Source organism: Photobacterium profundum, assembly GCF_003026285.1.
GTDB lineage: Bacteria > Pseudomonadota > Gammaproteobacteria > Enterobacterales > Vibrionaceae > Photobacterium > Photobacterium profundum.
Window position 1 is genome coordinate 1 of sequence record NZ_PYOD01000014.1, and the last position, 57,671, is coordinate 57,671.

The 57,671-nt window shown below is 40.7% G+C and carries 55 protein-coding genes and 1 riboswitch (1 of these 56 running past the window's edge); of the genes, 33 read left to right on the forward strand and 22 right to left on the reverse strand.

Going from position 1 to position 57,671, the window contains the following annotated elements:
- Nucleotides 1–239: 239 nt before the first annotated feature.
- Nucleotides 240–431, forward strand: a complete 192-nt coding sequence (locus C9J48_RS21625) for a hypothetical protein (protein WP_006230214.1) — start codon at nucleotides 240–242, stop codon at nucleotides 429–431.
- 7 nt (nucleotides 432–438) lie between these two features.
- Here the strand turns inward: C9J48_RS21625 and C9J48_RS21630 are convergent, their stop codons facing one another.
- The gene (locus C9J48_RS21630; RefSeq protein WP_006230213.1) at nucleotides 439–1,464 is read right to left on the reverse strand and encodes a GlxA family transcriptional regulator; all 1,026 of its coding nucleotides are present in this window, start codon (nucleotides 1,462–1,464) and stop codon (nucleotides 439–441) included.
- Nucleotides 1,465–1,643: 179 nt separating this feature from the next.
- On the opposite strand from C9J48_RS21630, the gene C9J48_RS21635 reads away from it, so the two are divergent.
- Nucleotides 1,644–2,258 carry a LysE family translocator gene (locus C9J48_RS21635; RefSeq protein WP_006230212.1) on the forward strand — a complete coding sequence of 205 codons (615 nt, stop codon included), beginning with the start codon at nucleotides 1,644–1,646 and terminating at the stop codon, nucleotides 2,256–2,258.
- A 23-nt stretch (nucleotides 2,259–2,281) separates the two neighbouring features.
- Here C9J48_RS21635 and C9J48_RS21640 read toward each other — a convergent pair whose 3' ends face one another.
- Entirely contained in the window at nucleotides 2,282–3,148 is an 867-nt protein-coding gene (locus C9J48_RS21640) for a LysR substrate-binding domain-containing protein (RefSeq protein WP_006230211.1), read from the reverse strand.
- Nucleotides 3,149–3,348: 200 nt separating this feature from the next.
- On the opposite strand from C9J48_RS21640, the gene hisC reads away from it, so the two are divergent.
- The 9 genes from hisC (at nucleotide 3,349) to C9J48_RS21685 (ending at nucleotide 12,959) form a co-directional block, all read left to right on the forward strand.
- Nucleotides 3,349–4,437 (forward strand): histidinol-phosphate transaminase, encoded by a 1,089-nt coding sequence (gene hisC, locus C9J48_RS21645; protein WP_006230210.1) that lies wholly within the window; start codon nucleotides 3,349–3,351, stop codon nucleotides 4,435–4,437.
- 16 nt (nucleotides 4,438–4,453) lie between these two features.
- A complete protein-coding gene (locus C9J48_RS21650; protein WP_006230209.1) occupies nucleotides 4,454–5,230 on the forward strand; it encodes an ABC transporter substrate-binding protein in 777 nt (258 codons plus the stop codon).
- Nucleotides 5,231–5,461: 231 nt separating this feature from the next.
- Nucleotides 5,462–6,184, forward strand: a complete 723-nt coding sequence (locus C9J48_RS21655; RefSeq protein WP_006230208.1) for a TetR/AcrR family transcriptional regulator — start codon at nucleotides 5,462–5,464, stop codon at nucleotides 6,182–6,184.
- Nucleotides 6,185–6,206: 22 nt separating this feature from the next.
- A complete protein-coding gene (locus C9J48_RS21660) occupies nucleotides 6,207–6,959 on the forward strand; it encodes an outer membrane lipoprotein-sorting protein (protein WP_006230207.1) in 753 nt (250 codons plus the stop codon).
- A gap of 52 nt (nucleotides 6,960–7,011) precedes the next feature.
- A complete protein-coding gene (locus tag C9J48_RS21665) occupies nucleotides 7,012–8,241 on the forward strand; it encodes an ABC transporter permease (RefSeq protein ID WP_006230206.1) in 1,230 nt (409 codons plus the stop codon).
- A complete protein-coding gene (locus C9J48_RS21670) occupies nucleotides 8,231–9,463 on the forward strand; it encodes an ABC transporter permease (protein WP_006230205.1) in 1,233 nt (410 codons plus the stop codon). Before C9J48_RS21665 ends, C9J48_RS21670 begins: the two co-directional genes overlap by 11 nt.
- A 2-nt stretch (nucleotides 9,464–9,465) precedes the next feature.
- A complete protein-coding gene (locus C9J48_RS21675; protein ID WP_006230204.1) occupies nucleotides 9,466–10,149 on the forward strand; it encodes an ABC transporter ATP-binding protein in 684 nt (227 codons plus the stop codon).
- Nucleotides 10,146–11,375: a hypothetical protein gene (locus tag C9J48_RS21680; protein ID WP_006230203.1), complete on the forward strand. Its 1,230-nt coding sequence runs from the start codon at nucleotides 10,146–10,148 to the stop codon at nucleotides 11,373–11,375. The genes C9J48_RS21675 and C9J48_RS21680 overlap by 4 nt, the downstream gene beginning before the upstream one ends.
- Nucleotides 11,376–11,714: 339 nt before the next feature.
- Nucleotides 11,715–12,959, forward strand: coding sequence for an autotransporter outer membrane beta-barrel domain-containing protein (locus C9J48_RS21685; protein WP_006230202.1), 1,245 nt, complete (start codon nucleotides 11,715–11,717; stop codon nucleotides 12,957–12,959).
- 101 nt (nucleotides 12,960–13,060) lie between these two features.
- On the opposite strand, the gene C9J48_RS21690 is transcribed toward C9J48_RS21685, so the two are convergent.
- Nucleotides 13,061–14,119, reverse strand: coding sequence for a hypothetical protein (locus C9J48_RS21690; RefSeq protein WP_006230201.1), 1,059 nt, complete (start codon nucleotides 14,117–14,119; stop codon nucleotides 13,061–13,063).
- A gap of 412 nt (nucleotides 14,120–14,531) precedes the next feature.
- On the opposite strand from C9J48_RS21690, the gene C9J48_RS21695 reads away from it, so the two are divergent.
- Entirely contained in the window at nucleotides 14,532–14,810 is a 279-nt protein-coding gene (locus C9J48_RS21695; RefSeq protein WP_006230200.1) for a hypothetical protein, read from the forward strand.
- A gap of 158 nt (nucleotides 14,811–14,968) precedes the next feature.
- On the opposite strand, the gene C9J48_RS21700 is transcribed toward C9J48_RS21695, so the two are convergent.
- The 5 genes from C9J48_RS21700 to C9J48_RS21720 all read right to left on the reverse strand — a co-directional run bounded on the left by C9J48_RS21700 (nucleotide 14,969) and on the right by C9J48_RS21720 (nucleotide 20,159).
- Nucleotides 14,969–15,871 (reverse strand): hydroxymethylglutaryl-CoA lyase, encoded by a 903-nt coding sequence (locus C9J48_RS21700; RefSeq protein ID WP_006230199.1) that lies wholly within the window; start codon nucleotides 15,869–15,871, stop codon nucleotides 14,969–14,971.
- Nucleotides 15,864–16,784, reverse strand: coding sequence for an enoyl-CoA hydratase-related protein (locus C9J48_RS21705; RefSeq protein WP_006230198.1), 921 nt, complete (start codon nucleotides 16,782–16,784; stop codon nucleotides 15,864–15,866). Before C9J48_RS21705 ends, C9J48_RS21700 begins: the two co-directional genes overlap by 8 nt.
- Before the next feature lie 61 nt (nucleotides 16,785–16,845).
- On the reverse strand, nucleotides 16,846–18,450 hold the full coding sequence (locus tag C9J48_RS21710; protein ID WP_006230197.1) for a carboxyl transferase domain-containing protein: 1,605 nt from the start codon (nucleotides 18,448–18,450) through the stop codon (nucleotides 16,846–16,848).
- A gap of 112 nt (nucleotides 18,451–18,562) precedes the next feature.
- Entirely contained in the window at nucleotides 18,563–19,732 is a 1,170-nt protein-coding gene (locus C9J48_RS21715; RefSeq protein WP_006230196.1) for an isovaleryl-CoA dehydrogenase, read from the reverse strand.
- Nucleotides 19,733–19,781: 49 nt separating this feature from the next.
- A complete protein-coding gene (locus C9J48_RS21720) occupies nucleotides 19,782–20,159 on the reverse strand; it encodes a MerR family transcriptional regulator (RefSeq protein WP_006230195.1) in 378 nt (125 codons plus the stop codon).
- 389 nt (nucleotides 20,160–20,548) lie between these two features.
- Between C9J48_RS21720 and C9J48_RS21725 the strand changes: the two genes are divergently transcribed.
- The 7 genes from C9J48_RS21725 (at nucleotide 20,549) to C9J48_RS21755 (ending at nucleotide 28,542) form a co-directional block, all read left to right on the forward strand.
- Nucleotides 20,549–21,796, forward strand: coding sequence for a thiolase family protein (locus tag C9J48_RS21725; RefSeq protein WP_006230194.1), 1,248 nt, complete (start codon nucleotides 20,549–20,551; stop codon nucleotides 21,794–21,796).
- Between the two features lie 50 nt (nucleotides 21,797–21,846).
- Entirely contained in the window at nucleotides 21,847–23,340 is a 1,494-nt protein-coding gene (locus tag C9J48_RS21730; protein ID WP_006230193.1) for a CoA-acylating methylmalonate-semialdehyde dehydrogenase, read from the forward strand.
- A gap of 206 nt (nucleotides 23,341–23,546) precedes the next feature.
- Nucleotides 23,547–24,737, forward strand: a complete 1,191-nt coding sequence (locus tag C9J48_RS21735) for an acyl-CoA dehydrogenase family protein (protein WP_006230192.1) — start codon at nucleotides 23,547–23,549, stop codon at nucleotides 24,735–24,737.
- A 77-nt stretch (nucleotides 24,738–24,814) separates the two neighbouring features.
- Nucleotides 24,815–25,603: an enoyl-CoA hydratase gene (locus C9J48_RS21740; RefSeq protein WP_006230191.1), complete on the forward strand. Its 789-nt coding sequence runs from the start codon at nucleotides 24,815–24,817 to the stop codon at nucleotides 25,601–25,603.
- Between the two features lie 75 nt (nucleotides 25,604–25,678).
- Nucleotides 25,679–26,806, forward strand: coding sequence for an enoyl-CoA hydratase/isomerase family protein (locus tag C9J48_RS21745; RefSeq protein WP_006230190.1), 1,128 nt, complete (start codon nucleotides 25,679–25,681; stop codon nucleotides 26,804–26,806).
- Between the two features lie 50 nt (nucleotides 26,807–26,856).
- Nucleotides 26,857–27,759 (forward strand): 3-hydroxyisobutyrate dehydrogenase, encoded by a 903-nt coding sequence (gene mmsB / locus C9J48_RS21750; protein WP_006230189.1) that lies wholly within the window; start codon nucleotides 26,857–26,859, stop codon nucleotides 27,757–27,759.
- Nucleotides 27,760–27,783: 24 nt separating this feature from the next.
- Nucleotides 27,784–28,542, forward strand: a complete 759-nt coding sequence (locus C9J48_RS21755) for an SDR family oxidoreductase (protein WP_006230188.1) — start codon at nucleotides 27,784–27,786, stop codon at nucleotides 28,540–28,542.
- 142 nt (nucleotides 28,543–28,684) lie between these two features.
- Here the strand turns inward: C9J48_RS21755 and C9J48_RS21760 are convergent, their stop codons facing one another.
- On the reverse strand, nucleotides 28,685–28,792 hold the full coding sequence (locus C9J48_RS21760; protein WP_006230187.1) for a hypothetical protein: 108 nt from the start codon (nucleotides 28,790–28,792) through the stop codon (nucleotides 28,685–28,687).
- Nucleotides 28,793–29,043: 251 nt separating this feature from the next.
- Here C9J48_RS21760 and C9J48_RS21765 point away from each other — a divergent pair, with 251 nt between their 5' ends.
- The gene (locus tag C9J48_RS21765; RefSeq protein ID WP_006230186.1) at nucleotides 29,044–29,220 is read left to right on the forward strand and encodes a CCGSCS motif protein; all 177 of its coding nucleotides are present in this window, start codon (nucleotides 29,044–29,046) and stop codon (nucleotides 29,218–29,220) included.
- Between the two features lie 94 nt (nucleotides 29,221–29,314).
- On the opposite strand, the gene C9J48_RS21770 is transcribed toward C9J48_RS21765, so the two are convergent.
- Nucleotides 29,315–29,671, reverse strand: a complete 357-nt coding sequence (locus C9J48_RS21770; RefSeq protein WP_006230184.1) for a YibL family ribosome-associated protein — start codon at nucleotides 29,669–29,671, stop codon at nucleotides 29,315–29,317.
- Nucleotides 29,672–29,842: 171 nt separating this feature from the next.
- A complete protein-coding gene (locus C9J48_RS21775; RefSeq protein WP_006230183.1) occupies nucleotides 29,843–30,694 on the reverse strand; it encodes a LysR family transcriptional regulator in 852 nt (283 codons plus the stop codon).
- A gap of 130 nt (nucleotides 30,695–30,824) precedes the next feature.
- Here C9J48_RS21775 and C9J48_RS21780 point away from each other — a divergent pair, with 130 nt between their 5' ends.
- The 5 genes from C9J48_RS21780 (at nucleotide 30,825) to C9J48_RS21800 (ending at nucleotide 37,542) form a co-directional block, all read left to right on the forward strand.
- Nucleotides 30,825–31,574 (forward strand): glutathione S-transferase family protein, encoded by a 750-nt coding sequence (locus C9J48_RS21780; protein WP_107281243.1) that lies wholly within the window; start codon nucleotides 30,825–30,827, stop codon nucleotides 31,572–31,574.
- A gap of 334 nt (nucleotides 31,575–31,908) precedes the next feature.
- Nucleotides 31,909–32,092, forward strand: a riboswitch (Lysine riboswitch).
- A gap of 149 nt (nucleotides 32,093–32,241) precedes the next feature.
- Nucleotides 32,242–33,756, forward strand: a complete 1,515-nt coding sequence (locus C9J48_RS21785; protein ID WP_006230181.1) for a Na+/H+ antiporter NhaC family protein — start codon at nucleotides 32,242–32,244, stop codon at nucleotides 33,754–33,756.
- Between the two features lie 15 nt (nucleotides 33,757–33,771).
- Entirely contained in the window at nucleotides 33,772–34,833 is a 1,062-nt protein-coding gene (locus C9J48_RS21790; RefSeq protein WP_006230180.1) for a saccharopine dehydrogenase, read from the forward strand.
- Nucleotides 34,834–35,018: 185 nt separating this feature from the next.
- A complete protein-coding gene (locus C9J48_RS21795; protein ID WP_006230179.1) occupies nucleotides 35,019–35,312 on the forward strand; it encodes an antibiotic biosynthesis monooxygenase family protein in 294 nt (97 codons plus the stop codon).
- Nucleotides 35,313–35,487: 175 nt separating this feature from the next.
- On the forward strand, nucleotides 35,488–37,542 hold the full coding sequence (locus tag C9J48_RS21800; protein WP_036803111.1) for an alpha-amylase family glycosyl hydrolase: 2,055 nt from the start codon (nucleotides 35,488–35,490) through the stop codon (nucleotides 37,540–37,542).
- A 121-nt stretch (nucleotides 37,543–37,663) separates the two neighbouring features.
- Here C9J48_RS21800 and C9J48_RS21805 read toward each other — a convergent pair whose 3' ends face one another.
- Complete coding sequence (locus C9J48_RS21805; protein ID WP_036802745.1) at nucleotides 37,664–39,340, reverse strand: electron transfer flavoprotein-ubiquinone oxidoreductase; 1,677 nt, start codon at nucleotides 39,338–39,340, stop codon at nucleotides 37,664–37,666.
- Between the two features lie 268 nt (nucleotides 39,341–39,608).
- On the opposite strand from C9J48_RS21805, the gene C9J48_RS21810 reads away from it, so the two are divergent.
- Both C9J48_RS21810 and C9J48_RS21815 read left to right on the forward strand, forming a co-directional pair.
- A complete protein-coding gene (locus C9J48_RS21810) occupies nucleotides 39,609–40,403 on the forward strand; it encodes an electron transfer flavoprotein subunit beta/FixA family protein (protein ID WP_006230176.1) in 795 nt (264 codons plus the stop codon).
- Complete coding sequence (locus C9J48_RS21815; protein ID WP_006230175.1) at nucleotides 40,403–41,398, forward strand: electron transfer flavoprotein subunit alpha/FixB family protein; 996 nt, start codon at nucleotides 40,403–40,405, stop codon at nucleotides 41,396–41,398. The genes C9J48_RS21810 and C9J48_RS21815 overlap by 1 nt, the downstream gene beginning before the upstream one ends.
- 264 nt (nucleotides 41,399–41,662) lie before the next feature.
- On the opposite strand, the gene C9J48_RS21820 is transcribed toward C9J48_RS21815, so the two are convergent.
- The 6 genes from C9J48_RS21820 to C9J48_RS21845 all read right to left on the reverse strand — a co-directional run bounded on the left by C9J48_RS21820 (nucleotide 41,663) and on the right by C9J48_RS21845 (nucleotide 47,752).
- Nucleotides 41,663–42,814: a dihydrolipoamide acetyltransferase family protein gene (locus C9J48_RS21820; RefSeq protein WP_006230174.1), complete on the reverse strand. Its 1,152-nt coding sequence runs from the start codon at nucleotides 42,812–42,814 to the stop codon at nucleotides 41,663–41,665.
- Nucleotides 42,811–43,794 carry an alpha-ketoacid dehydrogenase subunit beta gene (locus tag C9J48_RS21825; RefSeq protein WP_107242416.1) on the reverse strand — a complete coding sequence of 328 codons (984 nt, stop codon included), beginning with the start codon at nucleotides 43,792–43,794 and terminating at the stop codon, nucleotides 42,811–42,813. The genes C9J48_RS21820 and C9J48_RS21825 overlap by 4 nt, the downstream gene beginning before the upstream one ends.
- On the reverse strand, nucleotides 43,787–44,944 hold the full coding sequence (gene pdhA / locus C9J48_RS21830; protein WP_107281244.1) for a pyruvate dehydrogenase (acetyl-transferring) E1 component subunit alpha: 1,158 nt from the start codon (nucleotides 44,942–44,944) through the stop codon (nucleotides 43,787–43,789). The genes C9J48_RS21825 and pdhA overlap by 8 nt, the downstream gene beginning before the upstream one ends.
- Before the next feature lie 455 nt (nucleotides 44,945–45,399).
- Nucleotides 45,400–46,287, reverse strand: a complete 888-nt coding sequence (locus C9J48_RS21835) for a DNA ligase (protein ID WP_006230172.1) — start codon at nucleotides 46,285–46,287, stop codon at nucleotides 45,400–45,402.
- A 207-nt stretch (nucleotides 46,288–46,494) separates the two neighbouring features.
- On the reverse strand, nucleotides 46,495–47,139 hold the full coding sequence (locus C9J48_RS21840) for a LysE family translocator (RefSeq protein WP_006230171.1): 645 nt from the start codon (nucleotides 47,137–47,139) through the stop codon (nucleotides 46,495–46,497).
- A gap of 100 nt (nucleotides 47,140–47,239) precedes the next feature.
- Nucleotides 47,240–47,752 carry a hypothetical protein gene (locus C9J48_RS21845; RefSeq protein WP_006230170.1) on the reverse strand — a complete coding sequence of 171 codons (513 nt, stop codon included), beginning with the start codon at nucleotides 47,750–47,752 and terminating at the stop codon, nucleotides 47,240–47,242.
- A 340-nt stretch (nucleotides 47,753–48,092) separates the two neighbouring features.
- On the opposite strand from C9J48_RS21845, the gene C9J48_RS21850 reads away from it, so the two are divergent.
- On the forward strand, nucleotides 48,093–48,779 hold the full coding sequence (locus C9J48_RS21850) for a hypothetical protein (protein WP_006230169.1): 687 nt from the start codon (nucleotides 48,093–48,095) through the stop codon (nucleotides 48,777–48,779).
- Nucleotides 48,780–48,897: 118 nt separating this feature from the next.
- Nucleotides 48,898–49,215, forward strand: coding sequence for a cupin domain-containing protein (locus C9J48_RS21855; protein ID WP_006230168.1), 318 nt, complete (start codon nucleotides 48,898–48,900; stop codon nucleotides 49,213–49,215).
- 79 nt (nucleotides 49,216–49,294) lie between these two features.
- Here the strand turns inward: C9J48_RS21855 and C9J48_RS21860 are convergent, their stop codons facing one another.
- Nucleotides 49,295–52,309: an efflux RND transporter permease subunit gene (locus C9J48_RS21860; protein ID WP_006230167.1), complete on the reverse strand. Its 3,015-nt coding sequence runs from the start codon at nucleotides 52,307–52,309 to the stop codon at nucleotides 49,295–49,297.
- Between the two features lie 13 nt (nucleotides 52,310–52,322).
- A complete protein-coding gene (locus tag C9J48_RS21865) occupies nucleotides 52,323–53,120 on the reverse strand; it encodes an efflux RND transporter periplasmic adaptor subunit (RefSeq protein WP_006230166.1) in 798 nt (265 codons plus the stop codon).
- Nucleotides 53,121–53,305: 185 nt separating this feature from the next.
- Between C9J48_RS21865 and C9J48_RS21870 the strand changes: the two genes are divergently transcribed.
- On the forward strand, nucleotides 53,306–53,986 hold the full coding sequence (locus C9J48_RS21870; protein WP_006230165.1) for a response regulator transcription factor: 681 nt from the start codon (nucleotides 53,306–53,308) through the stop codon (nucleotides 53,984–53,986).
- The gene (locus C9J48_RS21875) at nucleotides 53,987–55,258 is read left to right on the forward strand and encodes a sensor histidine kinase (RefSeq protein ID WP_006230164.1); all 1,272 of its coding nucleotides are present in this window, start codon (nucleotides 53,987–53,989) and stop codon (nucleotides 55,256–55,258) included.
- Between the two features lie 152 nt (nucleotides 55,259–55,410).
- Here C9J48_RS21875 and C9J48_RS21880 read toward each other — a convergent pair whose 3' ends face one another.
- The gene (locus tag C9J48_RS21880) at nucleotides 55,411–55,659 is read right to left on the reverse strand and encodes a hypothetical protein (RefSeq protein WP_036802741.1); all 249 of its coding nucleotides are present in this window, start codon (nucleotides 55,657–55,659) and stop codon (nucleotides 55,411–55,413) included.
- Between the two features lie 402 nt (nucleotides 55,660–56,061).
- Here C9J48_RS21880 and C9J48_RS21885 point away from each other — a divergent pair, with 402 nt between their 5' ends.
- Both C9J48_RS21885 and C9J48_RS21890 read left to right on the forward strand, forming a co-directional pair.
- Nucleotides 56,062–56,346, forward strand: coding sequence for a hypothetical protein (locus tag C9J48_RS21885; protein ID WP_006230162.1), 285 nt, complete (start codon nucleotides 56,062–56,064; stop codon nucleotides 56,344–56,346).
- Between the two features lie 294 nt (nucleotides 56,347–56,640).
- Nucleotides 56,641–57,516, forward strand: a complete 876-nt coding sequence (locus tag C9J48_RS21890; protein WP_036802737.1) for a VirK/YbjX family protein — start codon at nucleotides 56,641–56,643, stop codon at nucleotides 57,514–57,516.
- 96 nt (nucleotides 57,517–57,612) lie between these two features.
- Here the strand turns inward: C9J48_RS21890 and C9J48_RS21895 are convergent, their stop codons facing one another.
- Nucleotides 57,613–57,671: the 3' portion of an endonuclease/exonuclease/phosphatase family protein gene (locus C9J48_RS21895; RefSeq protein ID WP_006230160.1), read on the reverse strand. 1,294 nt of this gene lie beyond the right edge of the window; the window shows 59 of its 1,353 coding nt (coding positions 1,295–1,353); its start codon lies off the right edge, out of view; its stop codon occupies nucleotides 57,613–57,615.

Sequence of the window (57,671 nt, forward strand, 5' to 3'; positions counted from 1 at the left end):
AGCCAGTTTATAGCTATTCTATTTCTAGTACTCTCGCATTATCAATAAGGTATGATAATAACAAGAAAGATAACCAGTGCAAATGAACCACAAGTGGTGTTTTATTATTCATATAGATTATTGATTGTTTTGTATTTATTGGTGAATCACAATCTTACATTATGTTACTTTTTTGTAATTGCTGACGTTAGGTCTTTTCTGCTCTAATTATCATATGGCAATATTGTGATGTTTCACAAATGAAAAATAATCCGAAAGCTGTTGATAGTTATAGATATGACATTTTGTGGCAGATAATATTTGCGATTGTTATGATCATTGGCATTCTTGCCTGCCTGTTAATTCCGGAAAATGTGAACAATACCTTTTTATTGGGCTCTAGCTGGATGCTGGGTTGTGTTGTGATTGGCTGGTTTATTTCGAAAGATTAAGCACGGTCTATTTATTCGAGTGACGTAATGTTGCAGGGCTTTGACCGAAGCGCTTGCGAAATATCTTACAGAGGTAGCTAGTATCTTGAATGCCAATTTCTTCCGCTAATATAGTCAAACTGTGATTAGAGTTGACTAATCGCCAGTGTAGATGCTGAAGGCGCATTTCGTGCCAGTAATCATGTGCAGTTTTAGAGAATTCATCTTTAAACAAGCGATCAAGTTGTCGTCGACTTATGCCTATCATGGTAGCAAGTTCATCGGTGGTTTTTCTTTCTGCAAATAAGTCGCGCATCAATCCAATAGCACGGCTGACATGCCGACCTGCGCTGGTTTCATTATCCAATGATTCTAAGCGATGCAATTGCCCACGAGGCTTATCGATAATCATATCAGCTAATCCTTTCATAGCACGTGTACGACCACAATGGCGTGTTAACAACTCTATGGCTAAATCAATGGCAGCGCTGCCACCAGAACAGCTGATGCGTTTTTTGTCGATACAATATAATTGCTCTGTGCGTACTTCAATATCGGGGTAAGCCGCCATAAATTCTTGTGCATGTCGCCAATGTACCGAGACTTGGTTTCCTTTTAATAATCCAGTTTCAGCCAGCATGAAACAAGCATTGTCGATCGTGACTAATGTAACGCCATTAGAGGCTGCTTGTTTAAGCAATGCTTTATAACTGGGTGCCATTTGTTGAGCATGACGTGCCGATCGGCAGCCAAAAACAACAAGGTAGTCGTAATCAGCGAAACGTATCTGTTCCGGTGTTACCTGCACCTCTACCGATACACTGCTGCTTGAAGTAACAGTGCCAGATTTTAAACCTAAAATTTGCCATCCACAGTGGCGCTGCTGGCTATAATCTTCATTGTCAGCCGAAAAACGAAGTTTATCGATAAAACCACCAAACGGTAGCATCGTAAAATCGGGTAAAGGCAATAGCAGGAAACGAACGTCAGGTGTCATGATAGGGCCTTTATCGTCAGCTAGATTTTGATTGGAAGGCGTTATTGTTGTTGTCATGTCTGTGAGATCTTTTTACTAATGTCCATATTATACCGTATCACGTCTAAATTAGACCATTTGTTTTTATGCTTCCGCAGTAAAATTCACACACTTCCAACGGTGATAGGTGATTCATGTTGTTGTGCTTTATTTAATCAAAAGGCAAACATGAACAGAATAATATAGGTGAGATTTTCATGGTGCTTCAAACGTGGCTTTTATATTTAATTGCGGTTATTGGCCTTGCTTTTGCGCCAGGTCCTAATGGATTGTTGGCACTGACACACGGTGTATTATACGGACGTAGCAAAGCAATCTGGACTATTATTGGTGGCGTGCTGGGTTTTGTGGTAGTTATTGCATTATCCATGTTTGGTATTGGTGCGATCATTCAAACATCACCATCTGCACTTAATATATTGAAGTGGGTAGGTGGGGCATACCTTATTTGGTTAGGTATTCAGTTATGGCGAACACCGCCTGTTAATTTAATCATTTCAGAAAAAGCCATTGCAGAAAAAAAACGTTCAGCATTATTCATGCAAGGTGCTTTAGCGGCGGTTTCTAATCCCAAAGTTCTGTTATTTTTCGGGGCATTTCTACCGCAGTTTATTGATCCTCAGATGTCACTTATGACACAATTTTTTGTAATGGCTTTAACTTTCTCGGTGGTTGAGTTTACGGTTGAATTTATGCTTGCCAGCGTATCTGTTTATATTGGTCCTTGGCTTGAAAAAAGAGGGAAGCGCTTTAACCAAGTTTGTGGTGGCTTATTTATGGTGATTGGCGTTGCGCTGCCGCTTACGCAGTAATGAATAACCAAGCACTAAGAAATCTAGATCAGCCATTTAATCAGTAATTCTAAAGACGGGTTCTGCATCGTTTTCGGGCGTACAAGGTAATAACTGTTACCGGAAGCGACTGTTAACGCATGCGGAGCCACTAATCGTCCAGATTCTAAATCAAGCTTAGCCAATGTGATATCTCCAATGGCGATACCGAACCCCTGTATTGCTGCACTTACCGACAAATCTAGTGTTGCAAAATGCTGGTTTTGATCCGCGGTTAAGTATGAGCTGTTAGCTTGCTTTAACCATAATGCCCAGTCACTTTTCTGTGGAGTGGCATGCAGCCACGTAAAACCCTTCATTTCATTGGTACTTAATGTCGTTTTATCGACTGGTAATAAAGAAGTAGAACATACCGGTGTTAAAAATTCTTCAAATAATAAGTTAGTGAGCAAGGATTTCTCTTGTGGTGATTGCCCGTAACAGATCGCAGCATCAAAAGGTTCGGTTGAAAAGTTGACGTTATGTTTAATGGCGGATGTGAGCTCGACATCGATATCGGGGTAGGCTTGTTGAAAGGTCATCAGTTTAGGCAGCAACCAAGGTGTAATACAGCTTGGGGCTTTCAGTTTGACTAATTGTTTATCATTCGATACTTGTTCAACAGCACGATGAATTTGATTCATTGCTTGTTCAACAAGAGGAAGAAACTCAGAACCTTTATTAGTTAAGGTTAACCCGCGCGCATGGCGGTGAAATAGCCGTACTTTCAGTTGTTCTTCCAAAGAAATTACCTGACGACTTACGGCGCCTTGTGTCACATTCAAAATATGTGCTGCAGCAGTGAAATTTAGCTGCTGGGCAGTGATCAAAAATGCCTGAAGTTCTTTTGTTGATGGTAATCGATTTATCATACTTATTCCCAGTCGCTACTGACACTTAAGGTATGCGGTTTTGTCATGTCTAGTATGCCGACATTTCGATTCTGATTTCAAGCCAGGTCTGCTTTAATCTAAATATAAAGACATTTTGAGATTATTTATGCTGTCATTTTGCATTTTAATCCAATTTATGGCTGGGCTTTAGCCTGTTTATTCGTGTGGGAGTTTAGGGAATGAAATCATTAGCGTCAAAGTTAGCACCAAAGGCAGTAGAAAAACTCATACCATACCAATCAGCTCGACGCATAGGAGGCAGTGGCCATCTGTGGTTGAACGCGAATGAACTAGAAAGCAGTTGCCAGTATGGTGACGAGTCAAAAGGACGTAACGATATGTATAATCGTTACCCCGACTTTTTACCCCATGATATTGCATCAGAGTATCAAGCGTACTGTGAGCAAGCATCGGGTGCATTGAGCTGCGAGACTGTGGCTGTACGGGGGGCTGATGAAGCGATTGATTTGTTGATCCGTACATTTTGCCAGCCGGGTAACGACCAAATTATGATTTGTCCACCAACGTATGGCATGTATGAATTTTGTGCCGATGCTTTTTCGGTTAATACGCTAGCTGTGCCGTTACTCGATAACTTCCAACTTGATGTTGCGGCGATTAAACATCAACTGGCTGACACAAGCTTACTTTTCTTATGTTCACCCAATAACCCGACAAGTAATACCATTCATCATCACGATATTATGGAATTACTTGAAGCCAGTAAAGCGTCAACTTTGGTTGTGGTTGATGAAGCTTATATTGAATTCGCACCAGAAACGAGTGTGCTGCATTTGATGGCACAATACCCGCATCTGATTGTGATACGTACTTTATCAAAAGCATTTGGATTAGCATCGATTCGTTGTGGCTTCTTAATGGCAGATGAAAGTGTTATGTCGTACATTGCACGATTGATTGCGCCTTATCCTATTGCCGATCCAACGGCTGAAATCGCATTGAAAGCCCTTGCTCCTGAAGGCTTAAAGAGTATGCGTAGCCAAACAGATGAACTTATAACAACCCGTGAATGGTTTATTAGCGAATTGCAGGTGTTACCGATTGTAGATGTGGTTTATGCGTCGGCAACCAATTTTGTGCTTATTCACTTTAATACATCAAACAGTATTTATGATTATTTATTAGAAAAAGGCATTGTGACCCGTAACCAAGCTCATGAATCGATGCTTGAACACTGTGTCAGAATTTCCATTGGCTCAAAGAACAGTATGCTTGAAACCTTAAATGCGTTACAACAATATCAATAGGAAGAGGGATCTTATGATGAAAAAACTAATGAGTGTCGGAATTATTCTGGCGTCAGCACTATTTACTACTGCACAAGCCGCAGATGAAAAAGTGGTTCGTCTCGCGTCAGATTTTACTTATCCGCCGTTTAACTATAAAGATGCATCAGGTACTCCGAAGGGATTTGATATTGAAATTGCAGACGCACTCTGCGTCGAAGCGAAGCTAAAATGTGAGTGGGTTTCACAAAATTGGGATGGACTCATTCCAGCATTATTATCACGTAAAGCTGATGCAATTATGGCATCAATGCGTATTACAGAAGAGCGTAAAAAGCGTGTTCTGTTTACAGACAAGTATTACCAAACACCAGCACGTTTTGTAACGGGTAAAGATTCAGGAATTACAATAGATACAGCGGGATTAGACGGTAAAACCATTGGTGTTCAACTGGGTACAATTCATGATCGTTATGTAACCGATATCTATGGCGATGTGGCTAAAATTCGTCGTTACACTGGCCAAGATGAAGTGTATCTCGATCTTGAAAGTGGGCGTCTTGATGCTGTATTTGGTAATTCTGATCAACTCGTTTTAGCGTTCTTAGAAAAAGAACGCGGTAAAAACTTTGAATTAGCAGGCGAGCCAGTAACAGATAAAGCCTATATTGGCGAAGGCACTGCGTTAGCATTACGCCTACAAGATAAAAAATTAGCCGACAAATTTAACCAAGCTATTAAAACGATTCGTGAGAACGGTACTTACGAAAAGATTGCCGCTGGGTACTTTAGTTTTGATATTTATGGTGAATAAAGGCTGATTGTTATAACCCGTTTTACGTTATTTATGAATACATAAAGCAGTTACTTCGGTAGCTGCTTTTTTGTTTTTAAGGTTGATACTAAACCTTAAAATAACATCGGTCACAAAAACACCATATCTATATTGTCAGCCTAGAAAATTAGGACTAAGTTAATCATACCGACGGTCGGTCGGTTATCAGGGTATTCGTATAATATTGCGAAAAAGAAAGAGTAAGCATTTATGGCTAGAGTCGTTAAAGCACCCGACGAACGGCGTAATGAATTCATTGTTACGGCGCAAAACTTGTTCTATACCAAGGGGTACGAAAGCACATCTGTTAACGATATTATCCAGACAATGGGGGTGTCTAAAGGTGCTTTTTACCATTACTTTAGTTCAAAGCAGGCAATATTAGAGATGCTGGTCGAAAGCTTGCTGTCTCAGTATCAAGCGTTAGTTCAAGCGCTACTTACTGATCCGGCTATCGATGCGGTTAGTAAATGGCAACAACTTGTTCAAATGACGAATAATTGGAAGGTTGAGCAAAAAACGGAAATGCTTTCGTTCACTCAAATAATCAATATGGATGAGAATGTGCTACTCAAACACAAACTCGTAACGGAAAGTACCCGATTACTTGTGGCAGATTATGCCCTGATCATAAAGCAGGGTATGGATGAAGGCGTGTTCGATATTCAAGGTGATAACCAAGCTGATAGCCAAGAAGGCAACAGCCAAGATGCTAAAGATCTTGCAGAGCTATTAGTGGCGATGCTGTATGCCTTTTCTGATCGCTTTACTGAGCTTCTACTCAACCAAGATCAATATGATCAGCGACAGTCAATTGAGTTAATCCAGCGAAAACTACGTACTACGCAAGCAGCCATCGAACGAATACTAAGAGCACCTCAAGGATCGCTGCCACTTATTGATCAAAAAGCATTGAATGCTTGGTTTAGTTAGCGGAATTTAAGAGGGAGAAAGCATGCGAATGTTACCGATTATTTTACTGAGTTTGGCGAGTATATTTTCTATTGGGCTACATGCACAAACTGCCACGGAAATTGTCACTCAATCTGATCTGCAAATGCGCGGAAATTCGAGTTACAGCGAACTAACAATGAATATTATTCGTCCTGATTGGACGCGCTCGATGAGCATGAAAAGTTGGACGAAAGGGAAAGAGTTATCGTTAGTGTTAGTGACTGCACCAGCCAAAGATAAAGGTAGTGCATCACTTAAGCGTCAACGCGAAATGTGGAATTGGATACCAAGTATTGAACGTGTGATCAAGATAGCGCCATCCATGCTCGGACAATCTTGGATGGGATCAGATTTTACCAATGATGACCTTATTAATCAGTCATCTATCGTGGTCGATTATACCCACGCAATACACGATACGGAAGTGTTTGATAATGATAATACCTATGTGATTGATGCGATCGCAAAGCCTGATGCTCCCGTGGTATGGAGTAAAGTACGTTTGTGGATATCGAAAGATACGTACTTACAGCGGAAAGTGGAATTTTTTGATGAATTTGATGAGTTGGTTAATACCATGAAAACATATGATATTAAGCAACTTGGCGGACGTGATATTGCCACCAGAATGGAAATGGTACCTGCTGATAAGCCTGGAAATAAGACAGAGATGCTCACCCATCAAGCGCAGTTTAATTTTGCGATCAAAGACAGCTTCTTTTCTCAAAGTCAGATGAAGGAATTACGAGACTAATTAAAATATAGCGGGATTAGCTTAAAACACTCTGATACTTGGCGGAGCATGTATGTTAGTTAAATTAGCGTGGCGAAATTTGTGGCGTCAGAAACGGCGTACAGTGCTAACAGCATCCGCCTTAGCACTGGCGCTATTATTATCCTTGTTTATGCGTAGCCTGCAAGAGGGGGGGTATGCCAGTAATATTGACAATAGTGCCCGCTTTTTTACTGGATTAATTCAGCTACAGCACCCTGAATTTAAAGAAAGCCAAAGTATTGATGATTTATTACCTGCCACAGATGCTTTTATCGAACCTGTTCGTAATAATCCACATATAACGCATTTATTGCCACGTATTGAATCTTTTGCTCTTGCTGCAGCAGCAGAAAAATCAAAAGGTGTCATGGTGTTAGGTATATCACCTGAACTCGAAAACCGATACTCACACATTTCGCAAAGGCTCGTCACAGGTGAGTACTTAACCGACGGTGATTCTCAGGTATTAGTCGGAGAGGGCTTAGCTAAATCGTTAGGGTTAAGTGTGGGTGACGACATCATTTTATACGGGCAGGGCTATCGCGGTCAGACCGCTGCGGGTTTGTATCCGATTAAAGGCATTGTGAAGTTTCCTATTCCAGCCCTCGATCAGCAGCTGGTTTATCTTCCTCTAACGCAAGCGCAAACCTTATATAGTATTGGCGATCAAGTTACTGCTTGGGTGCTGCATACCGATGATTTAGTCAATCTTGAGCAAACAGTTAATGAGTTGTCGCGCACTTATATCAACCGTGCCGTAGTGCGTGATTGGCAAGACTTATCACCCGAGATGGCACAGCAAATAATGATGGATAAAGTGGGCGGCATTTTTATGATGTACCTACTTTATGGCATTGTTGGTTTTGGGTTGTTTGCCACGATTTTGATGATGACATTAGAGCGTCAGCGTGAATTCGGTGTCATGTTAGCTACCGGATTATTACGTAGAAAACTATTAATGCTGATCGGTATCGAATCGGCATTTATTGGTGTATTAGGTGTGGTATTAGGGTTGATATTAACCTTGCCGGTTTTACTGTGGTTTTATTACAACCCTTATGAGTTAACCGGAGAACTCGCACAGGCCGTGCTTGAGTTAGGCTGGGAACCCGTTCTAAAAGTATTGATTGCACCTTGGCTGTTTAAAGAACAAATAATGCTGGTATTGGGGTTACTTTTCTTCTGTTTGATTTACCCAATGTGGCGCATTTACCGTCTTGATCTTGTGAGCGCATTAAAAGGAGGTGCCCATGCTGATTAAACTCGCTTGGCGTAACTTATGGCGCAATAAATTACGTACCAGCATTATGCTTTTCGCCATGGTGTTTGGCTTGATTGGTGTCGCAAGCATGATCGGCTTTATGAATGGTATGTATGGCAACATGATTGATAATGCCATCGCGTGGCAAACCAGTAATATTCAAATCCACCGTAGTGAATATATTAATGAACCCGAGATCAACGACACCATCATTGGGTCAGAGCAGATCATCGAGCAATTACGAGATATGCCAGACGTTAGTGCGTGGTCGGCACGTTTTATTGCTGATGGTATGGTGGCTTCTGCACGTTCGACACGTGGGGTAAAGATCAATGGTATTGATCTGGAGGCGGAAGCGAAAGTAACGCCGTTAGTCAGTCACATTATTGAAGGTGAATGGTTATCAGAACAAGGGCGAAATCCGGTATTAGTTTCAAGTAAAACCGCAGATCGTTTGCGCTTACGTGTAGGATCAAAAGTCGTCTTAACGTTTACTGATGCCGCTAATGATGTATCGGGGGCGGCGTTTCGTGTTCGCGGTATTTTTAAGAGTCCGTCGAGCAGTTTTGATGAGAGTAATGTCTATGTCAGGCGCAGTGATTTAAGTGCTCTTGCCCATATAGATGGTGTTCATGAAATAGCCATAGTGGTAAATGAAGCCACGCCATCATCGAATATTGTTACTCAAGCGGTAAAAGCACAGTTACAGACTCAAACCAGCAAATTGAATACCATACGAGACTGGCAACAGATTCAGCCTATGTTGGCGACGATGATTAAGCAAACGGGCACCAGTACCGCAATTATTCTCGGCATTTTTGTATCAGCGATGGGCTTAGGCATTGTAAATATCATGTTGATGTCGGTGTTTGAGCGAACCCGCGAGTTTGGTGTGTTGATGGCCGTAGGTATGCAGAAGCATAAGGTGTTCTTATTGATCATGCTTGAGACAAGCTTACTTGGAATGAGTGGTGCGTTATTGGGTGTAGGTATTTGTGCTGTATTAATGATGCTATTACAAACAACCGGTATTTCATTAAATTCAATGGCTGAAGGCTTGGGGGCGTTTGGCGTTGATACGACTATATACCCGAGAGTGTCATTCGGCGAATACCAGTTAATCTTTCTTACTGTGGTTGCCGCAAGCTTTTTGGCGGCACTTTATCCGGCGCGTCAAATATTAAAGCAGCGTCCAGCAGATGCGATGGCGGAGAAACACTGATTATGAGCATTCAGATTAATCAATTGTGCAAAACATATAATCCGGAATCTGATTTTCCCGTACATGCCGTTAAGTCGCTCGATTTAACCATTGAACAAGGTGAATTTGTCGCGGTAATGGGTCCATCAGGTTCAGGTAAAACGACACTGCTGAATATGCTTGGTGGCATTGATGTTCCCACGTCTGGTGAAGTGAAAATAGACGGTAATGACATTTGCCATTTATCAGAAAAAGATTTAATTGCTTTTCGCCGCGATCATATTGGTTTCATTTTTCAAGACTACAGTTTGCTACCCGTATTAACGGCATTAGAAAACGTAGAGTTTGTTATGCAGTTACAAGGCCATAAAGAAGCTGAATGTCGCGAGCGAGCGAGTGACTTATTGGAACAAGTAGGCCTCGCTGAACAACTGCATAAAAGACCGACAAAGCTATCTGGTGGCCAGCAGCAGCGTGTTGCAGTGGCTCGTGCATTAGCACCACGACCAAGATTTGTAATGGCGGATGAACCTACCGCAAACTTAGATGCTAAAAGTACAGCAGAATTACTGGATATTATGCAGCAGTTAAATCAACAAGAAGGCACGACGTTTATTTTTTCGACTCACGATCCTCGAGTCATTAAACGTGCACGCAGAGTTATTGTGTTTGAAGACGGTCAGTTGAAAGAGGATCGTCGTCAGTGAAACGTCAGCTATCACATACCGTGTTAAAAACGATGCTAACCGTTGTTATCTCGTGTGCGTGTAGCTCAGTAGTATTGGCTCAAATACCCGGATTAGAGCCCGAGAAAAATTGGGATTTAACGGGTTACGTGAAATATATGGCAACAGGATCGTTTCCTGATAGTAAAAGCGAGAATACAACGGATGTTAAGGATCAAGGGAACAGCCTAGATAACCTTATCCATCAGCGTTTTAATTTTGAATACCGATTTAATCGTCATCTACGCGTTAATGTAGGAATGAGAAATCGATTATTCTTTGGTGATTCAGCTGAAATAGCAGGGTATGGCGATCTGGTGGGCTTTGATCCCGGCTATATGGACTTATCTAAAAATTGGGTAGATAAGAATGGCGTTGTAGGCAACAGTCAGCTTGATCGCTTGTATCTCGATTGGCAGGAAAATGATTGGCAAGTGCGTGCTGGGCGTTTTCGTATTAACTGGGCAATGGCAACCTTGTGGAATCCTAATGATATTTTCAACTCTTACTCTATATATGATTTCGACTACGAAGAACGTTCGGGCTCCGATGCCATCCTAGTAAGTCGTAAACTGGGTTTCGCCAGTGCGTTTGATCTGGTGTATAACCCAAGTAAAAACAGTGGATTGGATAGTTACGCAGGTCGATATTTGTTTAACCACCAAGGCTGGGACATGCAGTTGCTGGTGGGGAAATCTGGACTAGATCATGTTATTGGTGCAGGCTTTGCTGGCGATATTCAAGGTGCAGGCTTACGTGGTGAAATTAGCTGGTTTGAGCCCAAACAAAGCGAGTGGATGGGGGATCCACTAGAATCCTCAACAGTCGCTACTATTGAAGCAGATTATAGCTTTGGTGGGCAACGAAATTGGATGACACGTGCTTCTCTGCTGTTTATCTCCAATCCTCAAGACCCCAATAATGCATTGCTGTTCTTAAACCTACCACTAACAGCACGAACGCTGAGCTTTGCAGAGTATACGTGGTATGCCGATATTGGCTTTGATATAACAGCGTTAAGTCGATTAACGTTATCAAGCACTTATTATAATGATGGTTCATATTTTCTTGGGGCGAGTAATAGCTATTCTTTATCTGATGATTGGCAAGTATTGACCGTTTTACAGCGCTTTGATGGTAGCAACGATAGCCTATTCGGTGAAACATCTAACACCCTGGTGAATTTGCAATTTAAGTGGAGTTTTTGAATTCCTGCTGTCAGGTTAATATCATGGTAAGTGATAGGATAAACAATTACTAGATTCAGCGTTGGTAATGTGTACTAAAATACCGATTATGTAGACAAAAAAATACTACTATTTATGGCTTAGTACTATTGAGTGGATGATTGCTATAGCTTAAGTCATTAATGTTTAACTTCTTTATTTTGATTCAAATTGTTTTTATTTATTACCTTGTTTATTTGTTGAAATGTTTATTTTTGCGACACCCGAGATTGTCTTGTTTCTCTATTATTAAATAGTTAAGTTTCACGCAAACACTGAATAATAATATAAAGCGTGAGTGTGTTTAATTTAGGGGGTCACATGCGATATGAAGTTTTATCTATCGTAATTGCTAGAACTTTACCTATTATGATTGTATTACCATTTTGTGCTATTTCAGCGGAAGATAGCAATGGTAATTCATCAAGCGTAAAAGAAGATGTTTATGCTGTTATTTCAACACTCATGGATGTAGGGGCTGATATTCGAGGTGATAAATTTACTCATCAAAACGTTGGCAATCGTTCTTCAAGTATCAATAAAAGTAAGATCTTACAACAAAAAAATCTAAACACTGCTGATCTTACAGAACGAGCAAGTAGTGTCAGAAATAGTACTAAAAATCCTTCCCCCAAAAAAAATGTAACGCCTAAATTAACAGAAGTAACATTTTATCAAGATGGATTTTTAGGGACTGACAATTCTTCACGTTTAGGGGCCTATGTACGTTTTGAACAAGACAAAAATACGATAGAGCAACAAACATTGGCTGCTGAAAGTAACCCTGAAAGAGAAGGCTACTCAGTGACATTAGGCGGCGATTACTTACTTAATGAAAAATATTTGTTTGGCGTGGCGCTGGGTTTACCCTTTTATGATTCAGGTCTTGAAAACGCAGAGAGTGAAATTGATGGTTTAGTTGCATCAGGCTACTTCAGTTATTTTCAAGATCAATGGTATATGGATTTTACAGCGAGCTATGCGCTTGTTGATACTGATATTGAACGTAAAATTAGTCACTATAGTGATAATGTTATAAACAATTCTGATGATGCAGATTCTGATATTTGGGTTTTTTCGTTCGGTGGTGGTTATGTAATAAATCAAGGTTATTGGAATATCGCTTTAGAAAGTACCATTCAACATACACTATCGGATAGTGACCGCTATACAGAAAGGCCATCAAGAGGGAATTCCAATTATCTAATTTCTAAAGTAGATGATGTTGATAACTTAGAATCAACGATGTTGATTTCAGGGGCCAGTTTTTCGCATTCTTTTCGCTCGAGTTTAGGTATATTCCAGCCATATTTACGTTCGTATGTTCATTATGATTTTGATTCAAGTTCAGAAAAAGTAATTAGTCAGTTGAAAGCAGATAACTCAGGCATGATTTTGCCTATCATTATAAATTCTGATGACCAACTATATGGGCGAGCACACTTAGGGGTATCAAGTGTCTTTAATAACGGGTGGCATGGTTTTGCAGAGGCTAGTACTTTAATTGGATTAGATGATTTAGATGCTTATACCTTCACATTAGGTGTTGGTATCCCGTTTAATTAATGCTTATGTTGTAATTATATTTATACCCAAGCTACCTCAAGATACTCGCTGAGATTACTCTTAATCTTGCATCTTGAGGTAGCTTGGTTATGAGATTAGGATTAATCTTTTTCATAGGGCAGAGGTATATATCGATTTAGTCGGTCATAATTTCCATTTTTTATAAAGAAAAGCTCAAGCTGTAACATTATTCCGGGGTTAATATGGTAGTCATATTCTTTTGGGAATTCGATCTCAGGTTCTATTGTTAAATAAATCCAATCTTTATAGAGCTTTTGTGTCCACGATGCCGATACCCAATAGTTGGATATTTCATCTTCTTCACGTGTATCTGCACTTATACCTGTCGTGTATTCCATAAGATGGTTATCACTTAAGCGGTTAAAATACTCGAATGTTTGTACTAACTCCCAGTTATCATCTTCATCAAGGTACTGACCACTTGTGCTAGCCTTAAATATTTGTGTCTCGTCTTCATTCATAGCTCGGTAAAAATCGAAGTATGTGACTGCACCTGGTCCTTTTTCATGATAGAAGAAAATCTCTTGTTTTATACGGCTTGTCCAGCGCTCGCTTAAAATATCAACTCGACTTGCATTTACTCTAACAAAAGGATCCGGTGGCCACCTTACTTTTACACCGATATCAAAATTTGTTTTCCAGTTTCCCAATATTTTATCTTGAAGTCTAACGCCACCAACTGCAGAGCTGCTGCTATCATTCTCGCCAGAAATACCTCGTTGTTTGCTTTCTAAGCTATCAAAATCATCGGGGTCGGTTTCAAAAATCAGTTTCCAATTTCGTTTGGTATGCGGAAGGTCTAGCTTAAGATAAACATTAGCATCGAAATCAGAATAACCACGGTGTGAATAACGCGGCTTAAACTTAATACGTAAATAGCTACGATTCATCATTGGTTCATCTTCGTCATCTTTACCAACATACTGATCAAGTGATTCGCTGTAATCGTGTATGGTATCGGCTAATTTATCTTCTGAATCGTCCATCCACGCGAGAACAGTGTTATCGTCAGCATCTTTAATGGTATTACTTTCATCTAACAATATTTGGTTAGACGGGGTGATGTTGCTTTTTTTTGTGATTTCATTCGCGTCAATATGGGCAGTATAAAGACAAAAAAATGGAAGAGTGAAGCACATGAAAGGAAAGTCCTTCTTGTGCTCGAAAGATAAGTATTCCCGGTAGTGTATCCAAAGGTAATAAGTGGTGTTCATTTAACTACCTCAGGCAGAAAAGAAATAACTTTATTGTCATACAACCTTAATTATAGTTCTCTATAACTGTTTGTGGGTTCGGTGAAATCTTATTACTAATAATTAGAACTCGATCTCTAAATTTATGATTTTTTAAACTTTTTCATCAATAAAGTCACTTTGGAGTTATGTGTCTTAAAGGGGGCGTAGGTATTAATTTACACAGAGATACGAATTTTTACATATTTTATTTAGAGATAAAAAGTGCAATAAAATAATTCAACTACACTTAAGTTTGACTGAAAAACCATACGTAAATGTACGATATTTTGAGCTGGTTATTCTAGGTGAGGATAAGATGAATAGTACGGATTTTGATGGCGTAAAAAGGGACATATCATTGACTGTTAATGATATTTTTATCAATTTCGAAGAGGACAATCACCGTCTTCCCACTATGGAAGAATTTAGAACTATTTTTTCAAGTCATGCAGATCAGTATATTGGCCCGACGAATGAGCTAAAGGTTGAAGGTCTTGGTTGTCATTTAGAACGGCATAGACGTCGAGAACAAACACTATGGACTGCTGCTAATGAGTTAGAAGCGGAACAGCGATATTTACGCTCAGATTGTTAGTAATATATTACAGGTGCCATTGAGTGCACATACAAGAAGTGATTAACTAATGATGGATGGTTTTAGGCGATAATTGCTTTTAGGTTGTTGTTATAGATTGATTTATTAATCAAATGTCTTTTATAACTGTTGTTCTCCATAAATAATTATCGCCAATTTTAACGTAAAGCTAATGACACTTTTGATGAGGGCTGTTTATTTAAAATATGACAGATCATCCAACCAGCTTTAGCTATATCATTCAGGTTAACGCCCGTTTCTATGCCTAATCCATGGCACATATATAACACATCTTCAGTTGCAACATTTCCACTTGCCCCTACAGCATATGGGCAACCTCCTAACCCTGCAACACTGCTATCTATTACGCTTACACCCATGGTTAACGCTTGGTATATATTAGCGAGTGCTTGCCCCCAAGTATCATGAAAGTGAACAGCAAGATGATTAATTGGAATATTGCGTTGTACCGCTTCTAACATTCTACCTATACGAAGCGGTGTGCCTGTACCAATGGTGTCACCAAGCGAAATTTCGTAACAGCCTAAATCGATTAACTCTTTAGCGATAGTGGCAACTTGTTCAGGCTTTGTTTCACCATCGTAAGGGCAATCAGCAATACAAGATAAATACCCTCTAACCGGTATGTTGTATTTCTTCGCTTCGGTTATTAATGGCTCAAAGCGTTTGATACTTTCTGCGATAGAACAATTGATATTTTTTTTGCAGAAACTTTCAGATGATGATGTAAAAATTGCAACTTGATTTACCTTCGATTGAATTGCTTGCTCAAACCCTTGTAAATTAGGGGTTAAGGCTGAGTAAATAACATTGGGTTGGCGTGATATTTTTTCTAATACGTGTTTTGAGTCGGCCATTTGAGGCACCCATTTAGGTGATACAAATGATCCTGCTTCTATATGGGTTAACCCTGTTAGAGATAATTGATTGATAAGGTTGATTTTAGCTTCTGTAGTCACCGCGGCTTCATTCTGTAAGCCATCGCGTGCGCCCATTTCAACAATCGTAACATCGGTAGGGAGCAAACTTGTGCTATTCATTCTTTTTCCCTTTTCCTTTTTTCGTACTGATTTTGGTATTAGCACACCATGATGGTTGGCGTTTATCAAAGAAAGCGCTTAAGCCTTCTTGCCCTTGCTCTGACACACGAATATCGGCAATTAAATGGCTGGTATATTTGATCAACTTTTTATCAATAGGTTGGTTTTCACATGCATGACACAGTGCTTTCGCTTGTTGCAGGGCGGCAGGGCTATTGTTTAAGATAGCTTGGGTAAGTTGGATTATTTGCTGTTCTAATCTGCTTGCTTCTGTTTTCGTCTCGGTATCGACAATAAGGTGTATTAACCCGATGTGTTGCGCTGTATTTGCATCAATACGTTCGCCCGTTAGCATAAAACGCCGCGTATAACGAACCCCAATGGCACGACAAACATAAGGCCCGATTGTTGCTGGAATAAGCCCTAACTTTACTTCACTTAGACAAAACTGTGAATCAGACTGTGCGATAACGATATCACAGCAGCAAATCAGCCCTAAGGCACCACCAAAAGCACAGCCTTGTACAACAGCAATTGTTGGATGAGGGAATGTATCAAGAGTTTGCATTAGGTGGGCGAGTTGTTGGGTATCTTGATGGTTTGCTTTAACGGATTTTTCCGCCATTGATTTCATCCAATGAAGATCTGCTCCGGCTGAAAAATGCGTGCCGTTTGCTTGTAACAGTAAACACCGAATAGTAGGAATAGCAGAGAGAGTGTCTATGTAATGAATGAGGCTTTCTATCATTGAATCATCAAAGGCATTCTTTTTACTCACACGATTAAGTATGAGTGTTGCAATACCATTTGCATCGATTTCACATAAAACATCACTTGATTCGGTATCACTTTGTTTGCATGTTTTTTGTGTATGTTCAGCCAGTCGATTTTGATTCAGCTTGTATTCTTTCATTTTAGTGCTCTCTAGATTCGGGCTAAATATTTGGATTATGTAGGGCCATTACATTCGGCTATTACATTCTAAAAATGCCAAACTGGCTGTCAGGAATAGGCGCGCGTAATGCAGCAGTAAGGGCTTGCCCTACAATATCCCTTGTATCTTTTGGATCGATAATGCCGTCATCCCATAACCGTGCACTGGCATAGTAGGGGTGCCCTTGATTTTCATATAGTTCAATGATTGGTTGTTTGAAGTCATTTTCTTCTTCTGCCGACCATTGCTCGCCTTGTCTATTTTTTGCATCACGCTTTACTTGCGCCATAACACCTGCTGCTTGTTCTCCGCCCATAACGGATATTCTCGCATTCGGCCACATCCACATCATGGTTGGGTTATAGGCTCGCCCGCACATGCCATAATTGCCAGCACCATAAGAGCCACCCACAATCACGGTAAATTTAGGCACATCGGCACACGCAACAGCCATGACAAGCTTGGCACCATGTTTGGCTATCCCTTCTGATTCATATTTTTTACCGACCATAAACCCAGTGATATTTTGCAAGAACAGCAGGGGGATTTTTCGTTTGGCACAAAGCTCAATAAAATGCGCACCCTTTTGGGACGATTCTGAAAAAAGAATGCCGTTATTGGCCACAATACCAATGGGATGACCATATAAATAGGCGAAACCACAAATAAGCGTTGTGCCATAAAAGGCTTTAAATTCATCAAAATCGGAATCGTCGACGACGCGGGCAATAATTTCGCGAACATCGAACAAATGGCGTAAATTAGCGTTAATGATGCCGTAAATTTCTTCAGCATTATAACGTGGCGGCAAAGTGGTTTTTTGAGCGTTTACGGTGGGTACTTGGTTCGCGCTTGCAATAGTTTGCCTAGCAATAGTCAGTGCATGTATTTCGTTATTGGCATAATAATCGGCAACGCCCGACTTTTTGCAATGTACGTCAGCACCTCCTAGTTCTTCTGCGGTTACTATTTCACCTGTCGCAGCTTTAACGAGTGGAGGGCCTGCAAGAAAAATGGTGCCTTGCTCTTTTACGATAATAGAGACATCTGCCATTGCAGGAACGTATGCGCCCCCTGCGGTACACAAACCTAAAACAACCGCAATCTGAGGAATCCCCTTAGCAGACATTCGTGCTTGATTGTAAAAAATACGTCCGAAATGATCTTTATCAGGAAAGACTTCAGCTTGGTGGGGAAGGTTAGCGCCACCTGAATCGACAAGGTATACACAGGGAAGGTGGCAACGTTCAGCAATTTCTTGCGCGCGCAGATGTTTTTTGACGGTTAATGGGTAATAGGTGCCGCCTTTTACTGAAGGATCGTTGGCTATCACCATGCATTCGATGCCTTCAATCTTACCTATGCCTGCGACAACACCTGCACATGGAACGGATTCATCATATACACGCCATGCTGCAAATTGTCCAATTTCGAGAAAATGTGTTCCTTTGTCTAAGAGTGAGGCAACGCGTTCTCTGACAGGCAGTTTGCCTTTTTGTCGTTGACGTTCAATCGCCGATTGGCCACCACCTTGCTTGATTACATGAAGGTTTGATTGAAGATTATCGATTAACTCGACCATTATTTGTTGATTGGCGAGAAAATGCGGATCGTTCGGTTTAGCTTTGGTTTGAAGAATTGCCATGTTTCGTCCTTTTTAAATGCACCGCATTAACAGGGATCCTTGAGCCTAACGCCTTGAACAAAGCTTCTCGAACCGATCTCCTTAAGAAAAAAGCCTTAGGTTGGCAGCGCCGTTAACGAGATTCTTCAAATAATTCTCGACCAATCAACATGCGCCTTATTTCAGAAGTACCCGCGCCAATTTCGTACAGTTTGGCATCTCGTAATAATCGACCTGCTGAAAATTCATTGATATAGCCATTACCACCAAGTAGTTGAATGGTGTCTAACGCTAATTGTGTTGCTAGCTCGGCGCTGTATAAAATGACTCCTGCGGCATCTTTTCGTGTGGTTTCACCCCTATCACAAGCGGCTGCGACGGTATAAACGTACGCACGCGCGGCATTCATGCGGGTATACATGTCGGCCACTTTGGCTTGAACCAGTTGGAACTCACCAATAGAACGACCAAATTGTTTGCGGTCGTGCACATAAGGTACAACAAGATCGAGACAGGCCTGCATAATACCTAACGGACCAGCAGCAAGTACGACACGCTCATAATCCAATCCACTCATTAGAATTTCGACGCCGTGGTTTACTTTCCCTAAAATATTTTCTTGTGGAACTCGGCAATTCTCGAATACTAATTCGCAGGTATTAGAACCGCGCATTCCTAACTTATCGAGCTTTTGAGCATGGCTAAACCCTTTAAAATCGCGCTCGATAATGAAAGCGGTAATACCATGAGATTTTGCGCTAGGATCTGTTTTGGCGTAAACAACGATGGTGTGTGCATCTGGACCATTGGTGATCCACATTTTAGTACCGTTCAGGACGTAATGGTCGCCTTCTAATTCCGCTTTTAATTGCATACTGATTACATCTGAACCTGCATTCGGTTCACTCATCGCAAGCGCACCAATGTGGCTGCCATCGATGAGTTTAGGGAGGTATTTATCACGTTGACGTTGAGTGCCATTTCGAAATATTTGGTTTACACACAGGTTAGAATGCGCGCCATAACTAAGTGCGACAGAGGCTGATGCTCGGCTTATTTCTTCCATCGCAATCACGTGCGCCAAATACCCCATATCTGCACCGCCATATTCATCACTAACTGTTACACCTAATAACCCCATCTCCCCGAAGAGTGACCAGAGATGATTGGGAAACTGATTATCTCTATCAATATCTGCAGCAATAGGGGCTATATGTTCCGCAGCAAAGCCATTGACTTGCTCGCGCAACATATTGATTGTTTCGCCAAGGTTGAAGTTAAGCGGGGTGTACGCAATTTTCATAACATCTCCTAAGTCGCTTTGTAAACTTCGGTTGTTATATAAGCTATTTTTAGCTTGGTTTTGAACGGTTAAGTGCTTGGTGACAACGTTCACGGGCAGCATTGAGTTCGCTCATTACGACAGTAATATCGTTGAGTTGGCGTTGTAATGTGACTTGCTTGTCATCAATGATAGTGAGCATTTGATTAAGCTGATTATCACTTTGATTGGTATCGTATAGCGCAAACAATTCTTTAATTTCAGCCAACGAAAACCCGAGCCGTTTTCCACGTAGAATCAATTTCAATCGCACTTTATCTCGACGTTGATAAACCCGAATATTACCTTGTCGGGTAGGGTAAATAAGCCCCATATCTTCATAAAAACGAATGCTTCTTGTCGTGATATCAAATTCTTTGGCGAGCTCGCTAATTTTAAATGTTTCCACCTGATTATGTCCTCCAACTGCTTGGCGACCAGGAAAGCTTTACCATGAAACAAAACGTTAAAGACAAAACATGATCTTAATGATAGGAAAAAAGTAAAGGCAATCGATATGGTTCGATTGGGATCGTTAAGATTTAAATTGTTGCCAGCTTGTTTCTTGACGTTTACGTAAATGTTAGTGCTATGCTTACGTAAACGTCAAGAAATCACAGTACGAAAAATAGTATGCCTTGTTTAATTAGCGAGAGTACTTATCAAGATGAGCGAGTTTATCGAGGTGAACAGGTCTTTTTTGGTATAACGAATGTGCTTTGGCTAAGAGATAAGTTAACTCTGAAGAGTAAATTCGAAAGGCTGTGATCAATTGCTGTCGTCAACGAGGACGGAGTAATGGAAAAAACCATTTGGATTGTATCTGCAAAACGTACACCGTTAGGTAACTTTCAAGGCAAGCTTAAAGCGTTTTCTGCCCCTCAATTAGGGCAGATTGCCATTAAAGCTGCACTCGATGCGGTATCTATTTCACCTGATTGTATCGATGAAGTCTTTATGGGCTGTGTATTGCCTGCTGGCTGTGGTCAAGCGCCTGCTCGCCAAGCAGCTTTAGGTGCAGCGCTGCCGTATTCTGTTGGCTGCACGACGATTAACAAAGTCTGTGGTTCAGGTATGAAATCAGTCATGTTAGCGCATGATTTGATTAAAGCTGGGTCAATAGATTGTGCTATTGCTGGCGGTATGGAAAGTATGACCAATGCGCCATATCTTCTTAAAGAGTCACGTAATGGTATGCGGATAGGTCATAAAACAACATATGATCATATGTTTTTAGATGGCTTACAAGATGCCTATGAAGGTGACTTAATGGGTGTTTATGCTCAGCATATTGCTGACCGATTAAATTACACCAGAGAGCAGATGGATGAATGGGCTTCTATGTCGGTTCAGCGTGCTTTAGATGCGCAAGCACAGCAGTTATTTACCGATGAAATAGTGCCAATTTCGTTATTAACTAAAGGGGCGGCAGCACTAGAAGACAGTACGAATATACATAACAGTAAGACATTAGATTACGATGAACACCCTCACGAAATAGATCTCAAAAAAATCCCCAAACTCACCCCTGTATTTGCGATGCATGGCACTGTGACAGCTGCAAATTCAAGTGCGATTTCGGATGGTGCGGCCGCATTAGTGGTGATAGATGCTGAAATTGCGCAGCAACAAGGATTAGAGCCTCTTGCCATTATCAGGGGGCATACAACACATGCTCGTAAGCCCGCTGAATTCACTCTTGCGCCTGTTTACGCTATTGAACAATTGCTATCTAAATTAGATTGGTCGATCGATGAAGTTGATTTATGGGAAATCAATGAAGCTTTCGCTGTGGTTACACAAATAGCGGTACGCCAATTAGGCTTGGATGTTGATAAGGTAAATATTAAAGGAGGCGCGTGTGCGCTTGGGCACCCCATTGGTGCCAGTGGTGCACGTATTTTGGTTACGCTTATTCATAGCCTGAGGCAGATTCAAGCATTAGATACCGAACGCGAGCTGAATAAAAATGTGATGCGTGGCGTTGCCTCCCTTTGCATTGGAGGGGGGGAAGCAACAGCAATTGGTATTGAAATACCACTATAAGTTTTTTTGCGATAACAACGTAGTGGAAATCAACTAAAAAGGACATAGCAATGATTAAGTCTGTTCCCTTATTTATTGATGGTGAGTTTCGTCAGTCAGTGACTAATGAGTGGGTCGATGTAACTAACCCCGCGACAAATGATGTTATTGCCGAATTGCCCTGCGCAACAGAGCTTGAGATGATTGAAGCCATAACCAGTGCGACTAACGCCTTTCAGTCGTGGAAAGCTGTAGCTGTGCCTGATCGTGCGAGGCTTATGCTTCGATATCAACATTTATTGAAAGAGCATCATGACGAACTGGCAACGCTACTATCGCAAGAAACAGGTAAAATTCTAGCCGATGCCAAAGGGGATGTGTGGCGTGGTATTGAAGTGGTTGAACAAGCTGCCAATATCGCAAGCAATATGATGGGGGAAATGGTTGAGAACGTTGCAACAGACATCGATACCTATTCGATTACTCAGCCGCTTGGTGTGTGCTGCGGTATTACCCCGTTTAATTTTCCTGCAATGATCCCCTTGTGGATGTTTCCTATCGCCATTGCGAGTGGCAATACCTTTGTTTTAAAACCTTCCGAACAAGTACCGCTAACCTCAATTCGTTTAGCTGAATTATTTGAGCAAGCGGGTGCGCCAAAAGGGGTTCTACAGATTGTTCATGGTCGCAAACAACAGGTTGATTTTCTGCTGTCTCATCCAGACATTCGCACTATTTCGTTTGTGGGTTCAGTACCTGTTGCACAATATATTTATCAGACTGGTACGCAACACTTTAAACGTGTTCAGGCTTTTGCGGGTGCTAAAAATCATATGGTGGTAATGCCTGATGCCAACAAGGCACAGGTGATCAGTAATTTGGTCGGCGCTTCTGTTGGGGCTGCGGGTCAGCGCTGCATGGCAATTTCAGTGGCGGTGTTTATTGATGGGGCAAAAGAGTGGATTCCAGATTTAAAAAACGAAATGGCAAAGATTCAACCAGGATGTTGGGACGACGCTAACGCAGGCTATGGACCTTTAATTAGCGCTCCAGCAAAAGTGCGCGTGCTGGGTTTAATTCAAGAAGGAAAAGATCAAGGAGCCGTGTGCGAGCTTGATGGTAGCCAGTGTACAGTCGACGGTTTCCCTAATGGTAACTGGGTAGGGCCGACACTATTTAGTGGTGTTAAAACGAACATGTCGATTTATCAGCAAGAAATATTTGGACCAGTATTGATGTGTATCGAAGTAGACACTTTGGAAGATGCCATAACACTGGTGAACAATAACCCATATGGCAACGGAACATCCATTTTTACCGCCAGTGGCGGTGCTGCTCGTAAATACCAGCACGAAATTCAAGTCGGCCAAGTGGGTATCAATGTACCGATTCCTGTGCCATTACCTTTTTTCTCGTTTACTGGTTGGAGAGGCAGTTTTTACGGTGATTTACATGCTTACGGTAAGCAAGCTGTTCGCTTTTATACGGAAACGAAAACGGTAACAGCGCGTTGGTTTGATGACGATATTCCATCAGGCCCTAACCTTACTATTCACTTGAAGTAGCTGTTTATAACAATCTAGACAAGTATCTGATCATTCTTGCTGGTTAAAATTACTTATAGCTGCGTTAGAAATTTTATAATTATAACCACTAGTTACTTCAATTTCTGCCTTGTTACTATCAATTTTTTCCTGCGCAATTATCTGACCATTTACTTATCCAGAATGGTATTACTTGAGGCTGTAATGCCGTGAAATCGGAGTGATGTATGGATTTTGAATTAAATGAAGATCAACGTGCTTTCGCAGAAACTGCTCGACAGTTTGCATTAGAACGTCTCAGCCCAATGGCGGCCGAGTGGGATGAAAAGCATATCTTCCCTAAAGATGTTTTAAAAGAAGCGGGAGAACTGGGCTTCCTTAGTCTTTATACCCCAGAAGAACAGGGTGGTTTAGCGTTAAGTCGCCTAGATTCTTCGATTATTTTTGAACAACTCGCGATGGGATGTACATCGACTACAGCCTTCATGACTATTCATAATATGGTGACATGGATGATTGCGAGTTTCGCGACTGATGAAGCCAAGGCTGAATATTGCCCGCAATTAATCACTGGAGACTGGTTAGGCTCTTATTGTTTAACCGAACCCAATGCGGGTTCAGACGCCGCAGCCCTTACAACGTCAGCGAAAAAGGTAAAAGGCCAATACATTCTTAATGGTGCTAAAACGTTTATCTCAGGCGCGGGTGAAACCGACGTATTAGTCGTGATGGCGCGAACGGTTAATGAGGATCAAGGTAGCAATAAAAAGGCAGAGCATAAAAGTGGTGCAAAAGGTATTTCTGCGTTTATTGTACCTGTCGATGCTACTGGTATTACCTATGGACGAAAAGAGCCCAAAATGGGGTGGAACAGCCAGCCAACCCGCTCAATTACGTTTGATAATGTTGCGATCCCTGCTCGTAATTTACTGGGGCAAGAAGGGGAGGGCTTTACCTTTGCGATGAAAGGGCTTGATGGCGGCCGGATCAACATTGCTACTTGTTCTGTTGGCACAGCGCAACAAGCCTTGAATCAAGCAACCCAGTATATGAATGAGCGCAAACAGTTCGGGAAAAGCTTGGCGCAGTTTCAGGGGCTACAATTCAAATTAGCCGATATGGCAACCGAGCTTGTTGCGGCTCGTCAATTGGTTCGTTATGCCGCGAGTAAACTTGATCGACAAGATCCTGAAGCGACAGCTTACTGTGCAATGGCTAAGCGTTTTGCTACAGATATAGGTTTTACTGTGTGTGACCAAGCGTTACAGCTTTATGGTGGCTATGGTTATATCAAAGAATACCCGCTTGAACGTTATTTCAGAGATGTACGAGTACATCAGATATTGGAAGGTACAAACGAAATAATGCGCTTGATTATTGCCCGCAGGTTGTTAGCTGAAGGAACCGAAATTTTGTAGTTGGTCAATATAATCAGAAGCATGTAACCCAAAATTTAACCAACAAAAATATTAATAGCGACAAAGGATATTTGGTAATGTCATTACTTGAAGAAAATGCAGTTGAATCCATTATTCATAATCATGTTGCTGTTATAACGATGAATAACCCACCAGCGAATACATGGACAGAAACCAGCCTCAATCAGCTTAAACAGCTAGTGTGTTCGCTTAACCAAAATAAAGATGTGTATGCCTTAGTGATCACTGGACAAGGCGAAAAGTTCTTTTCTGCTGGTGCGGATCTTAAATTGTTTGCCGATGGTGATAAAACCGTCGCATTTGATATGGCACGTTGTTTTGGTGAAGCCTTTGAAGCCTTATCTTCATTTCGAGGCGTATCTATTGCTGCAATTAATGGCTATGCAATGGGAGGAGGGTTAGAAGTTGCCTTAGCATGTGATATTAGAATTGCAGAGCAGCAAGTAATAATGGCATTACCTGAAGCAAAAGTAGGGTTATTACCGTGTGCGGGAGGCACACAAAATCTGACTTTGCTTGTCGGAGAAGGTTGGGCAAAACGCATTATTTTATGTGGTGAACGAGTCACTGCCGATCATGCACTTACAATCCGCCTTGTTGAAGAGGTCGTGCCACAGGGTAAAGCATTAGAGTCCGCTATTGTGTTGGCTGAATCAGTTGCTAATCAATCCCCATCTTCTGTCACTGCGTGTAAAACCTTAATTCAACAGACTCGATCTGCGCCGTTGCAACACGGTTTGATGAAAGAGCGAGAATTGTTCGTGAACTTATTTGATACCGAAGATCAAGCTGAAGGTGTAAAGGCATTCCTAGAGAAGCGAAAGCCTAATTGGAAGAATCAATAATAATTGATAAGACCAGTAATACCTGCCTGATGAGGTAATGATTTACATGAAAAACTGATTAATCTAGGAGACGGTATGACAGGCAGAGTCAGTTTTGAAGAATTAGAGTGTGACGATAGCGATCATAAGATTGGTGTCGCGATATTAGAGAACACAGCGTCGTTAAATGCGCTGACATTCGATATGTTGGTGCAATTAAAAGACAAGCTGATGACATGGCAAGATGATGAACATATTGTGAGTGTTTTTCTCGATGGTGCGGGTGAAAAAGCCTTCTGTGCTGGTGGCGATGTTCGCTCGATGTATCATGCAATGAAAAGTGAAACGGTCAGTACATCTCAAGCATTTTTAACCGACTATTTCGCTATAGAGTATCAATGTGATTATCTTATCCATACCTACAAAAAACCGATTATTGCTTGGGGAGACGGTATTGTTATGGGAGGCGGCATTGGTTTATATATTGGCGCCAGCCATAAAGTTGTGACTCCTAAGTCACGACTAGCAATGCCTGAAATCAGTATTGGTTTGTACCCAGATGTAGGGGGAACGTGGTTCCTTAATCAGCTAGAGCCCGGTATCGGTTTATTCTTAGGCTTAACCGGTGCCCCCATTAATGCCAGTGATGCTATTGCCCTCAATATTGCCGATAACTTTCTACTTTCTGAACATAAGTCGACAGTATTAGAGCATTTACAAGGCAACTCTTGGCGAGGCATCGATGATAATCATGCCATGGTCAGTGAATTGCTCGATAGCTTGTCCCAGCCAACTATTCATCATCAACCCGCTAGCCAACTTGTGCCTTACTTTTCGCATATCCAAGCAGCATGTAGTGGTAGTGATTTGAATACTATTTGTCAAAATATTTTAGCCATGGATGGTATGGGGCAGTGGATAGAAACAGCCAAGCATACTCTTGAAGTTGGCAGTCCTATAACGGCACACATATGCTTTAGGCAAGTGACGCAATGTCAGTCATTGTCATTAGCTGAATGTTTCAAGCTTGAGCTTAGCTTATCTGTGAGGTGTGGGGCGCTGGGTGAATTCCAAGAAGGGGTACGTGCTCGATTAATTGATAAAAGTGGTGAGCCAAATTGGTTATTTAAGACAGTAAACGAGGTTGATACCACCATTATCGATACGTTATTCACGTCATTATGGTCAGAAGAAACACATCCGTTAGCGCAATTAGATCTATAACTTAAATTAATTTAGATAACCTCAAATAACCTCAAAAGAGGAGGCGTTTCATGAGCACAATTGCATTTATTGGACTGGGTAACATGGGTAGTCCTATGGCGAAAAACTTGCTAGCAGCAGGTTTTAACGTACAAGTATTTGATTTAAATGAATTGGCAGCGAAAAAGTTAGAGCCTTTAGGGGCGATTGTGTCAGCTTCTTTAGAAGATGTGGTCAAAGGGGCAACTACGGTCATTACTATGTTGCCTGCTGGCTCACATGTTCGTGCTGTGTATCTTGGTGATCATCATGGTGGTATAGGGTTGCTTAATCTTGTTTGTAGAAATACGTTTTTAATTGACTCTTCAACCATTGATCCCGATTCAGCTCGCTTAGTGGCGAATGAAGCCGCAAATAAAGGGTTACAGTTTGTTGATGCACCAGTATCGGGTGGGGTTGCAGGTGCTAAAGCCGCTTCATTAACCTTTATTGTTGGTGGTACAGAGGCTGCTTTCGGTAAAGCCCATGCGATTTTACAGCACGTTGGCAAAAATATTTTCCATGCAGGTCATGCGGGTGATGGCCAGATGGCAAAAATCTGTAATAACCTTATGCTCGGTATTTTAATGTCAGGCACCTGTGAAGCACTTAACCTTGGGATTGATAATGGTCTCGACCCCAAAGTGCTTTCTAACATCATGTTACAAAGCTCTGGACGAAATTGGGCATTAGAATTATATAACCCATGCCCTGGCGTAATGGAAAACGCTCCGGCCAGTAATAACTATCAACCTGGATTTATGAGTAAGTTGATGCTGAAAGATCTTGGCTTAGGGATGGATGCCGCTATTCAAAGTCAATCTTCCATTCCAATGGGGACATTAGCAAGAAATCTATACGCATTTCATAATGCGAACGGTAATGAAACACTCGATTTTTCAAGTTTATTTGAGTTTTATCAGCGTCAATCATAGTGCTAGCGAAAATAAGGATGCAGCATGGACCTAAGAGAGAGTGTGATCGCAATAACAGGTGCAGGGCAAGGGTTAGGGCAAATGATGGCCGTTACTTTGGCACAATCAGGTGCTGAACTCGCACTGCTTGATGTGAATGAAGAAGCACTGCGTAAAACTCAAGACCAATGTCATATGCTAAGTACTAAGGCTATGATATATAAAGTAGATGTAACGAATGAGGCCGAAGTAGAGTTGGCATTTAATGACATTATTGAAGACTTCGGTCAGCTCGATGGATTGATTAACAATGCCGGTATATTACGCGATGGGTTGTTGGTAAAAGCTAAAGATGGCGAGATCAGTAAGATGTCATTAGAGCAATTTAATACCGTGATGGATGTTAATGTAACAGGGTCTTTTTTATGCGGAAGAGAGGCTGCAGTGAAGATGATCCAGACTCAACGTAAAGGTGTCATTATTAATATTTCTAGTGTTGCACGTGCAGGAAATATAGGACAGACCAATTATGCTGCATCAAAAGCTGCAGTTGCGACGATGGCAACATGTTGGGCTAAAGAGCTTGCTCGTTATGGTATACGAGCAGCTGCTATTGCTCCTGGTGTAGTTAACACTGCAATGGCTGAACAATTAAAACCTGAAGCTGTCGAGCGTTTGAAAAAAATGGTGCCAGTAGGAAGAATAGGGGAAACCAGTGAGATCGCACATGCTGCAAAGTACATTTTTGAAAGTGATTATTTTACAGGCCGTGTACTAGAAGTAGATGGTGGTATGCGAATGTAGCGCTAATATGTCAAGTATTGGTCATGCTGAATATTAAAAGGGACGGAATCTTATCAACTCTTTCTAGTCAAAAGTATTCCAGTTCCTTTTAAGTCATTCGTTCTAGATGCATGAGTTACTAATGGCTTATGATTGACATATATCAGTTACCATAAACCATGACAAATAATGCTAAACCACCACCGATTACAAACATTAGCATCCCTAGTGTAGCTGCAATTTTATTTAATATTGGGATAAATTTATCCACAGTAACTCTCCGTCATGTCATGACCATCTACTTATCAAGATCGATATAAGAGGCAGAAGATGCCATATTTTAAGGGAAATTTCGAGTAAATTAATTACAGAAAGTGTTAATGGGTTATGCCCCCGTCAATTGAAGTATTGACTAAGACGGCTACAAATAATAACATGCATTTAAATTGCACCTTATTGATCGCAGCTAAAAAGAGTTAGCTAAAGATAAGTTATTACGTCATTTATATCGAGGAAGTTATTATGGGTTTATCATTTAAGAAAATTTTCAAAAAAGACGATAGTAAAGCAGAGCAGGAAAAAGTAGGTATAGAAGCATCTTCACAAGCAACAGCTTCAAATACAGAGGTTACACAGGAAGAAACAAAGAAAAAAGGAAAGCATGGTGAGCCGGGCTTTTGTTGCGGATCATGTTCATAGGTAAAGAAGACAAAACGATTGTGCTGTATACCCGTCGAAACAGAGCGATACAGCACAAAAATCTATTATTTACGCAAAGCGTGATAACAATAGATTAGAAAGCTTTTGGTGCAAAACCAGTTACTTCTTTAAGACCCATCTCACGACCCAGTGCTGTCATTGGGTGAACAACAACTAAACCACGAACAGACTTTTTCAGTTTACCCATGTCAGCTTGCTCTGCTTTTGTTAAAGCACGTTTGAAAGCCATTGACTTAACATCAGTGCCTTGTTGATTAACATCACGTGCTTGTTTTGTCTTTAAGCTAGCAATTTGATTGTTTAACTTAGTTAGCTCCAACTTAGCTTTAGCCGCAATTGCTTTATCACCGCGGTCTACTGCACCAGCTAGTTTACGTTTAGTTTTATCTAGCTTGTTGCTTACTTGTTGAAGTTCTTGCTTTAAATTCATGCTGTTACCTTAAAATCTACACTCACAACATCTGCCTATAGTGACATTCTAAGTCAGCATAACAGTGTTGGCCTGCACCTATTATAACAGCAACTTCCACTGTCAGTAACAAACCTTTGGTTTCAGTATGAAAATAGCGTGAATAAATCTTAAAAAACTAAAAAATTACGACTACTTATTAGCATTATTTTGAAATGATTCCGATATTTTCTTTATAGCACCATCGGATAAGGCTGGATGCGATGTTACTGCTGGAACCAATACAATGTGAATTGCAGGTAAGGGGGGAAGCCACGTTTCATCCAATTCATACAGATCTTCTGAAAGACTCGATCGTGCCATTGCCCCAATAGCCAAGCCGTGACGAACCATGCCTCTTTGCGCGCTGGCACTTGAGCTACAACTGACAAGATCGTAAGGAATCTGGTTTTTCATTAAACCCGTTAAAGCAGCAGAATGAAATTTACAATCGGGCTGAAAGAGTGCAACGGGTAATGGACGATGTTCTAATAATACATGTTGCTTAGAACCTATCCATACACCCTCATCCGTTTTTAATAAATAGCCTTCTTCAAGATTGGGAGAGCGAGTCAAGATGGCAAGATGTAACTCTCCTTTATCTAAGCCTTGTCGTAGTAAAAAACTAGAAGCACAGGTGACTTGAATATTAATCTTACTTAAGCTTTCTCGAATAATACCAATAACCACAGGCAATATAGATTCTGCATAATCATCGGGGCAACCAAGATGTAGGGCTGGGTAAGCTGTCTCTGTTCGTATCGCATTTATCGTTTCATCGTGTAAGCCTACAATACGCTTGGCATAACTGGCTAGTTGTTGCCCTTCATGACTGAGCACTAAGTGACGACCTTCCTTGGTAAATAGGTTTTTATCGAGTTCTTCTTCGAGCTTTTTCATTTGCATGCTAATCGCTGATTGTGTGCGATGAATTTGTTTGGCTGCACGTGTAAAACTGCCAGTGTCGACAAAAGCGAGAAAACTTCGCAATGAATCTATGTCCATATATGCTCCTTTTATCAGATAGCATCATCTATTCAATATTCTGATATGAGTTATCAAAACTATGCGCTAGTCATTAGAAAATCAACACGTTAAATTAAATCTACTAAATCTTAATGGTAAAGAGACGTGTATGAAATTGATCATTGGCAATAAAAATTATTCAAGTTGGTCTTTACGTGGTTGGTTAATGTTAGCCAAAAATGGGCTGGAATTTGAGGTTGTGCAATTACCCTTATTTACTAAACGTTTTTATGAGGAATTATCAGTAATATCACCAGCTCTTAAAGTGCCAGTGCTTATCGATCAAATACAGGATGGTCTAATTAAGCATGGCCAAATAAAAAGTGGCAGTGTGAAAAGCGTTCAAAAACAGAGTGCAACTAGAGCCAAAGGGCAAGACACAGTAATTTGGGATTCACTCGCCATTTGTGAATATATTAATGAGCAATATTTAAGTGGTTCAGCATGGCCCCAAACAATACAGGAACGAGCAAAAGCCAGATCGATTGCTGCTGAAATGCATTCTGGTTTCAGCGCACTTCGTAACGAGATGCCAATGAATTGTCGTGCAAAGCGAACATTAGCACTCTCGGAATCCGCGTTGAAAGATGTTGCGCGCATTGATCAAATTTGGTCCGAACAAATGTCTTATAATATAAATAAAGCTGATGATGGCTGGTTATTTGGCAAATGGAGTATTGCCGATTGCATGTTTGCACCTGTAGTTTTTCGTTTTGTGACGTATGGTGTGAAAGTTTCACCATTAGCAGAACAATATATGCAGCGCGCATTAGCATCGACTGAAATGCAACAATGGTTAGCCGATGCTTTGACTGAAACGGACATCGTTGAGGAAGACGAAGCGGGAATCGCATTATAATAACATCTTAATATCACCCTTAGTATATGTCGTATGAGGGTGAGTTTTATTGCTATAAAATTGCATATAGTTTCAATTTAAACCATACCTCTCACTTAAACAGTGTGTTTCATATAACTGTTTCACAACATTTACAACATAAAACCAATATTCAAAATGTCATTAAGTATTAGAGATGTATTTTTGGGTGCTTGTATTGTCGACGTTTTGATTAATTCATTATCGAGCGGTGATTGTATTTGTGATCTTGTTCACGATGTTGTTTGTTTTGTGGTGTTGCTTAGGACTTTATATGTTGTATATAGGTTAACGCAAAATAGTATTCTATATTTTGTGCAAAAGTAGAGGTGCATTATCTATTAGTAGACATGTGTTGGGTGACCCCCGATAACACAGGTTGAAAGGATTTAGTGCCGAAGTGGTAACGGTTGTCAGCCTTACTGCTGGGGTTGTTCTTAATAGGAGCAACACTGTCACTGATTGCCCTTTGGGGATGAAGGTGGAGGGCTACGCAATGAATCATTGACCATCAAACCGTTTGTCGGTTTGAACGTTTCCATTGTTTTCTTTTTGTTACTCTCCCTTAATTCGTTTGGCAATCCTCTATAACACATGGTGTGTAATTTTTGGTGTTTTCATCAAAAGGATAATTAAGGAGAGTGGCCGAATGGCTGAATTTGGATTTTTATCGATAGTCCCCGCGATACTGGCTTTATTTCTGGCTTTTACAACCCAACATGTTGTATTAGCCTTAGGCGTTGCTGTTATGACAGGCATGATGATCATTACAGGCGGCAACTTTATTGATGCCTCTCAAATGATGTTAGTTGATGGACCTTTTGCTCAATTGGCAAAAAGTAGTAACGCACAAATTGTCATTGTAATTACGATTATTTCAGGCTTTATTTATCTTGTCGAACAATCTGGAGGCATGAAAGCCTTTTCAAATATGGCAACGCGCTATGTGTCAAACCCAGTTAAAGCGCAGTTAGCGACATGGTGTACTGGTATCGCTATTTTCTTTACCGATTCAGGTAACTCGCTTATTTTAGGTCCAATGTTTTCGCCTATTTTTGAAAAACTAAAATTAAGCCGTGAGAAATTAGCCTATATTATCGATTCAACGTCTTCGCCTGTTTGTGTGTTAATTCCAATTATTAGTTGGGGTGTTTACTCTCAAGGGTTAATTGAAAATGCATTTGAAAATATGGGGCAACCTGTAGATGGCTTTACAACGTTCATTCAAGTTATCCCATATCAACTTTATGCCTTACTTGCTCTTGCCAGTGTGCCTATATATGCCGTAATGGGTAAAGATTGGGGACCAATGGCTGTCGCTGAGCAAAAAGCTAGGCAGCAACTTCAAGAGAAAACGAATACTGATGTTGAAAAATCAGCCCAGAGTGAATTACAAAAAAGCCCAGCTATTAGCTTGATTATGGTGCCTTTGAGTATTCTTTTAGGCTGTATTATTACCTTGTTTACCTATAACTATTACCAATATGGTGGTATTAGTGGACCGGTGATTCGTTCAACGTTAGGCACCAGTTATTTAATTGCTTCGGTATCGACGATTGCGTTCTACGGTATTAAGAATGTGATGAGTTACAGTCAAGCCTTCAATACTTTTGTTGTTGGTATGCAAAGGATAATGCAGATCATCATTATATTGTTATTAGCATGGACACTGGGTGATATTTGTAAAGAATTAGGCACGGGTTCTTATATCAGTAGAATTATGAGTGATCGACTACCTGTGTTTGTGTTACCTGCATTAATTTTTATTATTGGTGGATTTATTTCAATCGCAACGGGTTCATCGTGGGGTACATTTGCGATTCTTATTCCGATAGTCGTGCCAATTGCTAGCGCATTAGGTGCCGATCCATTGATATGTATTGGTGCTGCTTTAAGTGGTGGTATGCTTGGTGATCATACTTCACCGATCTCAGATACCACTATTTTAAGTTCAATGTCGACAGGCTGTGATCATGTTTCGCATGTTCGTACTCAGTTCCCTTATGCCATCTTAACGGCTGTTACAGCCAGCATTGGCTTTATGATTGCGGAGTTTACAAGAAACCCTTGGACTATTTTTGCAGCATTAGTACTTCAAATTTTCTTTATTTTTGTGATGACTCGTCGCAGTTCATCCGTCTCAACAAAATCGATTCAGGTATAAGGTAAGGAACATCATATGCAAACAATTTTTTGGTTAAGAGATGAAGTAAAACAAGGTGAGCGTCGAGCTGCGCTTACTCCAGCAGGGGCATCTGCACTGATCCAAACTGGTGCTGTTGTTATGGTTGAAAAAAGCTCAACGCGAATTTTCGCAGATGCTGAATACCTTGCTGCAGGGTGTGAACTGGTTGAAGGGCATAGTTGGGTAACTGCACCAAAGAATGCGTATATTCTAGGGCTTAAGGAATTACCAGAAGACGATTTCCCGCTACAGCACAAACATATATATTTTGCGCATGCTTTCAAAGGTCAGGATGAAGCCCCACAAGTTTTAGCGCGTTTTGACCAAGGAAACGGTGAAATATTAGACCTTGAATTCTTACAAGATATTAGTGGTCGACGGGTATGCGCGTTTGGTTATTGGGCGGGTTATGTAGGTGCAGCTATCGGTTTTGCGGGTTACTGCCATCGGTTGAATAGTGATTCAACGTTTCCTTCGGTAAATAGCTACCCAAATCGTGATGTTTACCTTGCTGAGTTGAAGCAGTTAATGACGCAACTACCGCAAAAGCCAACTGCGTTGGTTATCGGTGCGTATGGACGTAGTGGTCGAGGTGCCGTTGATTTATTTGCAGATATTGGTATTGAAACGGTGCAATGGGATATTAATGAAACCAAAGCGGGTGGACCTTTCACTGACATTAACAATTTTGATATTTTAGTTAATTGCGCATATTTAGCCCCGGGTACTGCGCCATTTATTACGCCTGAAAGTTTGGGTTCATCGCCACGACTAAGTATGGTCAGTGATGTTAGCTGCGATCCTAATAACCCAGATAATCCAATCCGAATCTATACTGCGTGTACAAAGTTAACTCAACCGATTGTTCAATCTCAAATTGTAGGCATTGAAGTGCAAGCGGTGGATCACCTTCCGACGGTATTACCGAAAGAAAGCAGCGAAGATTTTGCTGAACAGTTATTACCGCATTTATTAACCCTTTCTGATAATTCAGATCCTGATGGGGTTTGGTTACGTGCGAATGGCTTTTTCAACACTGCGGTTTCAGCATTGTGAATAAACCAATGTAGCTGTTAGAGGTAAGAGCCTTTGAGCTGTATCATAAAGTAACATTAATAGGGTTCACAGAAATGTGAGCCCTTTTATTATTGTAGAATCGAGTTAAAACTTGCCACTAACCCCCCTGTGTCAGGATCGTTGTCAGTGATACTATGAATTAACATTTGGATTAAGGACAACCCATGAAATACGCCGTTATATTTAAAGCCGAGATCAATCAGTTGGATGATGAATATTCCAAAATGGCAGCGAAGATGCGTGATTTAGCCATAAGAGAATATGATTGTACTGAGTTTGTAGCCACTGCTGAAGGTAGTCAAGAAATCGCGATATCTTATTGGGATAACCTCGAACACATTAAAGCGTGGAAGCAGAATGCCGAGCATTTAGTCGCACAAAAGCTAGGTCAAAATAAATGGTATAAGCACTATACCGTTGAGGTTGTAGAAGTTCTTAGGCGTTATTCATCGAAATAGAATCAGTGAAAAAATATTGTAAAACAATAATGTAAGAAAGATGTGATGCAGATCTCTACTCCCCCCAACCTACGCCTCAAATTATTATTCTAAGGATGGTCTCAATGCTGTGTGATTAATAAATAATCACTGAACATAATAATAATTCAAGGAGAACATCGTGGTTAAATGGAACATGGGGTTAAAACAGAACGTAAAAACATGTCTTGCACTTGCCATCGCAGCGTCTTTATCTGCTTGCAGTAGTTCTGGTTCATCGACTTCACCCGATCCATCTGTTGGTAACGTAACGCCTTACGCTTGTAATGTATCAACATCAACATCAGCAGAAACTGATGATTTACGTATGTATCAAGTGATGGTTGAAAGCTTTGTAAATGGCGATGACAGTATTGGTCATGGTACTGGCTATGGAACTAGCCATCACAAAGGTGACTTACAAGGCATTATTGATTCACTCGATTATATCCAATCTTTGGGAATGAATGCGGTTTGGTTAACACCGGTATTTGATTCTGTTCCTGTAGAAGGGCAGAACCACTGGGCTGACAGACTGGATGCCACTGGGTATTTTGCAAGTAACTATTTTGCGATAGACCCGCGTTTTGGTTCGATGGAAAAAGCGAAAGAGCTGGTCGAAGAAGCTCATAAGCGTGGTTTATATGTATTCTTTGATGGGGTATTCGGACACCATAAAGATAACGTTGTCGCATCACCTCAAGGTAATTTACCTCAAGGTGAGAGTAACCCGGTTAGTTACCCTGAAAGCATGGCATTTTATAAAGAAGTGGCGACATACTGGATAACAGAATTAAAGATTGATGGTTGGCGTTTAGACCAAGCATATCAAGTGCCTACCGATGCATGGACTGAGCTGCGTAAAAGCGTTGATGAAGCCTCGAAGTCGGTTACATATGTAAATTCTGATGGCAAAACAGTTAATCCTCTTGGCTACATGGTGGCTGAAATTTGGAATAACGAAAACTACATTAATGAGACAGGCTACGGTTCAGCTGAAAACCCTGCGTTATGTTCTGCGTTCGATTTCCCTGTGCGCTACCGTGTTGTTGAAACATTTGCTGTAAATGAAAACGGCAATGGCGGAAAGGGCGGTGAATGGCTAAATGAAGGCATGTCATTACACAGTCTCTATCCGGCAGATGCTAAACCGAACCTTATGTTAGGAAATCATGACTTGGTCCGTTTTGGTGATTTGCTACAACGTGGCAATATTGCTGATGTTGATAATGATGAATACTGGCAGCGCCACAAAGCAGCCCTGTCTTTCCAAGCCGCGTACACTGGTCCTATTACCCTGTATTACGGTGACGAGATTGGCGACCAAGTCGAAGGTTTCGCAGATAAAGCACCAAGTTCAACCTGCGCTATTAATGGTTTGTGTGATGATCATGTTGCGCGTTCAACTGCAAAAATAGAAGGTGTTACCACGCCATCTGGTGGCGCTCTGAATGCTAGCCAAAAAGATCTGAAAAAGTATGTGACCAAACTGATGAACCTTCGTGCTGCACACCCTGCATTATCACAAGGTGAACGCGTTAATGTGCTGGCTAATGATTCTGTCTATGTTGATCATAAACAGTCTGGTGATGATGTTTTACTGTACATGGTAAGCACACAATCCCAATCAAATAACATCGAACTGCTCGCATCAATGGTAGGGTCAGAAGGTGATTTAGTGGATTTAATCACTGGTGAACGTTTTTCTGTTAGTTCTGGTAAGTATCAAATTCCATTAAATGGTTTTGTTGCCCGTTTCTTGAAAGTTGAAGTTCCTTCAGCTGTCGGCGCGACAGCAACTAAAGCGGCTGTGATGATGACTGGCGAAGGTTTTATGGCGCAGTGTGATAACCCAACGCTTGATGAAACAGGACCTGTGAGTAAAACATTGTACGTAGTTGGTGATTTTGCAGATGCTGGCTGGAAGCATAAAGATAACCGCGCTTTTGAGTACAAGGGTAACAATACTTACCAAGCCGTTGTCGATGAAAGGGCTGGTGGCTATCGTATGCAGTATGCAAGTAAAGATTGGTCGTCACAATATACTGCTGAAGGCCTAGAATTGAAGCTGGGTGTCGAAAATATTCTTAAAGCTGGTGGCTACGGAAAAGATACCGCAGCAATGTTACCTGAGGCAGGTAAGTACGTTTGGAGTATTCAGTTTACTGATAACGGTTTACCAGAAAACATCATGGTATCTAAGTGCCAGTAAGTCGTAATAGCAACGATGCTGATAATCATTAAACAGCAAGATTATATTTTTTCCGTTTAATTTATTAATGAAGCATCACTTCAAAAGGAGTCCTAGCATTGATAATGCATGGGCTCTTTTTTTACATATTTTGATAGTTTGGCCCGCCGCCACCTTCAGGTGGATACCAAGTGATATTCTGCGACGGATCTTTAATGTCGCAGGTCTTACAATGTACGCAGTTAGCAGCGTTGATGTGAAGTTTAGGTTTATCATCGACCGTGATGATTTCATAGACGCCAGCGGGGCAATAGCGCTGACTGGGTTCATCATAGCGTGATAAATGCGTATGAATAGGGATGTTACAATCGTCGAGAACTAAGTGGCAAGGCTGATTTTCTTCATGCTGTGTGCCTGATAAATATACCGATGACGGCTTATCAAAACTTAATATACCATCAGGCTTAGGGTAGGAAATAGGTTGGCACTGTGCGATATCTTTTAAGCACTTATGATCGGCCTGTTGATCTGTAATTGTCCAAGGCGTTTTACGCTTAAAAATAGATGCCCATACATTATGTTCAAAGGTAGCGAGTGCTCCCCCTAGCAAACTACCAAATTTGTGCAGCTCTGCACCAAAATTACGTGATTCTTGTAGCTCTTGATACAGCCAAGACGTTTGAAATAACAAGTCATAATCAGGTTCTGTTTGGGCATTTTCGCATCGTAATTGTTCAAAAATAGCATCTGCTGCAAGCATGCCTGATTTCATTGCTGTGTGGCTGCCTTTGATTTTGGCTACATTCAATGTGCCAGCATCACAACCTACTAACAGTCCTCCGGGAAACTGTTGTTTGGGCAACGATGATAATCCGCCTTTAGAGATAGCACGCGCGCCGTAAGAAATTCGCTGTCCACCGCTGAGGTGTTTACTGAAAGCGGGATGTTGTTTGAGTCGTTGAAATTCATCGAAAGGGCTGAGGTAAGGGTTGCTGTAATTCAAATCAACGATTAACCCGATGGCTATCTGGTTACCGTCTAAATGATAAAGAAAGCCACCACCAGTAGTCCCCGATTCACTTAAAGGCCAGCCTGCGGCATGAATAACGCTACCAGCATTAGGTTGTTTTATATCTGTAGGTACTTCCCATATTTCTTTTAGCCCTAATGCATAGTGTTGAGGTTGTTTATCTGCATCTAACTGGTACTTATCGAGCAATTGTTTACCTAAATGCCCTCGTGCTCCTTCAGCGAAGATAGTGTATTTGGCTTTCAGTTCGATACCCGCTTCGAAATTAGCTTTAGGGGCACCACTTTTATCTCGCCCCATATCTGATGTATTAATGCCAGTAACAGCGCCAGCTTCGTCATAATTAATACTTGCAGCGGCAAAACCAGGGAAAATTTCCACACCAAGTGTTTCAGCTTGCTGGGCGAGCCAACGACATAAATTAGCTAAACTGATCACATAGTTTTTATCGGTGTTATGCATTGGGTGAGGTGTAAGAAAATGAGGGACAGTCAGGTGATTATATTGGTTAGTCAGGTAGATGAATTGATCGTCAATCACGGGGGTAGAAAGCGGAGCACCCATTGTTGACCATTCTGGGAACAGTTCATCTAAGGCACGGGTTTCAAATAGCGCACCAGAGATAATATGTGCACCGACTTCAGCGCCTTTTTCGACAACACAAATGCTAATGTCTTGTCCTTTTTTATTTGCTTTCTGGTTGAGCTGTGCAAGCTGGCAAGCGGCAGCTAAGCCAGCAGGGCCTGCGCCAACAATCACAACATCAAACGCCATACATTCTCTATCCATGCTGTAAACCTGTCCCTACATTACTGACATAACATTAAATATAGTCCAGTTGACGTAAACGTAAATTAAACTAGGCTCAAAAGGTAACGTAGTTTTTACTGTGTTATTTCTTGAAAAGCATAGACTAACTCAAAAATAGCCATTCAAAGCACGGTATATCTGCCAAGCTACAACATTGAAAAACAGCGACAGTAAAAAAGACTGGCAGTGATAAATAATAGGATTAAAGCTTACACGAACGGCATCCCAATTTAAAAAGGAAGGCATTGTGAAAGTATTAGTAGCGATTAAACGGGTGATTGACCCTTACGTAAAGGTCAGGGTTAAGAGTGACGGTTCAGGTGTAGAGACCAATAATGTAAAAATGACGATGAACCCCTTTTGCGAAATAGCGGTAGAAGAGGCGGTTAGGCTAAAAGAAGCAGGGCATGCAGAAGAAATTATTGTGGTATCAGTCGGCGATAAAAGCTGTCAGGAACAATTGAGAACAGCATTGGCACTGGGCGCCGATCGTGCGATTCATATTGATATACCATCTTCACCAGAACCTCTCGTTGTAGCTAAATTACTGCGAGCTGTTATGGTGATTGAAGACCCTGGAATTGTATTACTGGGTAAGCAATCTATTGATACTGACAATAATCAAGTGGCGCAAATGCTAGCTGCCATCACGCAGCGCCCTCAAGGTACATTCGCATCAGAAGTGACCGTTGTGTCAGAAGAATCTCCAGTATCTGAATCGAATGGGCAGAGTAATGCCGTACTTGTAACTCGTGAAATTGATGGTGGTCTTGAAACGGTAAAACTGAATCTACCTGCAATTATCAGTACTGACTTGCGCTTAAATGAACCCCGTTATGCCTCTCTTCCCAATATTATGAAAGCAAAACGAAAACCGTTAGATGTGATAACACCAGATGAATTAGGCGTGGCTGTTACTCTGCATCAAGAAATACTTGATGTAATGTCACCGCCTGAGCGAGCCACTGGTGTTATGGTTAATAGTGTATCGGAACTGGTAGAAAAGCTGAAAAATGAAGCCAAGGTTATAGGAGCGATCTAATGAGCGAGAAAAAATTAGCAACGCTTGTTATTGCAGAACATGATAATAAAGCTGTGTCAGTGGATACATTACGAACAATTAATGCTGCAACCGCGATTGTGTCAGAAGATAAGCAAGTGGAAATCACAGTATTGGTGATTGGTTTTAATTGCGAATCGGTGGTTGAATCAATCCGGCATATTAGTGCGGTTAGTAACGTGTTAGTGGTTAATTCAGGTGTTTATCAATATTTACTCGCCGAAAATATATCGGATTTAATTGCTCATATTTGCAAAGAACATATGAGCAATGACTATTCGCATATATTAGCGCCCGCCACAACGTTTGGTAAAAATATAATGCCACGTGTTGCTGCCTTATTGGATGTGGGGCAGTTGTCGGATGTGATTGACATAGAATCACCAGACGTTGTGATTCGTCCTATCTATGCTGGCAATGCGTTAGCAAGAGTGAAGTCTAACGACGCCATTAAAGTGATGACTATTCGCAGTGCGGCATTCGATGCCATTACCATAAGTGACGCTGTCATATCGCCAGAAATCCTTAATATTGATGTGAAGTGTTTAGACATTAATATTCCGGCAGAATCATCTGAATTTATATCACAACAGAAAGTGGTAAGTGAACGTCCTGAACTACCTGCGGCTAGCGTTGTTATCTCCGGTGGGCGAGGGTTAGGCAGTAAAGAAAGTTTTGTACTCGTTGAACAGCTTGCAGACAAACTGGGAGGCGCTATTGGTGCTTCACGTGCTGCTGTTGATGCGGGGTTTGTTTCGAATGATTTACAAGTCGGGCAAACGGGTAAAATTGTTGCGCCTGATCTTTATATCGCTGTCGGTATCTCTGGTGCTATTCAGCACTTAGCTGGCATGAAAGATTCAAAAGTGATTGTGGCAATTAACAGTGATCCTGAAGCACCTATTTTTCAAATTGCAGATTATGGGCTCGTGGGGGATCTTTTTGAGATCATGCCTGAATTAATTCGCTCTGTGTAATACCAACCTAAATCAGTACCTGAACATTCTTGTTGGTTAAAACCGATAATAACTACGTTAGAAATTTTATAATTAGAACGACTAGTTATTTCAATTTAGAGCCACTAGATCCTCAATTTATCTCCTTGCCTCAAAGTATTTTAACTCTCGCTGAACTGATCAGATAATTAATGGATTTGGTATTACTTATCCAGATTGGTATAAGTAGAGAAAAAGCGGCTATATTACCGCTTTTTATATACCCTGCTTTTTAAGCTAAACCAGCTAAGCTGTGGCTTGTTGTAAGTGCTCAACCAACGCTTTTATGAAGCGTGCTGCTTCGCCTCCCGTACAAGCCCTATGGTCAAATGTCATCGATAAGGGCATTGCTTTAACCGCTATTGGTTGCCCATCTTTTATGATTACCTTTTCGATTATCCTACCTGCACCCACAATGGCGACTTGAGGTGGTGAAACAACCGGGGTAGCATAAATACCCGCAATAGCACCAAAATTAGACAACGTAATGGTGGCATGTTGTAGCTGCTCTCGACCAATTCTACGATCTCTAATACCTTTCACGGTTTTATCTAACCATTGCCGAACCCCTTTAGGACTATATTCGTCAGCATGGCGTAATACAGGTACATAAAGACCATGGGCACTATCAACTGCAATACCAATATTAACGGTACTGTGAACACAGCGCGTCATTGTTTCAGCGTCAAACCATGCATTAAGGGCGGGCTCTTGTTGGCAGGCGTTAATAACGGCTTGTATTAATCGAATAGAAATGTCTTCATTGGCCAACCAATCAGCTAATAAGGCTTCTTCTGTAATGGTAACCGCAGCAACATTATGGTGAGATTCCGCCATCGTGTTAACCATGGTTCGCCTTGCACCTTTCAGTACTTCAGTGCCAGGCAGTTGTTTATCGCATTCATTATAAATATCGGCATCGACAATTAAACCATCAGGTCCACTTCCTATAATACCGTGTAAGTCGACGCCTAATCGTTGTGCTAATAATCGTGCAGAGGGCATTGCCGTAATAATATTTTCAGACGTAGTATTCTGATCGCTTCCAACCCAAAAGTCATCGATATCAACGTGATGGTTTTGATGTGAAACATTACCGACCACCGTTGCTGCATCTTCTTTTTTGGCGGCTGTTGTTGATATAGTTGATTGTGCAGTTGCGCCCACTTCTTCAATCTCTAGCAATAGGCTGCCTATATTTATCACATCACCTTCTTTACCGTAACGGCTGATGATTTTTCCACTGTAAGGGGCGGGAATATCGACAGTGGCTTTAGCTGTTTCAACGGTAAGAACGATTTGATCAACTTTAACCACGTCACCGGATTTAATATGCCATTCAACAATTTCAGATTCGGCTAGCCCTTCGCCGAGGTCAGGTAGCATAAATGACTTCATTTCCAACCCTCCACTAATTCTCGCGCAGCTATCACAATGTCTTCTTCCTGAATCATAAAATAATCTTCATTGCGATAATAAGGCATGATGGTATCCATTCCTGTTACTCGTTTCGGTGGCGCTTTTAATAAACACATCGCATGTTCTGCTGTGCGCGCCAAAATCTCTGCACCTACACCACAGGTTTTGCTCGCTTCATGCACAACAAGTAGACGGCCCGTTTTTTCTAATGAATGAATAATTGTAGCCATATCGATAGGCTTTATACTCGCTAGATCAATCACTTCAACTTCTATACCTTGCGAAGAAAGCGTGCTTGCTGCCTGCAATGACTCCACAACACATGCCCCCCAAGTGACCAAGGTGAGATCGCGACCTTTGCGTAGTGTGAAACACGTATCTAGGGGCAAGGCTTTACCGTTATCGTTCACATCTGATTTGACGGTTCGATAAATACGCTTAGGTTCAAAAAACATGACAGGATCATTGCTACGAATAGAGGCAAGTAACAAGCCATATGCACGCTGAGGTGACGATGGAATAACGACTTTAAACCCTGGAATATGAGCAAATAATGCTTCAATACTTTCAGAATGATGTTCTGGTGCGTGTATACCACCACCAAAAGGAGCACGAAAAACAGCAGGGCAGGTAAGTCGACCTCGTGTTCGATTTCTCATTCGTGCAGCATGACACATAAGGTGTTCCATCGCGGGAAATACAAACCCTTGAAATTGGAATTCTGCAACGGGTCGTAAGCCTTGCGATGCCATACCAACCGTGACGCCACCAATTAATGCTTCGGCTAATGGCGAGTCAATAACCCGCTTGAGACCAAACTTAGCTTTAAGCCCAACCGTTGCGCGAAATACGCCGCCGTTGTCGCCGACATCTTCACCCAAGACAACCACTTTTGGGTCATGTTCCATCTCATGATGTAAAGCAAGGTTCACCGCTTCAAGTAACGTCATATCAGCCATGTTTGCCTCCTTGCATACGCATTGCTTTGTTGATTAATTCATCACGTTGTTGATGCAGCTCGGTGTTTAAGGATTCATAAAGAAAATCGAAAGCCGTTTCGGGTGCTTGTACAGGGATGTTTAGATAGCGTTCAACGGCTTGTTCTACCACTTCTTGGCAATGCTCTTGCCATTGTTTATCGTCTTGCTCTGACCATAAACCTTGACGCATTAAATAGGTTTTTAAACGACTAATAGGCTCGAACCCCCATGCTTCATGAAGTTCATCTTTACTCCGGTAGCGACTTGCGTCATCAGCAGTAGTATGGTCGCTTAATCGGTAACTGATGGCTTCAATTAACGTTGATCCTTTTCCTTTTCGTGCGCGATCTAAACTAATCTGTATCGCATCAAACATCGCGACGATGTCATTACCATCAACCGTTAACCCTGGAATACCAGCACCTTTGGCTTTTTCTGATAAATAATCAGCACCACATTGAAGGCGTCGTGGTACAGAGATTGCCCATTGGTTATTATTCACGACAAAAACCAGTGGAATATTCCACGTGCCAGCACAGTTGATTGATTCGAGAAAGTCACCTTTTGATGTGGCGCCATCACCACAGGTGACCAGTGCAGCCTTATGACTACCTTCAATTTTTAATGCGGATGCAACACCCACTGCATGGGTACATTGTGTGGCGATAGGAACGCAAAAGGGCAAGTCTCGGCAATGTGAATCATTGGGTAAATGATCTGGTGATAGTATTGCGCTGTTATGGGGTGTGGTATTGGCTGTTTTTTGATTGTTTGTAACGCTGAAATCACTGCCTCTTTCATCGCCCCCCCAATATTGAAGGTTTTTTTCCATCGCAATACCACGCGCCCACATTGCAGGCATATCACGGTAGTAAGGGATGAACACATCATCGGCTTGTAAAGCACGCCCAATCGCAATGCCAATGGCTTCTGCGCCAAGGTGAGAGGGGTAAGTCCCTAACTTACCAGTACGTTGAAGAGCAACAGCTTTATTATCATAAGTTCGGGTTAATACCATATCGCAGTAAAACCCTTTCAATGTAGACGGTTTAGCCCAAGCTGGCAGTTGATCTACGGGGTTACCATGGTGGTCTATAAACCGATGCATGGGTAATGCCTGAACATTCATCTCAAGCTCCTTCTGATGCTACGCTTCAGCAGAAGGCAGCAAATAACGTATAAACGCCAAAGGTGATACCGAGAGTTATGTGGTTTTAGGATCGCTATTCATGGTTATTGTCTGAAACTCTATTCTAGATATGTTATTAGCGATACATAATTTTGCTGTTAACACCACTTTATCTAGTGATAAATCTTGGTAAAACCAGATACGTTAAGTGTAACTAAAATGTTAAATCTTGCTTGCGATTATGACAATGTTATCAGTAAACTAAAGCGTACAGTCAGTAAAAACAGACGAAAATATGGTGTTTTAAAAGCGTGTTCAGTGAAAATTGAAAATAATCACTGTTATTCCGGCTAATTTCGCAAGATTATTGCGTAGGGGGGAAGCAAATAACAAACGAAAAAGTGACCGTATCGCTATGTCTACGGTTAGAAGTGCTTATTGTTTCTACGCCAACTTTAGATATCGAGGTTATCACGAACCCGAATGAATCTCGCAAATCGTGGAATACCACTGTTTGTTACGCCATTATAACGGAAGAGGATAGTTGTACCGATTGCTGGGGGAGCCTCTCGCTCAAAATCTTTAAAGCCAGAGCCAATTTTAAAAGTAATGTTATCAGGTGTGACTACCCATAAAGCCCCCATTTTGTCGTCGAATTTACCATTTCCTTCTGTATAACCAATAACGGTTGCTTCTGCATCTTGGTAGGATTTGAGTTTTAATAAGTTATCGCTTCGCCCTGGGTAATAACCATTATGGCGATGATGCAGCATTAATCCTTCACCGTTGCTTTCATCTAACAGTTTTAGCCACATTTCTAATGCTGTTATATCAGTAACAAATTTTTGCTTCACAATACTAACGTGAGCAATGCTATTCAGGGTTATATCGTCAAGTAATTGCTGATAACGGTGTTCAAAAGGTGCGGAGTTTGAGGGAAGGTCAAAGATCATGAACCTAATAGACTGCCATTCCTCGTCGTTTGGTTTGTTATCTAATACCGTTTGAGCAACTTGCTGAAATCTTCCTCTTGCTACCCACAGCTCACCATCTAAAGCAGTAGTGGGTAAAGAGCTGGTAAACCAACTAGGTGCATGTATGGTTTTTCCACTGCGCGTCAGTAAGGTGTTGCCATTCCAATACGCTCGTATGCCGTCCAATTTCTCACTGACTAAATAATCGGTAATATCTTCGCGCGTTTTGAGTTTGGGGGAATCGAGAAAATTTGTCTGATCAAAGTGCTTTGCTTGCATCAGTGTATTTGAATACACATTGTGTGAGTAGAAAGGGTTAAATACGGTCGATGTGAGTGCGATAGCGATTGATAGTTTAGAAAGTTTCAAACTGAGTGCTCCGTCCGCTTAATAGAATTGGCGGTAATAATGTGTGCCAATGACGGTATGCGAGAATGGGACGGTGAGTAAAATACTCAGTGTATTAATACACCCCGTTTGCGGTAGAGCTGACAATGTTAGAGTTAACACTTTCATTTCTATCGCAAACAATGTGAGGTCTGTTTTGTGAAAATCTATTGCCCACTGGGAGGATAATTAAAGGCGCACGTTTTTACTTAATAATAGTTGTAAGCCTAATCCAACCATGACACATCCTGTTAAAGATTGAAGCCACTGATTTGTTTTGGGTTTTGCTAACCAGTTTTTTGCTCGCTCCATAACAAGTGCTAATGATGATTGCCACGTCATAGCTAAAATAAAATGGATACCAGCCAGAATGAAAGATTGTGTAATAGCAGAACCTTCGGGATTGATAAATTGGGGCAAAAAAGCGAGATAAAAAATAGCGGTTTTAGGGTTCAGTACATTTGACAGAAAACCTTCTGAAAAAGAGCGCTTTATGTTGAATGCATTGTCATTGGTTTGATTTGGCATCACAGTTAAGGAGCCTGCTTTCCTACCGCTTCGTAAGCTACAAACGCCTAAGTAGATAAGGTATGCGGCACCAATGATTTTAATCGTTTGAAATAGCCACGCAGATTGGACCAAGATAAAGGATATACCCACGGCAGAAAGCGTTGCATGCACAAATAAGCCGCTGCAAATACCAAAGCTACTGGTTACACCATCTTTCCAGCCACCTCGGCTGGTATTTCGGATCACAAGTACAGTATCTAACCCTGGTGTAATCGTAAGTATTGAGATCGCGACAACAAATGTCATCCATTCTGTTATTGGCATAGTTCTATCCTTTTAACTTGTCTCTTTCAATAAACGGTTATGTGTACGTTAATGTAAACATGATAATTTGCACATTATCAGCAGAATGAATGAATGTCTTTTATTTTGTATGCCTAGCATAATCATTTGAGGCAAGTTGAGCACATTGATAAAATGCCAGTGCTTGCTGGTGATCTGCGACAAACGACAGGTTTATTTCAATTCCATCGATAGCCACATGAGTCTTATAACCGTCATTTTCAAAACGACTCATGAAGTCTTGAGCACTGTTCTGCTCTGAACCAATGGCTGTCGAGTAGATCGTTATATCATCATTAACCACTTTATAGAGTGCATGATTAATCATGTATTGATTCTTTTCTAGTGGCTCATCTTGATGTAAAGAAAGTTGAGTCAATATGCCTGAAGAGGGGGATTCTTGCGAAATACTATGATAGATATGCGCTTGATGCGGCATTTCAGAGCTTGCAGTAAAAACCAATACAATATCATTTTGGTGTCTTTCCTCATTGATCGTTAAGCGACAATGAGTATTATCTTGTTCGTAAGTCGAGTTCTCAAGCAGAGGTGTTGAGAAGGCAGATACCGTTAAAAAAATTAATTCAGTAATCATAACATTGCCTTAGCTGCTTTGTTGTTTGTTGATATTAATTGGGATGTATCAGTATTATCGATTTGATAATTATGACTATTTGAAGATAGCCAGTGTGAGGTAGACTAAATGTCTCAGACGGTGGAACTATTAATTATGAGACATTAGGGTTTAAATGATTTTTAAAAACCTGAACAATTAATTATCACTTAGCGCCGATTTACATTGTTTTACAGAGATTTGCGATATTATGATGACATAAAGGTATCATCTTGCTGATAGTATTAGAGTTATCATATGGATATATACCGTAATACTTATTGGTATGTAATTCTAAAGAATTCAAGAGGAAGAGAACAACATGTCAACTAACGTGGGATCGACAAACATGATGTCATCATGGAAAGTGGCATTAGTGCTTGGTATTGTATTGGGCTTTGTTTTGGCTACTGCTGTATGGAATCGTAATCCAGGACCAACGAAAGCTGAGTACGATACCCTGACTCAAAAAAATGTAGAATTACAGCAAGAAAAAGAGGCTCAACAAGCACAATTTGAGCAATTTGAAACAAAGAAATCATTAGAGCTAGAGCAAGTTATCTCTCAGCTAGAGCAGAAGAGCACTGAATTAGTACAGCAAAAGACTGATTATGAAGCCCAAATTGCTGAACTAAATAAAAAGCAAAAGAAGCTATCCGTTACTCAGAAAAAACTGGATACCAAAGTGGTTGAGCTTAAAACAACGGCTAAAAAGCAACAAGTTGTTCTCACTAACTCGAAAGAGCTTTATCAACAACAATTACAATTACAAAAACAAGTCGTTACTGCCAAATCAGATGTTGATAAAGCAAAGGCTACAGCTAAAAAATTCAAACAAGCTTGTGATGAATTTAAATCAGGCACCAGTTGGAATTGGGTATCGCAAGCCGATTGTGATAAATATGAAAAAAAACTTGATCTTGTTGATGCAGAGGAAGCAAAAGTCACTGCGCTTGAGGCTGAGCTAGAGCAACTAAATTCTAAAATTGAGATAGATTTACCTAAGTAATCGTTTTGTGTATCACTAATTTTTCAAGCGGGTAAGGTTGAAATATACTTACCCGTTTTTGTATTTGTAATTTCGTTTTAATGGAATAGAGATCAATAGAGAAAGGAAGAATGCCACGATGGGAAGCCTACTAACTGATATACCCTCCACTTTACCCTCGGAAATTTTTCAAGACCTTGTTAAAACCGATAGCGTTAGAATTGAACGTATTATTTCGAAAGGGCACAGTACCCCCGATTCCGATTGGTATGATCAAACAGAAAACGAGTGGGTGCTGGTTGTGAAAGGAGAAGCCAAAATTCTCTTCGAAAAAGGAATGAAAGAGCAACACCTAAAAGAAGGTGACTACGTGAATATTCTAGCTCATCAACGTCATAAAGTGAGTTGGATACATCCAACGGAAGAAACAATTTGGCTAGCTGTTTTCTATTCTTAATTATCGGGTGAATGATAGCCCATTCTGAAGAGTGAGTTGCCAACGGAAAGGGCTAGTTAATTAACGTGAGATATAAATCCTAATTACTTGTCGACATTTTTTGACCAAAGAATGTCAAATACAGGCATGGAATAACAATAAGAACAACGGGTAGTGAAAACAGTAACCCATAACCGAGTGTTAAAGACATGGGTCCCATATACACATCGGTTCCACCCAAGCCATATGCGAGTGGTAGTAGACCGACAACTGTTGTTAGAGATGTAAGAAGGATCGGTCTTAAACGATTTGCCGATGCTTCCATTATGGCGTGCAAGGTGTCTTTTCCTTCACTAAGCAGCTCATTGATCCGGTTAATCAACACCAGCGAGTTATTCACAACAACCCCCGTCATACCAAGCACGCCAATCAGAGCGAACAGAGATATTGGCTGCATGTGAACAAACAATGCCATTAACGCTGCGATTACCGCGAATGGAATAACCACCATGATCAATAATGGCTGCAATAGTGAGTTAAACATTATAGCCAGCACAAAGTAGATACCAACGATTGCAGCTGGAAAGGCGACGACAAATCCGCTCATAGTTTCGTTAGTACTTTCTGCTTCGCCACCAATTTCAATAGATACCTGTAAGGGTAATTTACTTTGTAGCTCAGTAAGCATGGTTTCACTTAATGCCACTGAACTGAGTGTCTCATCGGTTATCTGGGCTGTTACAGTAACTTCACGATCGCCGTTGTAATGTTGGATTAAACGCGGAGCTTCAATATGTTCCACTTTAGCAAGGCGGCTTAGTGGTACTTGTACACCATCTGCGGTGTAGATCTTCGTTGTGGCGAGCCTTTCAATGGTTCGATAATCTTCTTTTAGAATGACACGCAAGTCTATTTCTTGATCACCAATCCATGTTGACGTTACCGTGTCACCTTCAAAAGCAATGCGCAATGTTGATGCTAAATCAGCTACGGTAAGGTTATAACGTGCTAACCATTCATATTGAGGAATGACCTGTAACTGAGGATCTTTTAATGCCTCGTTATGAGTAACTTTACCTAGCCCTTGTTGTGTATTCAGCCAGTTAGTTACTAACGATACTGCGTCATTACGTTCTTGCTGTGTACCATTCATCACTCGCACTTCAACAGGTTCTCCGGGAGGAGGGCCACCAGCATCGACAGATAACTTTACAAATGACAGCTCTTTTACATTTTTAAGCTTATTGTTCAGATCTTTGATGATCGCATCTGCTGTGCGATCGCGGCTTTCAAAGTTAGTTAATACAATTAAACCCGTGCTTACAGGACTACTGTAAGTGAGCTCATAACTGTTGAGTTCATTTTTAGGCAGTGCGGTAATCGTTTCTTCAAGTAGAGCATGCGCTTCACGCACTTTATTCAGTGGCGTACCGGGCTGAACTTCTGTGTAGACTTCAATGTACTTTGCCGACTCTGATGGAAAGATATCAAGCTTCAGATTGGCCACTAACCCAACACCGACTGCAAGCATAATAACGGCAATCACTAATACGCTTTTTTTAAACTGTAAGCATCGTGTGAGTAAGTTAGTATAAGCATTAGTTATTGATTGAAAGTAGTCCGATGTTGTGGGTTTCGCTTCTGTTTTATTAAGTGAATTTGCAAGGTGAGCGGGCAGGGTATACGTACACTCAGCCAAAGAAAATAACAACGCAACAATAACAGTAATAGGAATCACAACAATCGCTTTGCCCATGGTGCCGGGAATAAAGAACATGGGAATGAAGACCAAAGCAGTCGTTGTTAAGCTGGCAATAATGGGTTTAATGACTTTTTGCGTACCAATAATCGCAGCTTCCAGTGCGCTCTTACCACTCTCTTTTTCTTGATAGATACTTTCGGCAACAATTACTGAATCATCTACGATTATGCCTATCACCAGTAACAATGCTGCCAACGTTATGCTATCAAGGTTCATTCCAAGTATTGGCAGAGTGGCCATTACCCCAAGTACACAGAATGGAATAGAAACGGATACCCAGAAAGCGATTTGGCGTTTCAAAATCATACTTAATACAGCTAATACGAGTATAAGACCGATGCCACCATTGGTTGATACAATAGAAAACTTGTCACTCATGTCATCGGCTAGATTGAGTCCGTAGCTGAAAGAGAAGGTATCACCGATGCGAGACTTTTCGTTTTCAATCAGTGTTTTTATATTATCGACAGTTGTAATAATATCGGCGTTTGAACCCTTAGTGATGCTGAATAGGATGGCAGACTCACCATTGATGACACCTTCTTGAGAGGCTTTTTCAAAGGTATCGATGACTTCAGCAATATCTGCTAATCGAATAAGCCCACCAGTAGGAAGCACTTTGATTACTGTTTGTGCTAATTCCTCAACAGACTTAACTTGCGTCATGGTGACAATTTTTTGGTCGCTGTTCCAAGATTCAACCATCCCGCCAGATAATGACAAATTACGGTTATTAACCGCATAGATCACTTCATCAAAGGTTAATTTATAACGACTAACTTTGATCGGGTCGATTTCAATCCAGAATTCACGTTCATTGAATCCTGTCATGCTGACGGTTCCTACTCCCGATATGCTTTTAAGCGTCTTCTCTAACTGACGGGAATAAGATTGTAGTTCACTATAATCGCCTTGGTGACTTACCCCAAACGTGAGAACTTCAAAAGAAGCTGTACCACGTTGCACTACAAGTGGCGGGTTAGTAACGTCTTTCGGCAGTCCATTTACGCGATCAACTGCTTGTTGGATATCACGTAACACTTTTGCCGTATCTGTAGATTCATCCATTTCAATAGAGATAGCAGATAAACCATCAGAAGATTGCGAGGTAAACTTTCGGATTCCTTCGACAGATTTGATCTCTTTCTCGATCAAATTGGTAATATTGACTTCCACATCTTGCGCGGTGGCGCCAGGATATTGAGTGGTAATATCAACTTCTTCAAATGCAATATCAGGTAATTCTTGGAGTTTGAGTGTGCTGAGTGAAGCAATACCCACCATTAACACCATGGTGGTTATTATACGCGCAAGAAAACTACGCTGAGCAAAATAAGCAATAAAGCCATTCATTATGAAATACCAATTATTTATCTGATTGTGTAATAGAAGGAGTTAATCTCGATACTTGAGTCGAGGCATGAATCGACATTCCCGGTTTGAAAACATGTTCTGGGTTTTTAATTTCAACCTCTATAGGATAAGCAAAGCTTTCAGGATCGATCTCAACCCCAATCCGTTTGATGCTTGAACGTACTTTTAATTGAGGGTTGGCTTCTGACCATACTTCGACTTCTTGACCCACATATAGCTCCCCAATATCAAATTCACTGGCAAGAAGACGCACGTTGAGTACATCAATATTCACAATTTGGTAGAGCAAATCTCCTTGATTCACCCATGCACCGTTTTCAACAGAACGGCTTACCACGTAGCCATTGATTGCCGAGTCAATTTGGGTACTTTTCAGATCAAGTTGCGCTTTTTTTAACTCAATGTTTGCTAGCGCCACATTGGCTGTTGCACTGTCATAATCTGCTGCAGAAATGTCGAGCTCATTTTGCGATAAGCTGTTCTTTTTACGCAGCTCTTGGTAACGACCATACAGTGATTTTTTTATTTTAAGATCGGCTTGTGCTAGATCGAGGTTGGCTTTTTGTTTACTTACCTCAAGTTCAAAATCTTGTGCTTTAATCGTGGCAAGAATGGTACCTAATTTAATCTGTTCGCCTGTTTCAATACCGACAGACTCGACAGTACCATTTATTTCAGAGACTACATTAAGGGGGTTCTTACTTTTTGTATGCCCTATAAGATCTAAGGCCATTACTGGCTGCGAAAGTAATGCGCCAAATAAACCTAAGGTCAGTAGATTCTTTTTCATTGTTGGGTTCTCATTATATTAATTGACCCTAGTGTGCGAAAAAGAATGTCGAGTTTTTGTCGAATGCTATACAACAAAAATGCGACATAAAAGTACTACACAATAAATATGAAGTGATTCGACATTAATTTGACAAAAAATTGCTAGGATAGTGAAAGGTAATAATGCAGTGCGAAAGGTCGGCGATGCTAAAGAATAAACAGGTTTTAGTTGTTGAAGATAATGAGGAACTACAAGGAATTCTTGCAGACTTTCTTGAAGTAAAAGGTGCTGATGTCGATTTTGCCGATAACGGAGAATTAGGGCTTAAATTAGCGCTCGAAAATGACTTTGACGCCATTATTCTTGATGTAATGATGCCTAAAAAAGACGGTATGCAAGTCGCGAAAGAGCTCAGAGAGAATGGCTGTACAACACCAATTTTAATGCTAACGGCACTCAATGGTCGTGAAGATCTGTTAAAAGGGTTTGAACGGGGTATAGACGACTTTGTCACTAAACCGTTTAATTTTCCAGAGCTCGAAGTGCGGTTAAGTGCATTAATTAAGCGTTATCGTGGCGACGTGGCAAACTCGCATCTTGAGTTTGGTTCGCTCACTATTGATCAGCGTTCTCATAAAGTAACGCGAGAAGGGCATCAGTTACTCGTTACCCCTGTTATGTATCAAATCTTAGTTAAGCTAACAAAAGTAGCCCCAGAAATGGTTTCTCGTGATGTACTGATCCATGAGGTATGGGGAGAAGATGCACCCGACAAAGATATTTTGCGTAGTCATATTTATTTACTGCGTAATGTATTAGATAAGCCTTTTAAAAAACCGATGTTAATTACAGTGCCGAAATTTGGTTTTAGGTTGGAAGGATAAATGAAATGGCTTAGAACATTGATGTTTCGGAAACCATTGGGCAATTCGATTGATGATGTTAAATCAAGATTGATCTTTGTGTTCTCGGTGATTGCGTTAACGTCTTCTTCGTTGGTGTTCTTCTCTTTTTCACTGCACTTAATACTCAATGAAAATACCCAAATAGAACGCCACTTGATGTCATTTGAAAGTATTGCACAAGATCATTTTACCTTGGTAAAGGATGATTTCTCCCTGCTTGGTCCTTATGTTAGAGCCTATTATAGCGAAGCAGCATTAGATAAAGAACTCAAAAGCCTATTGCCTTATGAAGAGGGGATTGTTACTCGCTTTCGTACCTTTAGTGAAGACGGATTCATGGTGTATTACGCGCCCTTTGTTGAGCCGTCGGGCATACGCGTTCCTCTTTACTTGGTGGTAGGCACCCGAGGCATGGATTTTGGTGACGATAGCTGGGGCATATTAATGTTAATTTCATTTGGATTAATGGCTTTCCTCATTGCATTTCTACGCTTTTCTCTTCGCCGAGTTTTTGATGGTTTAATGTCTCCTGTTTTAGAATTAAGCCAGCAATTAACTGCGAACAAAGAAGAAGATTTTCATGTATCAGAACGTTCAATTGATGAAATTAAAGCGCTTAAACATCACTTAAATATGTATAAACAGATGAAAGAGCGGTTAGCAAAGCAAGAGATGATGTTTGCAAAGTATGCTAGCCATGAGTTAAAAACACCAATCGCGGTAGTGCTTGGGGCTGCGAATCTTCAAGCGATGAAAGACGAACCTGATTTTCAGAGCAAACAAAGAAAACGGATTTTAATTGCAGCAAATAACATGCATGCAACGGTGGAAGTGCTGCTAAGTATTGTGAAGCAAGAAAATGTGCGAGATGCGCATCAATTACGCCCGATAAGTTCGCAAGATATTAGTCTCGATAAATACTATAAAAAGCTGAATACGGGGGTACAGCTTCTGCTTTCGGTTGAACTTGACACGCAAATTAACATGTCGCCAGCTGTGCTTGATATGGTCTTAAAAAACCTTCTGAATAATGCCATTCGTTTCACCGAAAAAGGTAAAATTGAGGTTGTGATAACCAGTAATAACATAAAGGTTATTGATTCAGGCTGTGGGCTTAATGAAGAGGTAGATACTGAACATGGGCTTGGGTTGTTAATAGTGAAGCGATTATGTGATAGCTATGGCTGGACGTTCTCATTAACTGAAAACCCAAGTGAAGGGTGTTGCGCCGAATTAAACCTATCTACTTGAATTAAATCTATCTAGTTGAATTAATAGTTAAGTGCCGTAAAACTTTAACGAATAGATTCTATTGTTCATAAAAAACGCCATCAGTTACTGGAATAGTAATAATTGATGGCGTTTTTAATAAAAGATGGATCTGATTCTAAGGTAAGAAAGTCTTAGTGCTTACGCTGTGAACCATTACGAACAAGCTCTTTACCATTTTCGTAAACATCTTGAGTAACCCAGCGTGCCAAAATCAGTTTCTGGCTATTATCGAATACTGCAACGAAAGGGCGGCCATCAGTGTTATTGGTTGCCATACCAACACCTGCAACGTCTTTTAAACCCAGACCACCATTTTCAATCGACAGTAGAAAACGCTCTAGTTCTTCTAGGTTATCAATTACATCATGTTCATTATTCATTTGTTCGGTACTCATTTTATTTAGCTAATCCACCGACTTTATACAGCATAGGTGCTGTTTCGCCATTTAATGACGTAGAAAGCAGGCAGTTTTAATTTGCTTGAACCATTACCTCTGAAAAAGAGGTATTCATGCCTCTAAAGGTAATGTTTTGCGTACTTTACAGGTGATAGGCGATGATTGGAACCATGTTTGTAGAGACTGCTGCAAAATATATCACTGCATCAAGTCGTTATTCTGGCGGTACAAACTCAGAATGTGAAGCGCTTATCATCCATACTGAGAAGAGGAATCGATGAGCTATTTATTGAGATTAATAAAAGTGCATAAGCTTGATCAAAATACGAATGCTTAGTGTAAAGAATAGGGTTAAGCATCAGGTTTGTACACTAAGGAGAAATGATGAAAACTCTACTTGTTGTTGCACTATTCGTCGGTATGCCATTTTCAGCCCATGCTGTTAATTGTACCACCTATGGATCTGGCTCTATGAAACAGACCCATTGCAGTGATGGGTCAACCCACACTAAGTACGAAAGTCCATCCAAAAAAGTGGATACAAAGAAAAAAGAGGGCTTTGTTAGTAACCAAAAATCGAGCACCAAGTTTGAGACAAGAACAGATTCACAAGGTAACCGTAAGTCTGCCACTTGTCGTACTGTCGGTAAGACTACGTATTGTGATTGATGGTTGTTTATAAAGCTTATAAAAGTTATCTCGGTAATTATAAATCCACAGTGCGATAATGGAATCTTAGTTTACAGTGTTTTTTTAGAATGGGATGATTATTTATTCCAACAAAATACATCACCAATTAACTCACCTAATTGGCTGATTTTAATGTGTTTATTTTTAATTGGTGATGTAATTATATAAGTTTCATTCTAAAATATTAATTTAAATTGATTTACATTATTGTTTTGAACGCTGTTCTATTGTGTGTATAATCTTTTTTTTACGTAGTCACCATGATTTTTTACCATGAATATAATTAGTATGGCTCTTGAAGCCAATAGTCATAAAAATAGCGGAAAGAAAAAAGCTATAGTTAAGTTCATCACTCGAGCTTTATTACATTATCCCTATATAAAAAAAATGGATGAGAATTTTGCTTATGATGAACGTAAAATGCTCTTTAAAAAGCAGCCAAATTTCGTAACTAAATGCATTACTCCTTATTTACGTAACGGTTTAAGTAAACAAGAAATTATTGATATCTTAATCAAGCACTATGACTGGTTTGAATACAAATTCTCAGCTGATGCTCGTCATAAAATATATGATGACGTACTAACCCTTTATAAACTGGAAATTGATGAGCAAGATTACTTAATTAACCTAAGCTTTGATAGAAATTCAAGAAAAGAGGGGGAGCTTACACTTACGCTTACAGATTCAAAATATAATAAATATTACGTGCTTGCGTTTACCGTTGTCGACAATGACATTTATATTGGTTGTATGCAAGGTGGCGCTAACGATAATGGTTTCAGTAAATTATTCACCAAAACAATTTATGGTTTACGTCCCAAATCATTCATGGTTGAAACATTACGTTTACTCGCTGCTAATTTGAACATCAATCATATTTATGCCGTAAAAAATTCAGCACATATATATACAGCTAAACGTTATGGAAAAAAGAGCAAAACGATTAACCTTGATTATGATCGTCTATGGAAAGAGCATAATGGTGAGTCCCATAATGATTATTTCTATGCGCTGCCTATTAAATCTGAACGCAAAGCTATGGAAGATATCAAGCGTCCAAAGCGTAAAATGTATCGTGAGCGCTATGCTTGGGTAGATAACTACGACAAAGAGCTGAAGAGTACGCTTGATTGTATCTGTAATTAAAAAAGCGGCATTCTTTAGATCATCGGTTTTCTTCTGAGAAAAAATGGCAATATATTTTATCGTATTGCCATTCTTCGTATTAATTACTGCTAGGCATTAGAACTGAGTTTTGATCCAAACCATACGGTGGTCTGAAGATACAGATTTACCATCGC

What these genes read in the sequence shown, in the direction of transcription:
- C9J48_RS21625 (WP_006230214.1), top strand. Translation starts at nt 240, where the DNA reads ATGAAAAATAATCCGAAAGCTGTTGATAGTTATAGATATGACATTTTG.
- C9J48_RS21630 (WP_006230213.1), bottom strand. Translation starts at nt 1,464, where the DNA reads ATGACAACAACAATAACGCCTTCCAATCAAAATCTAGCTGACGATAAA.
- C9J48_RS21635 (WP_006230212.1), top strand. Translation starts at nt 1,644, where the DNA reads ATGGTGCTTCAAACGTGGCTTTTATATTTAATTGCGGTTATTGGCCTT.
- C9J48_RS21640 (WP_006230211.1), bottom strand. Translation starts at nt 3,148, where the DNA reads ATGATAAATCGATTACCATCAACAAAAGAACTTCAGGCATTTTTGATC.
- hisC (WP_006230210.1), top strand. Translation starts at nt 3,349, where the DNA reads ATGAAATCATTAGCGTCAAAGTTAGCACCAAAGGCAGTAGAAAAACTC.
- C9J48_RS21650 (WP_006230209.1), top strand. Translation starts at nt 4,454, where the DNA reads ATGAAAAAACTAATGAGTGTCGGAATTATTCTGGCGTCAGCACTATTT.
- C9J48_RS21655 (WP_006230208.1), top strand. Translation starts at nt 5,462, where the DNA reads ATGGCTAGAGTCGTTAAAGCACCCGACGAACGGCGTAATGAATTCATT.
- C9J48_RS21660 (WP_006230207.1), top strand. Translation starts at nt 6,207, where the DNA reads ATGCGAATGTTACCGATTATTTTACTGAGTTTGGCGAGTATATTTTCT.
- C9J48_RS21665 (WP_006230206.1), top strand. Translation starts at nt 7,012, where the DNA reads ATGTTAGTTAAATTAGCGTGGCGAAATTTGTGGCGTCAGAAACGGCGT.
- C9J48_RS21670 (WP_006230205.1), top strand. Translation starts at nt 8,231, where the DNA reads ATGCTGATTAAACTCGCTTGGCGTAACTTATGGCGCAATAAATTACGT.
- C9J48_RS21675 (WP_006230204.1), top strand. Translation starts at nt 9,466, where the DNA reads ATGAGCATTCAGATTAATCAATTGTGCAAAACATATAATCCGGAATCT.
- C9J48_RS21685 (WP_006230202.1), top strand. Translation starts at nt 11,715, where the DNA reads ATGCGATATGAAGTTTTATCTATCGTAATTGCTAGAACTTTACCTATT.
- C9J48_RS21690 (WP_006230201.1), bottom strand. Translation starts at nt 14,119, where the DNA reads ATGTGCTTCACTCTTCCATTTTTTTGTCTTTATACTGCCCATATTGAC.
- C9J48_RS21695 (WP_006230200.1), top strand. Translation starts at nt 14,532, where the DNA reads ATGAATAGTACGGATTTTGATGGCGTAAAAAGGGACATATCATTGACT.
- C9J48_RS21700 (WP_006230199.1), bottom strand. Translation starts at nt 15,871, where the DNA reads ATGAATAGCACAAGTTTGCTCCCTACCGATGTTACGATTGTTGAAATG.
- C9J48_RS21705 (WP_006230198.1), bottom strand. Translation starts at nt 16,784, where the DNA reads ATGAAAGAATACAAGCTGAATCAAAATCGACTGGCTGAACATACACAA.
- C9J48_RS21710 (WP_006230197.1), bottom strand. Translation starts at nt 18,450, where the DNA reads ATGGCAATTCTTCAAACCAAAGCTAAACCGAACGATCCGCATTTTCTC.
- C9J48_RS21715 (WP_006230196.1), bottom strand. Translation starts at nt 19,732, where the DNA reads ATGAAAATTGCGTACACCCCGCTTAACTTCAACCTTGGCGAAACAATC.
- C9J48_RS21725 (WP_006230194.1), top strand. Translation starts at nt 20,549, where the DNA reads ATGGAAAAAACCATTTGGATTGTATCTGCAAAACGTACACCGTTAGGT.
- C9J48_RS21730 (WP_006230193.1), top strand. Translation starts at nt 21,847, where the DNA reads ATGATTAAGTCTGTTCCCTTATTTATTGATGGTGAGTTTCGTCAGTCA.
- C9J48_RS21735 (WP_006230192.1), top strand. Translation starts at nt 23,547, where the DNA reads ATGGATTTTGAATTAAATGAAGATCAACGTGCTTTCGCAGAAACTGCT.
- C9J48_RS21740 (WP_006230191.1), top strand. Translation starts at nt 24,815, where the DNA reads ATGTCATTACTTGAAGAAAATGCAGTTGAATCCATTATTCATAATCAT.
- C9J48_RS21745 (WP_006230190.1), top strand. Translation starts at nt 25,679, where the DNA reads ATGACAGGCAGAGTCAGTTTTGAAGAATTAGAGTGTGACGATAGCGAT.
- mmsB (WP_006230189.1), top strand. Translation starts at nt 26,857, where the DNA reads ATGAGCACAATTGCATTTATTGGACTGGGTAACATGGGTAGTCCTATG.
- C9J48_RS21755 (WP_006230188.1), top strand. Translation starts at nt 27,784, where the DNA reads ATGGACCTAAGAGAGAGTGTGATCGCAATAACAGGTGCAGGGCAAGGG.
- C9J48_RS21765 (WP_006230186.1), top strand. Translation starts at nt 29,044, where the DNA reads ATGGGTTTATCATTTAAGAAAATTTTCAAAAAAGACGATAGTAAAGCA.
- C9J48_RS21770 (WP_006230184.1), bottom strand. Translation starts at nt 29,671, where the DNA reads ATGAATTTAAAGCAAGAACTTCAACAAGTAAGCAACAAGCTAGATAAA.
- C9J48_RS21775 (WP_006230183.1), bottom strand. Translation starts at nt 30,694, where the DNA reads ATGGACATAGATTCATTGCGAAGTTTTCTCGCTTTTGTCGACACTGGC.
- C9J48_RS21780 (WP_107281243.1), top strand. Translation starts at nt 30,825, where the DNA reads ATGAAATTGATCATTGGCAATAAAAATTATTCAAGTTGGTCTTTACGT.
- C9J48_RS21785 (WP_006230181.1), top strand. Translation starts at nt 32,242, where the DNA reads ATGGCTGAATTTGGATTTTTATCGATAGTCCCCGCGATACTGGCTTTA.
- C9J48_RS21790 (WP_006230180.1), top strand. Translation starts at nt 33,772, where the DNA reads ATGCAAACAATTTTTTGGTTAAGAGATGAAGTAAAACAAGGTGAGCGT.
- C9J48_RS21795 (WP_006230179.1), top strand. Translation starts at nt 35,019, where the DNA reads ATGAAATACGCCGTTATATTTAAAGCCGAGATCAATCAGTTGGATGAT.
- C9J48_RS21800 (WP_036803111.1), top strand. Translation starts at nt 35,488, where the DNA reads ATGGGGTTAAAACAGAACGTAAAAACATGTCTTGCACTTGCCATCGCA.
- C9J48_RS21805 (WP_036802745.1), bottom strand. Translation starts at nt 39,340, where the DNA reads ATGGATAGAGAATGTATGGCGTTTGATGTTGTGATTGTTGGCGCAGGC.
- C9J48_RS21815 (WP_006230175.1), top strand. Translation starts at nt 40,403, where the DNA reads ATGAGCGAGAAAAAATTAGCAACGCTTGTTATTGCAGAACATGATAAT.
- C9J48_RS21820 (WP_006230174.1), bottom strand. Translation starts at nt 42,814, where the DNA reads ATGAAGTCATTTATGCTACCTGACCTCGGCGAAGGGCTAGCCGAATCT.
- C9J48_RS21825 (WP_107242416.1), bottom strand. Translation starts at nt 43,794, where the DNA reads ATGGCTGATATGACGTTACTTGAAGCGGTGAACCTTGCTTTACATCAT.
- pdhA (WP_107281244.1), bottom strand. Translation starts at nt 44,944, where the DNA reads ATGAATGTTCAGGCATTACCCATGCATCGGTTTATAGACCACCATGGT.
- C9J48_RS21840 (WP_006230171.1), bottom strand. Translation starts at nt 47,139, where the DNA reads ATGCCAATAACAGAATGGATGACATTTGTTGTCGCGATCTCAATACTT.
- C9J48_RS21845 (WP_006230170.1), bottom strand. Translation starts at nt 47,752, where the DNA reads ATGATTACTGAATTAATTTTTTTAACGGTATCTGCCTTCTCAACACCT.
- C9J48_RS21850 (WP_006230169.1), top strand. Translation starts at nt 48,093, where the DNA reads ATGTCAACTAACGTGGGATCGACAAACATGATGTCATCATGGAAAGTG.
- C9J48_RS21855 (WP_006230168.1), top strand. Translation starts at nt 48,898, where the DNA reads ATGGGAAGCCTACTAACTGATATACCCTCCACTTTACCCTCGGAAATT.
- C9J48_RS21860 (WP_006230167.1), bottom strand. Translation starts at nt 52,309, where the DNA reads ATGAATGGCTTTATTGCTTATTTTGCTCAGCGTAGTTTTCTTGCGCGT.
- C9J48_RS21865 (WP_006230166.1), bottom strand. Translation starts at nt 53,120, where the DNA reads ATGAAAAAGAATCTACTGACCTTAGGTTTATTTGGCGCATTACTTTCG.
- C9J48_RS21870 (WP_006230165.1), top strand. Translation starts at nt 53,306, where the DNA reads ATGCTAAAGAATAAACAGGTTTTAGTTGTTGAAGATAATGAGGAACTA.
- C9J48_RS21875 (WP_006230164.1), top strand. Translation starts at nt 53,987, where the DNA reads ATGAAATGGCTTAGAACATTGATGTTTCGGAAACCATTGGGCAATTCG.
- C9J48_RS21880 (WP_036802741.1), bottom strand. Translation starts at nt 55,659, where the DNA reads ATGAATAATGAACATGATGTAATTGATAACCTAGAAGAACTAGAGCGT.
- C9J48_RS21885 (WP_006230162.1), top strand. Translation starts at nt 56,062, where the DNA reads ATGAAAACTCTACTTGTTGTTGCACTATTCGTCGGTATGCCATTTTCA.
- C9J48_RS21890 (WP_036802737.1), top strand. Translation starts at nt 56,641, where the DNA reads ATGAATATAATTAGTATGGCTCTTGAAGCCAATAGTCATAAAAATAGC.